Source organism: Paenibacillus nanchangensis (assembly GCF_046543445.1).
In the GTDB taxonomy this organism is placed as follows: Bacteria; Bacillota; Bacilli; order Paenibacillales; family Paenibacillaceae; genus Paenibacillus_AQ; species Paenibacillus_AQ nanchangensis.
The window spans coordinates 1-40,645 of sequence record NZ_JBHOFD010000049.1 but is presented as its reverse complement, the minus strand read 5'-3'; the positions used below and the strand labels follow the sequence as shown (position 1 = coordinate 40,645).

The 40,645-nt window shown below is 57.0% G+C and carries 35 protein-coding genes and 1 riboswitch; of the genes, 30 read left to right on the top strand and 5 right to left on the bottom strand.

Going from position 1 to position 40,645, the window contains the following annotated elements:
- Positions 1-124: 124 nt before the first annotated feature.
- The 3 genes from ACE6ED_RS27035 (at position 125) to ACE6ED_RS27025 (ending at position 4,010) form a co-directional block, all read left to right on the top strand.
- Complete coding sequence (locus ACE6ED_RS27035; protein WP_410830557.1) at positions 125-880, top strand: acyl-[acyl-carrier-protein] thioesterase; 756 nt, start codon at positions 125-127, stop codon at positions 878-880.
- Between the two features lie 220 nt (positions 881-1,100).
- Entirely contained in the window at positions 1,101-1,742 is a 642-nt protein-coding gene (locus tag ACE6ED_RS27030; RefSeq protein WP_410830556.1) for a hypothetical protein, read from the top strand.
- 66 nt (positions 1,743-1,808) lie between these two features.
- On the top strand, positions 1,809-4,010 hold the full coding sequence (locus tag ACE6ED_RS27025; protein WP_410830555.1) for a diguanylate cyclase: 2,202 nt from the start codon (positions 1,809-1,811) through the stop codon (positions 4,008-4,010).
- A 70-nt stretch (positions 4,011-4,080) separates the two neighbouring features.
- On the opposite strand, the gene ACE6ED_RS27020 is transcribed toward ACE6ED_RS27025, so the two are convergent.
- Both ACE6ED_RS27020 and tsaA read right to left on the bottom strand, forming a co-directional pair.
- Positions 4,081-5,013 (bottom strand): helix-turn-helix domain-containing protein, encoded by a 933-nt coding sequence (locus ACE6ED_RS27020; RefSeq protein WP_410830554.1) that lies wholly within the window; start codon positions 5,011-5,013, stop codon positions 4,081-4,083.
- Between the two features lie 43 nt (positions 5,014-5,056).
- Complete coding sequence (gene tsaA, locus ACE6ED_RS27015; RefSeq protein WP_410830553.1) at positions 5,057-5,512, bottom strand: tRNA (N6-threonylcarbamoyladenosine(37)-N6)-methyltransferase TrmO; 456 nt, start codon at positions 5,510-5,512, stop codon at positions 5,057-5,059.
- A 164-nt stretch (positions 5,513-5,676) separates the two neighbouring features.
- On the opposite strand from tsaA, the gene ACE6ED_RS27010 reads away from it, so the two are divergent.
- From ACE6ED_RS27010 to ilvA, 20 genes are all read left to right on the top strand, one after another.
- Positions 5,677-7,818: a DNA topoisomerase III gene (locus tag ACE6ED_RS27010; RefSeq protein WP_410830552.1), complete on the top strand. Its 2,142-nt coding sequence runs from the start codon at positions 5,677-5,679 to the stop codon at positions 7,816-7,818.
- Positions 7,819-7,861: 43 nt separating this feature from the next.
- Positions 7,862-9,091 (top strand): MFS transporter, encoded by a 1,230-nt coding sequence (locus ACE6ED_RS27005; protein WP_410830551.1) that lies wholly within the window; start codon positions 7,862-7,864, stop codon positions 9,089-9,091.
- Positions 9,092-9,226: 135 nt separating this feature from the next.
- Positions 9,227-10,051, top strand: coding sequence for an RNA polymerase sigma factor (locus ACE6ED_RS27000; protein WP_410830550.1), 825 nt, complete (start codon positions 9,227-9,229; stop codon positions 10,049-10,051).
- Between the two features lie 15 nt (positions 10,052-10,066).
- A complete protein-coding gene (gene clpP / locus ACE6ED_RS26995) occupies positions 10,067-10,648 on the top strand; it encodes an ATP-dependent Clp endopeptidase proteolytic subunit ClpP (protein WP_410830549.1) in 582 nt (193 codons plus the stop codon).
- 161 nt (positions 10,649-10,809) lie between these two features.
- A complete protein-coding gene (locus ACE6ED_RS26990; RefSeq protein WP_410830548.1) occupies positions 10,810-11,073 on the top strand; it encodes a DUF1294 domain-containing protein in 264 nt (87 codons plus the stop codon).
- A gap of 42 nt (positions 11,074-11,115) precedes the next feature.
- Positions 11,116-11,550 (top strand): universal stress protein, encoded by a 435-nt coding sequence (locus ACE6ED_RS26985; RefSeq protein WP_410830547.1) that lies wholly within the window; start codon positions 11,116-11,118, stop codon positions 11,548-11,550.
- A 156-nt stretch (positions 11,551-11,706) separates the two neighbouring features.
- Positions 11,707-11,807: riboswitch (purine riboswitch) on the top strand.
- A 220-nt stretch (positions 11,808-12,027) separates the two neighbouring features.
- A complete protein-coding gene (gene purE / locus ACE6ED_RS26980) occupies positions 12,028-12,513 on the top strand; it encodes a 5-(carboxyamino)imidazole ribonucleotide mutase (RefSeq protein WP_410830546.1) in 486 nt (161 codons plus the stop codon).
- On the top strand, positions 12,510-13,766 hold the full coding sequence (gene purK / locus ACE6ED_RS26975) for a 5-(carboxyamino)imidazole ribonucleotide synthase (protein ID WP_410830545.1): 1,257 nt from the start codon (positions 12,510-12,512) through the stop codon (positions 13,764-13,766). The genes purE and purK overlap by 4 nt, the downstream gene beginning before the upstream one ends.
- 6 nt (positions 13,767-13,772) lie before the next feature.
- Entirely contained in the window at positions 13,773-15,068 is a 1,296-nt protein-coding gene (gene purB / locus ACE6ED_RS26970) for an adenylosuccinate lyase (RefSeq protein ID WP_410830544.1), read from the top strand.
- A gap of 127 nt (positions 15,069-15,195) precedes the next feature.
- Complete coding sequence (locus ACE6ED_RS26965) at positions 15,196-16,086, top strand: phosphoribosylaminoimidazolesuccinocarboxamide synthase (protein WP_410830543.1); 891 nt, start codon at positions 15,196-15,198, stop codon at positions 16,084-16,086.
- 145 nt (positions 16,087-16,231) lie between these two features.
- Positions 16,232-16,477, top strand: a complete 246-nt coding sequence (gene purS, locus ACE6ED_RS26960) for a phosphoribosylformylglycinamidine synthase subunit PurS (RefSeq protein WP_410830542.1) — start codon at positions 16,232-16,234, stop codon at positions 16,475-16,477.
- A gap of 4 nt (positions 16,478-16,481) precedes the next feature.
- On the top strand, positions 16,482-17,171 hold the full coding sequence (gene purQ / locus ACE6ED_RS26955) for a phosphoribosylformylglycinamidine synthase subunit PurQ (protein WP_410830541.1): 690 nt from the start codon (positions 16,482-16,484) through the stop codon (positions 17,169-17,171).
- On the top strand, positions 17,149-19,395 hold the full coding sequence (gene purL, locus ACE6ED_RS26950; protein WP_410830540.1) for a phosphoribosylformylglycinamidine synthase subunit PurL: 2,247 nt from the start codon (positions 17,149-17,151) through the stop codon (positions 19,393-19,395). Before purQ ends, purL begins: the two co-directional genes overlap by 23 nt.
- Positions 19,380-20,876 (top strand): amidophosphoribosyltransferase, encoded by a 1,497-nt coding sequence (gene purF / locus ACE6ED_RS26945; RefSeq protein WP_410830539.1) that lies wholly within the window; start codon positions 19,380-19,382, stop codon positions 20,874-20,876. Before purL ends, purF begins: the two co-directional genes overlap by 16 nt.
- Before the next feature lie 609 nt (positions 20,877-21,485).
- Positions 21,486-22,526 (top strand): phosphoribosylformylglycinamidine cyclo-ligase, encoded by a 1,041-nt coding sequence (gene purM, locus ACE6ED_RS26940; protein WP_410830538.1) that lies wholly within the window; start codon positions 21,486-21,488, stop codon positions 22,524-22,526.
- Entirely contained in the window at positions 22,526-23,155 is a 630-nt protein-coding gene (purN, locus tag ACE6ED_RS26935) for a phosphoribosylglycinamide formyltransferase (protein ID WP_410830558.1), read from the top strand. The genes purM and purN overlap by 1 nt, the downstream gene beginning before the upstream one ends.
- Positions 23,156-24,235: 1,080 nt before the next feature.
- On the top strand, positions 24,236-25,783 hold the full coding sequence (purH, locus tag ACE6ED_RS26930) for a bifunctional phosphoribosylaminoimidazolecarboxamide formyltransferase/IMP cyclohydrolase (protein ID WP_410830537.1): 1,548 nt from the start codon (positions 24,236-24,238) through the stop codon (positions 25,781-25,783).
- An 18-nt stretch (positions 25,784-25,801) separates the two neighbouring features.
- Entirely contained in the window at positions 25,802-27,070 is a 1,269-nt protein-coding gene (gene purD, locus ACE6ED_RS26925; RefSeq protein WP_410830536.1) for a phosphoribosylamine--glycine ligase, read from the top strand.
- Between the two features lie 722 nt (positions 27,071-27,792).
- Positions 27,793-29,115, top strand: coding sequence for an SEC-C metal-binding domain-containing protein (locus tag ACE6ED_RS26920; RefSeq protein ID WP_410830535.1), 1,323 nt, complete (start codon positions 27,793-27,795; stop codon positions 29,113-29,115).
- A gap of 542 nt (positions 29,116-29,657) precedes the next feature.
- Positions 29,658-30,920, top strand: a complete 1,263-nt coding sequence (gene ilvA / locus ACE6ED_RS26915) for a threonine ammonia-lyase IlvA (protein ID WP_410830534.1) — start codon at positions 29,658-29,660, stop codon at positions 30,918-30,920.
- A gap of 121 nt (positions 30,921-31,041) precedes the next feature.
- On the opposite strand, the gene ACE6ED_RS26910 is transcribed toward ilvA, so the two are convergent.
- Both ACE6ED_RS26910 and ACE6ED_RS26905 read right to left on the bottom strand, forming a co-directional pair.
- A complete protein-coding gene (locus tag ACE6ED_RS26910) occupies positions 31,042-31,944 on the bottom strand; it encodes a hypothetical protein (protein WP_410830533.1) in 903 nt (300 codons plus the stop codon).
- A 45-nt stretch (positions 31,945-31,989) separates the two neighbouring features.
- Positions 31,990-32,652, bottom strand: coding sequence for a DUF1129 family protein (locus ACE6ED_RS26905; protein ID WP_410830532.1), 663 nt, complete (start codon positions 32,650-32,652; stop codon positions 31,990-31,992).
- A gap of 260 nt (positions 32,653-32,912) precedes the next feature.
- Between ACE6ED_RS26905 and ACE6ED_RS26900 the strand changes: the two genes are divergently transcribed.
- The 4 genes from ACE6ED_RS26900 (at position 32,913) to ACE6ED_RS26885 (ending at position 36,376) form a co-directional block, all read left to right on the top strand.
- Positions 32,913-33,161, top strand: a complete 249-nt coding sequence (locus tag ACE6ED_RS26900; RefSeq protein WP_410830531.1) for a hypothetical protein — start codon at positions 32,913-32,915, stop codon at positions 33,159-33,161.
- Between the two features lie 240 nt (positions 33,162-33,401).
- Positions 33,402-34,232 carry an alpha/beta hydrolase gene (locus ACE6ED_RS26895; RefSeq protein WP_410830530.1) on the top strand — a complete coding sequence of 277 codons (831 nt, stop codon included), beginning with the start codon at positions 33,402-33,404 and terminating at the stop codon, positions 34,230-34,232.
- Between the two features lie 86 nt (positions 34,233-34,318).
- Positions 34,319-35,095, top strand: a complete 777-nt coding sequence (locus ACE6ED_RS26890) for a DODA-type extradiol aromatic ring-opening family dioxygenase (RefSeq protein ID WP_410830529.1) — start codon at positions 34,319-34,321, stop codon at positions 35,093-35,095.
- Between the two features lie 171 nt (positions 35,096-35,266).
- The gene (locus tag ACE6ED_RS26885; protein ID WP_410830528.1) at positions 35,267-36,376 is read left to right on the top strand and encodes a DUF3048 domain-containing protein; all 1,110 of its coding nucleotides are present in this window, start codon (positions 35,267-35,269) and stop codon (positions 36,374-36,376) included.
- Positions 36,377-36,495: 119 nt separating this feature from the next.
- Here the strand turns inward: ACE6ED_RS26885 and ACE6ED_RS26880 are convergent, their stop codons facing one another.
- A complete protein-coding gene (locus ACE6ED_RS26880) occupies positions 36,496-37,668 on the bottom strand; it encodes a mechanosensitive ion channel family protein (protein WP_410830527.1) in 1,173 nt (390 codons plus the stop codon).
- Positions 37,669-38,175: 507 nt separating this feature from the next.
- Between ACE6ED_RS26880 and ACE6ED_RS26875 the strand changes: the two genes are divergently transcribed.
- From ACE6ED_RS26875 to ACE6ED_RS26865, 3 genes are all read left to right on the top strand, one after another.
- Positions 38,176-38,790, top strand: coding sequence for a DUF47 domain-containing protein (locus ACE6ED_RS26875; protein ID WP_410830526.1), 615 nt, complete (start codon positions 38,176-38,178; stop codon positions 38,788-38,790).
- Positions 38,791-38,804: 14 nt separating this feature from the next.
- Entirely contained in the window at positions 38,805-39,794 is a 990-nt protein-coding gene (locus tag ACE6ED_RS26870; RefSeq protein WP_410830525.1) for an inorganic phosphate transporter, read from the top strand.
- 323 nt (positions 39,795-40,117) lie between these two features.
- Entirely contained in the window at positions 40,118-40,348 is a 231-nt protein-coding gene (locus ACE6ED_RS26865) for a hypothetical protein (protein ID WP_410830524.1), read from the top strand.
- Positions 40,349-40,645 lie beyond the last annotated feature (297 nt).

Sequence of the window (40,645 nt, the reverse complement as noted above, 5' to 3'; positions counted from 1 at the left end):
GTTTTATGCATTTTTATGCATTGCTCCTTGTCGCTGCTCTGCCGCCGCTCTGATTTGCGCCCCTCGTGTTGCAGGCCTATACTAAAAAGGTGGATATTTCAATCTGGGCGAAAGAAGGTAGAGCATGGAAGAAAATCATAACGGAGTGTGGCTGGAACAGCATATCGTACACACAAGTAATACCGACCTGAACGGACAAGCCAAGCTCTCCTTTCTTTTAGATATGCTGCAATGGGCGGCGGATTCGGCTGTTGGCGCATTAGGCGTGAGCTTGGAGAAGATGCTGGATGCCCAAATGGGCTGGATGATGATTACTCTCGATTTGGAGCTGAAGCAAACGCCCCGGCAAGGCGAGTCGCTGACCATTAAAACATGGAGCAAAGGAACCAAAGGGGCGCTGTGGCAGAGGGACTACCGGATTTTTGATGCAGCGGAGAAAGAAATTGCTTGTGCGCGGTCCATTTGGGCTCTGGTGGACACAGATAAACGTAAAATACTTAGACCTTCAGCGTTGCCCGTGGAGGTTCAACACTATACCGGCGACTCGGTTGGAGAACCGCCTTCCAAGGTCTCGCTGCCGCAGGAGCTGCCGCTGACTGAAGTTTACACATCCTCTGTCCGGTACAGCGGCCTCGATCAATATGGACATTTGAACAATGCCCGGTACGGGGATTTATGCTGTGATGCGATCCCGGTGGAGCAGTGGTCGCAGCAGGAGATCCGCCGCTTTATCATAACTTATCAGCAGGAAGCGAAGCATGGAGACGAAATTTGGATCCATACAGCGGTAGATGAGGCAAACGGTGTAACCTGGATACGCGGTGCGGATAAGGCTGACAAAGTCTATTTTGAAGCAATGATGGAGTGGAGCCGTTTGTGAATTAACGCAACTTAATAAATCAAAAGCGCAGATGGACAAGTAATTTCTCTTGAGCCGCTGCGTTTTTTTGTGTACAGGATTTTGTGTCCAGGATGTAGTTATAAAGTCGGGTGATTGTAAAAAATTGCTCACTTTGGAAAACGGACAGGATTTCTGCAGTGTACAGCGAACTATCTTAGCAGGGAGTTATAAGAAATTTGAACGATCAGGGGGCCAGCTTATGTTAAAGAAACCTTACGAGGAACTGCAATCCGGGCTTCGCACCGGCGATTTGATTCTTTTTAGCGGCCAGTATGAAATCAGTAAAAAAGTCGAGAAGCTGGAAGGGAGCCTCTGGTCCCATGTCGGAATGGTCGTCCGCATCCCTGAAGTTGAAATTCCGCTGCTGTGGGAATCTACGGCATTGACCGATCTGCCTGATGTCCTAAAAGACGATCACATAACAGGGCCCAAGCTGGTGGACTTAAAGGCAAGGATGGAAAGCTACGGCAAAGATTTGATACCTTATGTAGCCCCCCGCTATGCAGTCAGGCCGCTTGAAGTGGAACGGACCGGCGAGATGATCTCGAACCTGCATGCTCTGTTCACAGAACTTCACGGGATCCCGAACCCCGGCGAATGGAGAATGATATGGGATGTAGTCCTAGGCCGGTATTTCCATCTGCGCTCCAAACTGGACTGCTACACGTGCAGCGAGCTGGTTGCGGAATCTTTTGTACATATGGGATTGCTGAACAAAAACACCGTCATTAACGCTTATATGCCAAGCGATTTTTCCAGCGACGGACATCTTAAACTGTTAAAGGGAAGATTCGGCGATGAGATCGAGATCGACCTTACCGGCAGCGCCGTGCCGCAATAATTTAAACGGATGACCATGCTTCAACTGCTAATGAGACACTTTTTCCGGCAAAAAGCAGTGCTGCGGATGGCTGTATCCGCATTGGCTGGGCTGCTGGTGATTTTGGTATTGTTGTTGGTTTCCGGCGATGTCTCGGCCGCTCCAGATCATCTTGATTCGAGCAGCGGGCTGCGGTTCGGTGCCGACTTGCAGCAGGAGATGATGATTCTGGAAGATCCGGAAGGCGGGATGCTGATTGAAGAAGCAGCGGATCCTGCCATGGCAGCCCGGTATGTCCCTTACCTGACAAGCGGTTTTGCAGGGACGCAGACCGATTCCGTATACTGGGTCAGGCTTGATTTGTTTAATGATGCGGCAGAGATAAAAGAAGTTTTGCTTGTGCTTGCCAAACCGCATCTCAGTAATGTGACGATGTACCAATATAATGAGGCCGGCGCTCTGATTCGAAGCGTCAAGACGGGCCGTTCGCTTCCATTTGAAGCCCGGGAGTACCGGCACCGGAATTTTGTTTTTCATCTGAAGCTCGGGCAGAATGCGGGGCAGCGTCTTTACTTTCAGGTTCGGACAGACAGCTATTTGCAGCTTCCGATGACTCTTCAGACTCCTACTACTTTCTACGAAAATGAGCAGCGTGCGAACCTGCTGTTTGGCATGTATTACGGCGTCATGATCGTAATGGCACTCTATAATCTCTTCCTGTACTTATCCATCAAAGATCGCTCCTACCTCTATTACGTGCTGTTTATTATCTCCTTTGCGGTAACGCAGGCGGTTTGGGACGGACTGGCATACCAGTATTTATGGCCGGGGAGTCCAGCCTGGGAACGTATGTCCAATCCGGTCTGTACGCTGCTTACCATTTTGTTCGCTTGTGCCTTCTCGCAAAAGTTTTTGTCCGTGCCGAAATACGCGCCGCGGCTGGGAAAAGTGAACTACGCCTTTATTGCCCTTTTGCTGCTGTCATTGGCCGCGATGCCGTGGATTTCTTCAAGAGAAGCAACCAAATTGGCCGTATATTTGGCCTCGGCAGGGATTGTATTTTGCATGATAAGCATTGCGGCCGTGCGGTTTCGTGACCGGTCCGTCTATTTTTACACCGGAGCTTGGATCGTGCTGTTTGCCGGAACCTTTTTGAATTTGCTGGCGGCGTATAAGCTGTTTCCTTTGAATTTTTGGTCCCTTTATTCCGTACGTATCGGGTCTGTGGCGGAGACCATTTTGCTGTCGCTGGCTTTGGCAGACCGGTTCAACAGTATCAGGCAGGAGAAGCAGGTGGAACAAAAACAAGCCGCACTGCTCAAACGGCTTCATGAAACGACACGCAAACTGACAGCAACGCATGAACTGGAGCCTCTTTTGCGGGATACGCTGAACAGCTTGTCCGAAGTTACCGGATGCGGGCAAGGACTTATTTGGCTGGAAGGGGGACAGGGGGAACAGCCGGTTGTCCAAATCGGGGATTTGGATCATAAGAGATGGCAGGCGCTTATTGCGGATACAAGTTCTTTTGTGCAGAGGGCGCTGGAGACACAAACACTGCAGTGGGCGATGGCCGACGAAGAGCTTCATGTAACAAGGGGGCTCAAGGCTAAGACGGGAATAGCGATCCCGATCGGCTACCATGAGCGGCCGCTTGGCGTAATCGTGCTGTTTAGCTTTCAATTGAAGCGGTTTAGTGAGCAGGAAGGCGAGATTTTTGTGGATTTTGCCCATCAAGTGGGGATTTCCATTGAAAATGCGCGATTGTTCGCCGAAACCAAACGCCTTGCTTCGACCGACGGGCTGTCGGGAGTGTTCAACCGGACCCAAGTGTTAAAAGAAGCGATGCGGCAGCTGTCGCAGTGCCGGAATATGGGACAGTCGCTGTCGCTGATTATGGTGGATATTGACCATTTTAAAAGCATTAACGACCGGTTTGGCCATCTGGCCGGAGACCGGGTGATCCAGGAGACGGCCCGGCGGCTTACGGAAGCCCTGGCGCCAAATGGACTGATCGGAAGGTATGGAGGAGAAGAATTTGTTGTGGTTCTTCCCGGCGTTCCGGAAGAAGAGGCCGCCCGTCTGGCGGAGCAGCTGCGGCGGCAGGTTGCGGCCGTTCCTTTTACGCTGAATAACCAGCGGCTGGACTGCACGATCAGCCTGGGTGTCTCCTCAATGACGGATGAGGTTAACAGTGTGACAGGCTTAATCGATCAGGCCGATCAGGCGCTGTACCGGGCAAAAGAGAGCGGGAGAAACTGTGTGAGACGATATCAGGCCGCTCAATAGATGAAGGGAACAGACCGTGGAGTGAATTCGTGCGGTCTGTTCTTTTTGGGGTACGGGAGAGTGAAACCGGTTAGAGCAAACTTAACGGGATGTAAATTTCACTCACTGAATCTTTGTGATGCGGCCCCAGGTACGCCGGTCCATAAAATTCAAATTCAAAAGGCAAGCTGAGGCGGTATTCCGTTTTAGGGAGCCATAAGCCATAGATATATTTGTAGGTGGAGGCGACTTCTTGGGAAGGACCTCTGTGCAGAAATTTGGCATAACGTGCTGGCGGTATACGGAAAATGGGGAAGGATCCGCTGTTCGCGTCCTGTTCAGATGCGCTGCAAAGGAGGGCCCCCTCCAGCCTTGGATAAAGCTCCGCATTTATACTATTGGAATCCAGTTCGCAGGCGCATAAAAAGGCAGTCCCAACCCCGCTGTCAGCTGTGTTAGACCAGCAGCCGACCTGATAATACCGCTCCGGGACAAGCCGGCCGCTAATGGATGACACCTTGCTGAACAGTCTCGACCACGCCGCCGAGATGACGGAAATGTCGGACTGCAGGGAAACGGCAGCCCCCTGGAGTATGATTTCTCCGCGTTCAATCAGCTCCGGCGGTTCACCGTTAATGGAAGCAAGATGCGGTAAATCCTCTTCCCGCAGCGGGTGAAGCAGAGGGAGCATCGACACGTGACCGAGTTTGCGCATTTCGGCCGGGGAGAGGCCGAGACAGCGGCGAAAAGCCCGGGTAAACGTCTCGTAATGATTAAACCCGTAATCCAAGGCGACATCCAGCAGAGAACGGTCCGGTTGTTGGAGCAGGGTCAACGCGCTGCTGGTGATTTTGCGGCGAAGGATGTACTCGCCCGGGGGGATACCCGTAAACGTCTGAAACAGACGAGTGAAATGAAAGAGGGAATACCCGGCATGGGCGGCAAGCTCTTGCACAAGCAGCGGATCGTGCAGACGGGCTTCGATCACCCGGAGCGTATCTAGTATGAGCCTGCGGTTATCCATAATCCCACCTGCAATTCAATTTGATCAGCTTCCGCTTAGGCTTTTACTCTCTTGGAGCAAACGATACCCACTCTCCCCAGCCGCGGGCGTATTCAGGAACGCGGACCTCCTGTACGCGGTCGGTGCTGGGATAATAAGCTTTGATGTCGAGGACGGGCGTACCCGGATAGGCATCCAACCCCTCAACAAGGACCACACCGGCGGTTTCATCGACAGACAGGATGGACACTACGCTGAGTCCAATCGGATTGGGGCGCACAGGGGAACGGGTGGCAAATACCCCGCATTCCGGCGCTTCGTAGGGCGGTGTGGTACGGGTTGTGCGGCGGTACATCTCATCGGAGAACTCGTGCAGCCACCACAGCACCTGGCAGTGACTAAATTCGGACAATCCCTTGAGTGCAGGAGTGTATTTGGGAAGGAACGTAAGGCAAATTCCTGCTTCGGTCTCCGCAACATATCCTAATGCATTTACAGTATAGCAATCCACAGGTTGCATTGGCTGTGACTCCTTTCAAGTTTGAATAACGAATACACTACTGATTGTAACGTTCCCGGACTGCTTTCAGCTTGATGTTATTTGCTGTCTTGTGGTGTGAACCCGCTTCCTATCTTCTGCGGCAGGCATGGTATAATAAAGGGCGGTATGGAAAGGAGCGAGTTATGAAAGCACTGGTATTGGCGGAAAAACCGTCCGTAGCCCGCGAAATCGCGCGGGTGCTGGGATGTAAAGACAAGCAAAAAAGTTACATGGAAGGACCCAAATATGTCGTCACCTGGGCGCTTGGGCATTTGGTCGGCCTGGCGGAGCCGGAGGACTATGATCATAAATTTGCAAACTGGGCGCTGGAGGATCTTCCGATTCTTCCCGGCCGGATGAAGCTGAAGGTGCTTCGTGAGACGAACCATCAATATAAAGCGGTGCAGCATCTGATGAAGCGTCAGGATATCGGCGAACTGATTATCGCGACGGACGCGGCGCGCGAAGGAGAACTGCTGGCACGCTGGATTATGATGATGGCCGGGTGGAAAAAGCCGTTTAAACGGCTCTGGATCTCCTCCCAAACGGATAAAGCGATTAAGGAGGGTTTTGCCGCGTTGAAGCCGGGCCAGCAGTACGACCGGCTGTATGAGTCGGCCCGGTGCCGGGCGGAAGCGGACTGGATGGTCGGTTTGAATGTTACGCGGGCGCTGACCACCAAATTTGGCGCGCCGCTGTCGGCCGGACGGGTACAGACCCCGACTCTGGGGATGATTATGGACCGGGAAAAAGAAATCACCTCCTTCCGCTCGCAGGAATACGAGACGCTTGCGGCGGATTTTGGCGCATTCCAGGCGGGCTGGCGCAGTGCTGCCGGCGACGGCCGTCTGTTCGACAAGGCAGCGGCTTCAGCGCTCGCCAAGAAACTGGAGGGCCGGCGCGGCCGGATTGCAAAGGTCCAGAAAAGCGAAAAAACCGAACCGCATCCCTTAGCGTACGACCTGACGGAGCTGCAGCGGGACGCTAACCGCAAGTTTGGTTTTTCGGCTAAACAGACTTCAAGCGTACTGCAGCGTCTGTACGAGCAGCACAAGCTGGTGACGTATCCGCGGACAGACAGCCGGTATTTGAGCTCGGACATGACGTCCACGCTGAAAGAGCGTCTGGAAAGCGTGGCGGTGGGGCCATACGCCGCTGTGGCGCGTCCTCTTTTGCGCAAGCCGCTGAATATTACGAAACGGATTGTGGATGACAGCAAGGTCAGCGACCACCATGCCATAATTCCGACGGAGCAGACGGTGCTGCTGAATCAGCTGAGTCCGGAGGAGCGCCGTCTGTATGATCTGATCGTCCGCCGGTTTATCAGCCTCTTTTATCCGCCGGCCCGTTATGATGCGGTATCGGTGACGGTAACGGTGGACGGCGAAACGTTTGGTGTCAAAGGGACAACGGTCAAAGACGCCGGCTGGCGCGAGGTTTACGGCGGAGATCTGAGCACGGATGAAGAGGACGATCAGGCGGCGGAGGAAGAAGCCGCGGCGCGTTCGGTTAAACTGCCGGAGCTGCGCCAAGGCGAGGAAGTTACGGTCCGCCGCTGTATGCTGAAAGCAGGGCGGACACAGCCGCCCAAACGGTACACCGAGGCGGCGCTGCTCACCCAGATGGAGAAACACGGCCTTGGCACACCGGCGACGCGGGCGGACATCATCGAAAAGCTGGTCAGCTCGGATACGATTGAACGGCAGGGAAATTCCCTGCATCCTACGGGAAAAGGCAAGCAGTTGATCGAGCTGGTGTCTCCCGAGCTGCGCACCCCCGGTTTGACCGCCCGCTGGGAAGCGGAACTGGAGCGTATCGCCAAGGGGCAGGGCAAACCCGAGCCGTTTCTGCAGGGCATCCGGGGTATGGCGAAGGAACTGGTCGCTGGTGTCAAAAACAGCGCGGCCGAATACAAGCCGCATAACGTATCCTCCAGCAGCTGCCCGCAGTGCGGCACCCGGCTGCTGGAGAAAAAAACAAAACGCGGCAAGCTGCTGGTTTGTCCGGCGGACGACTGCGGCTACACCCGATCCGGAGAAAAACGGCTGTCCAACCGCAGATGCCCGCAGTGCCATAAGAAGATGGAGCTGAAAGAGGGCAAAGCCGGATTGTACGTCCAGTGCCTGGGCTGCGGAATCACCGAGACGGTTGACAAGGACGGCGGCGGCCGCGTCAACAAACGCGAGCAGCAAAAGCTTGTACAGCAGTATTCGAAGCAGGAGAGCCTTGGCACAAGCCTGGGCGATCTTTTGAAAGCGGCGCTTGAGCAAAAAGACGGCAAGTGATGCCCGGACTAAACCATTTACAACATTAGAGAGGGGGCGTCCCATGTCATCCGGTTTGGAGAGCGCTCAGCCCGCCGTTGAGAGCAGAACGGCTGCAGGCGCGCGGACGCGGAAGCTTTTTCTCGCAATCGTCTTCCTGTACTGGTTCTCTTCCTATATCTACGTTCCCGTACTGTCTCCTTATGTGGAGCATTTAGGCTCCAGCTATACCATGATCGGAATGGTGCTGGGCGTCTATGGCTTGATGCAGATTGTGCTGCGGATGCCGCTCGGAATCGGCTCGGATGTGCTGAACCGGCGGCGGCCATTTATTCTGCTCGGCCTTGTGGCGAGTGGTGTCAGCTGCCTGATGTTCGCTTTCGGGGCATCGCCGGGCTGGGCCCTCGCGGCCCGCGCGGTGTCGGGGATTGCAGCGTCGGCCTGGGTCGTCTATACCGTCATGTATGCGGGGTATTTCCCTAAAGAAGAGGCAGGCAAAGCGATGGGGATGATGCAGTTCGTCACCGTGTTGGCCCAGTTGACCAGTATGCTGATCAGCGGTTCGCTGGTCGACGCCTGGGGCTGGCCGGCTCCGTTTCTGCTTGGCGCGGTCATTGCGGGGATTGCTTGTGTGCTGACGATTCGTCTGCCGGAGCAGCGGCAGGAGGAGCGCGGCGGAGCACTGTCCTTCCGCGATCTTGCGCCTGTGATGCGGGAGCCAATGCTGCTGAAAGTATCGATGCTGTCGGTGCTGGCCCACTGTGTGCTGTTCGTGACCATGTTTGGCTATACGCCTAATCAGGCGCTGAAAATAGGGGCGGACACCGAAAGCCTCGGCTGGCTGACGCTGTCGTTTATGGCGCCCCACGCTTTGGCAACGCTGTATGCCTCCCGCTTTTTCAGCAGGCGGCTTGGGGAACGGGGAGCGCTGGTGCTCGGGTTTGCGGGCAGCGCGGTGTTCACGCTGCTCATTCCCTACGCGGACGGGCTGGGAGCGCTTTGCGCAACACAGATCGGCAACGGGTTTATGCAGGGGATTATTTTTCCGCTGCTGCTGGCTAAATCGGTAGCGGAGGTGGAACCGGGCAAACGGGCGACGGCCATGGGTTTTTATCAGGCGGCTTACGCGGTCGGCATGTCGCTCGGTCCCGTCATTGCCGGCCGGATCAGCTCGGACTACGGTTTATCCGGCGCTTTCCGGCTTGCCGCCGGTGCAGCAGCAGCCGCAGCAGTTCTGGCCTGGTTCTGGCTGCAGCGCCAGAGAGACCGCAGACTGGAGACAAACGGCCGGTAGGGTTTAACCGGCTGATGGGCGGATCAATAAACGGAAACCGCATAAAATAAATTTACAAGGTGCGTATCGATTCCGGCGGTTTTTACGTTTATGGGGGTAGACAGAACAAACCAGCCCAAAAAGGAGGGAGCGGGCATGTTGATGATCTACCGGCAGAGCCATAAAGGGGCGGACGCTGCCAGGGATACCGAAGAGAACCGGCAGACACATACGGCTCGCGGCCAGGACAAAATAGGCGAACTGGCGCGGCTGCACCAGGCAGAGCTGCTGCGTTACTGCAGGCATTTGACCGGCTCAGCCTGGGAGGCCGAGGATTTGGCCCAGGACACCTGGATCAAGCTGGCCGGGGCGCTGGCCCGTAAATGGGAGCAGCCGGAAATCTCGCGCAGCTATCTGTTCAAGGCGGCCTATCACGTCTGGATTGACCGCTCGCGCCGCAAACAGCTGACGGTAACGCCGCTGCCCGACGAGGGGCTGCCCGGTCCGGCCGCCGATCCGCTTGAGCTGCGGGCCGCGATGGAATCGCTGATCGAGCGGCTCCCGCCCGGCCAGCGGACGGCCGTGCTCCTGATCGACGCGCTGATGTATACGCCCGCCGAAGCCGCCGAGCTGCTCGGCACCACGCCGGGCGCGGTCAAAGCGCTGCTGCACCGGGCGCGGCGCAAGCTCGCCGAAACAGCGGAGGCGGAAAAGCGCGGAGATTCAGCCAGGGAATCGGGACGATCCGGCAGAAAGCCGGAGTCTAACGATAACCGGGTCCGGTCAGAGCGGCGTGTGGATGAAAAGGTCGTCAGCGCGTATATCAAGGCTTTTGCCGAACGGGATGCAAAAGCTCTCTCCCTCCTGATGAACGATGCCAGCCCGCTGGATCTTGTTCCTGTCGTGACCGGATGTCTGCCGGCTTCTCAAGGCCGGACGGATAAACGGAACCCCAGCCGTATGCTAATGACTGCGGCATGACGAGGAGGACTTGGAATGAGCACCTTTATTCCCTATGTAATCGAACAGACGGAACGCGGCGAACGGTCGTACGATATTTATTCCCGCCTGCTGAAGGACCGGATTGTGTTTCTCGGAACGGCGATTGACGATAATGTAGCGAACAGCATAACTGCTCAGCTGCTGCTGCTTGCGGCGGAAGATCCGGAAAAAGACATCCACTTCTATATCAACAGTCCCGGCGGCGAGACATCGGCGGGGTTCGCTATCTATGATGCCATGCAGCATGTGAAGCCGGATGTGCAGACAATCTGCACCGGCATGGCAGCCTCTTTTGCAGCGATCCTGCTGCTGGCCGGAGCCAAAGGCAAACGCTGCGCGCTCCCGAACAGCGAAATCATGATCCACCAGCCTCACGGGGGAGCACGGGGGCAGGCCGCCGACATTGAGATCAGCGCGCGGCGGATTCTCCGCATCCGGGAACGCCTGAATGCCATCACGGCCGAACGGACAGGTCAGCCGCTGGATAAGGTGGCCGCCGATATGGACCGGGATTATTTTATGTCGCCGGAGGAAGCTCAGGCGTACGGGATTATCGACCGGATTATCGTTCCGTAGTTCTGTAAATGATAAGCCCCTTAGACGTTCATTCCAGGAATGGCGGCTGAGGGGCTTGTTTTTTTGCGCAGCGGTACGCGTTGTGCTTGCCCGCCAAAGAGGAATATAATAAAGAAGAAGGCAATGCCGCCGCGTTAAAAAGGAGGTGCCCCGCTTAAGCAATGCAATCTGTGCTTCTGGTCTGGTTTGTGTTTATTAATATAGTAGGATACCTCGTTATGTCCGGAGACAAGGACAAAGCCCGCAAGCGGCGGGAGCGGGTGCCGGAGAAGACGCTGTTTCTGCTGGCGGCAATCGGCGGCGCTCTCGGCGTACTGGCGGCCATGTATGTCAGGCGGCACAAAACCCGCCACATCTCGTTTGTCGTCGGCATCCCCGCCCTGCTGGTGCTGAACGCGGTGCTGTACGGGTATCTGCTGCGGTAAAAGTTTTGCAGTCTCTATTCCTTATCGAAAGAGGTGGCGTATATGTTGTTCTCCAAAATTCTGCTCGCGTATGACGGTTCCAAAGCGTCCAACAAAGCGCTGGACAAAGCGGTTGAACTGGCGAAAGCGGCGCCCGGCTCCGTCCTGCACGTCGTACACGCATTCGAATTCCCCCGGTTTTTTATCGGTGAAGCCCTTGCGCCCCTGCCGGCTTCAGTCAACAAAGATTACTACGACCTGGCGGTGCAAACAACGGAGGAAGTCAAACAGCGGCTGGAAGGCGAAGGCCTCCATGTTCAGGTAGAGCTGCTGCAGGGTTCTCCGGCTGAAGTGATTTTGAACTACGCCAAGGAGCACGGAATGGATGCGATCGTCATCGGCAGCCGCGGCCTGGGCGGCATCCGCGAATTCGTATTGGGCAGCGTCAGCCACAATGTGGTGCAGAACGCGCGGATTCCGGTGCTGGTCGTCAAATAGAATATGAACGGATAAAGGGACGATTTTTCGCGTTCCCTTTTTTTCTGTTAAGGCATTTTGCTGGAAAACCCTATTTTCCGTTCAAAAAGCGAACAATGAAAACTTGGAAATTGTCAATGTTCGGGTTTGAGTTGACACCGGGTGTAGGGGGTTGATACACTGTGGGTATGAACTCCTCGTATAAATCCGGGAATATGGCCCGGAAGTTTCTACCCGGAACCGTAAATTACCGGACTACGAGAAATAGGGCGATGAAGCGATAGGGCTGGCACGGTTGACCGGGCGTTCCCGCGCGCCTTTTTCCGCGTCTTCTCTGAAATGGGGAGAGACAGGAAAGAGGAGATTTCCCGCCCGTTTCCGTACCGTCCGATTTTCCGCCCGGGGCTAAAGCCCGGATGGGAGTCGGGCTTTTTTATGGGATGAAGCATGGGATAGACGATAATAACCCACTATACAGACTGAAAGGCAGGTTGAACCATGTCGCTGCAGGTAGCCGTTATTATGGGCAGTACTTCGGATTGGGAGACGATGGAGCACGCGTGCAAGGTGCTGGACGAGCTGGAGATCGGATATGAAAAAAAAGTGGTGTCCGCCCACCGCACGCCGGATCTGATGTTCCGCTATGCGGAGGAAGCCGCGGGCCGGGGCATCCGCGTCATTATCGCCGGCGCGGGCGGGGCCGCGCATCTGCCGGGCATGGTGGCCGCCAAGACGGCGCTGCCGGTGATCGGCGTGCCGGTGCAGTCGAAGGCGCTGAACGGCCTCGACTCGCTGCTCTCGATCGTCCAGATGCCGGGCGGGATTCCGGTGGCGACGGTGGCCATCGGCAAAGCCGGCGCCACCAACGCCGGACTGCTCGCCGCGCAGATGATCGGCGCGTTTGATCCGGACGTGCAGGCGCGCGTGCAGCGCCGCCGTGACCGGATCCGCGACGAAGTCCTCGAAAGCAGCGACAGCCTATGAGCGGCGGCATGAAGGCGGAACGCCAGGCGCGCCGGCTGCCGCCGGGCTCCACGGTAGGCGTGCTGGGCGGCGGCCAGCTCGGCCGGATGATGGCGCTGGCCGGCACGGCGATGGGCTACCGGTTCGTAACACTCGATCCGGCCCCGGACTCGCCGTGCGGGCAGGTGACGCCGCAGATCACCGCGGCGTACAATGACCGGGACGCGGCGCGGGAGCTGGCGGCGCGCGCGGACGTGATCACGTACGAGTTCGAGAACGTGGACGCGGGCGTAGCCGCGCTCCTCGAAGAGGAATCGTACGTGCCCCAGGGCAGCCGGCTGCTGTATACGACCCAGCACCGGCTGCGGGAGAAGGCCGCCGTCGAAGCCGCCGGCGTGCCTGTGGCGCCTTACCGCAAGGTGGGCAGCCTTGCGGAGCTGCGGGAGGCGGCGGAAGCGCTGGGCCTGCCCTGCGTGCTGAAGACAAATACCGGCGGATACGACGGGAAGGGGCAGGCGGTCATCCGGACAGCGGACGAGCTGGAGCCGGCTTACCGCCGCCTCGTCCCGGAGGAACCGGCCGCTTCCGGAGCGGTGAGCGGACAGCAGGTCGGAGCGCATAACGTACCTGGAAGCCTCGCGGACAGGCCGGAACCGGAGCTGGTGCTGGAGAAGTTCATCCGCTTCCAATGCGAGCTGTCAGTAATGGCGGCGCGCAGCGCTTCCGGCGAAGTACGGAGCTTCCCGCCGGCCGAAAACATCCACGTGAACAACATCCTGCACCTGTCCATTGTGCCGGCGCGGGTGCCGGAAGAGGTGAGCAGCCGGGCCTGCGAGCTGGCCGAACGGCTGATTTCCGGCCTGGACGCGGTTGGACTGCTGGCTGTCGAGATGTTCGTGACCGAAGACGGCGAACTGTTCGTCAACGAGCTGGCGCCCCGGCCGCATAATTCGGGGCATTACACGATGGACGCCTGCGCAACCTCGCAGTTTGAGCAGCATGTGCGGGCGGTATGCGATCTGCCGCTGGGCGATCCGGCGCTGCTGACGCCAGTGGTGATGGTTAATGTGCTCGGCCAGCATCTGGACGGAGCGGTTGAGCGTTTTTGCGGACAAGACGAAACAGCAGCCCGCTTGGGGGTTATCCCCAAGCTTCACTTATACGGCAAGACGGACAGCAAGACCGGCCGCAAAATGGGCCATATCAATCTGCTCTGCAAGAACACGGACGATGCGCTTGCCTGGGTGGAAGAAACTAACCTTTGGAGGAACTGACAAACCATGATCGAACGATACAGCAGACCGGAAATGCGGGCCATCTGGACCGAAGAAAATAAATTCAAAGCCTGGCTGGAAGTAGAGCTGTGCGCCTGCGAAGCCTGGGCGGAGCTGGGCGTGATTCCGCGCGAGGACGCCGAAAAGCTGCGCCGGAACGCCTCTTTTGACATCGACCGCATCAATGAGATTGAGCTGGAGACCCGGCATGACGTGATCGCCTTTACGCGTGCGGTATCGGAAAGCCTGGGGGCGGAGCGCAAATGGGTGCATTACGGGCTGACCTCCACCGACGTTGTGGATACGGCGCTTGGGTACCTGCTTCGCCAGGCAAACGAAATCCTGGAGCGGGACCTGCTGAACTTCATTCAGATCCTGAGAGACAAGGCGGTTGCCTACAAAGATACCCCGATGATGGGGCGGACGCATGGCGTGCACGCCGAACCGACGACGTTTGGCCTCAAAATGGCGTTGTGGCATGAGGAAATGAAGCGGAACCTGGAGCGCTTCCGCCGCGCAGCCGATGGCGTTCAATTCGGTAAAATCTCCGGCGCAGTCGGCACCTACGCCAACATCGATCCGTTTGTTGAAGAATTTGTCTGCCGCAAGCTGGGCACCAGCCCGGCTCCAATTTCGACGCAGACGCTGCAGCGGGACCGCCATGCGGAGTATATGGCTGCGCTGGCGCTGATCGCCACCTCGCTCGACAAGTTCGCGACGGAAATCCGCGCGCTGCAGAAAAGCGAGTTCCGCGAAGTGGAAGAGGCTTTTGCCAAAGGACAAAAGGGCTCGTCGGCGATGCCGCACAAACGCAACCCGATCGGCTGCGAAAACATCTCCGGCCTCTCCCGCGTCATCCGGGGCCATATGATGTCCGCTTACGAAAATGTGCCGCTGTGGCATGAACGGGATATCTCGCATTCCTCGGTGGAGCGCATTATTTTGCCGGATGCGACCATGCTGCTGAACTACATGCTGAACCGGTTCGGCAACATCGTGAAGAACCTGACCGTGTTCCCGGAGAACATGAAACGCAACATGAACCGCACGTTTGGCGTTCCGTTTTCGGGCCGCATTTTGACGAAGCTGATCGACAAAGGCTGGAGCCGGGAGCAGGCGTACGACACGGTGCAGCCGCGCGCGATGCAGGCCTGGGAGACCCAAACGCAGTTCCGCGAGATTGTGGAAGCGACGCCGGAAATTACGGCAGTGCTGAGTCCCGAAGAGATTGAAGATGCGTTTAATCCGGCGTGGCATCTGAAGCATGTCGATACGATTTTCCGCCGGTTGGGGCTGATCTAGTCCGGCAGGCAACAGGCTGTAGTAGTTGGACGGCGTTAAGGCTGCGAGGTGCAGGCAAGAGGGCTTCAAGGCAGCCGCGTCCGTTTTTTATTGTATATCCGCGTTACAACCGATAGGAGGACAAGTCATGGCACACCCTGCCGTATCCACAGCCGTGGATCTGGTTGACGCTCCGCTGCTCTACAAAGGCAAAGTCCGGGAGCTGTACGATTTAGGAGAGCATATGCTCATTGTCGTCACTGACCGCATTTCCGCATTCGATTACGTGCTGGACCCGGCGGTGCCGGACAAAGGCAATGTGCTGAACAGGCTGAGCGCATTCTGGTTCGGATTGACGGAGCACCTGATGGAGAATCATGTCGTGCATATTGATGTGGAACGCCTCGGCTCCATCGCCAAAAATCCCGAGCTGCTGCGCAACCGCATTATGGTGGTCCGCAAAGCGCAGCGGATTGATATCGAATGCGTCGTGCGGGGTTACGTGACGGGCGGCGGCTGGAGGCAGTACCAGCAAACGGGAACAGTCAACGGTATCCGGCTGCCGGAGGGCATGCGCAAAAACGCCAAGCTGCCCGAACCTATTTTCACCCCAGCAGCCAAAAACGATGTCGGGCACGACGAAGACATTCCGTTCGAGAAAATGCAGGAGTTGATTGGGCCGGAGCTGGCGCAGGAGCTGAAGGAAAAAAGCCTGCATCTGTATGCGTTCGCCAGCGCGTATTGCGCCGAACGCGGCATTTTGCTGGCCGATTGCAAATTCGAATTCGGTATTCTGGACGGCAGGGTGATAGTGATCGACGAGATGTTTACGCCGGACGCCTCCCGTTTTTGGGCGGAGGATAAATATGCGCTGGATGTCGAAATCGACAGCATGGACAAAGAGCCGGTCCGCTCGTATCTTGCGGCTTCGGACTGGGACAAAAACAGCCCGCCCGGACCGCTCCCGGCGCAGGTCGTGGAAGAAACAACCCGGCGGTACCTGGATATTTATCACCGGTTGACGGGCAAAAGCCTGTAGCAGTGCTGCTGTTTTTTTGCCTCAAGGTGTTCTGCAATTATAAATCTAGCAAAATGGAATCAAGCCCGCTATCGGCAACTGGCAACTATCGTGAGTAATCATTAAGCCCGCTTCAGGCGCGGATATTAGGAGGAACTACAAGCATATGTTAAAAGCTTCGGTATATGTCACTATCAAAAAAAGCGTGCTGGATCCCCAGGGTGTGGCTGTGCAGGGCGCGCTGCATTCCATGGGATTTCAGGAAGTGGAAAGTCTGCGGATCGGCAAGTATATGGAATTGACGCTGGATACCGACGACCGGGCCGAAGCGGAAGCGCGGCTGAAGGTCATGTGCGAGAAACTGCTGGCCAACACGGTGATCGAGGATTACCGCTACGAATTGGAGGACTAACCCGATGAGATTTGCTGTGCTTGTCTTTCCAGGTTCCAACTGCGACATCGACTGTTACAAAGCGGTAGAGGAAACGCTTGGCGAACCGGTGGATTACGTGTGGCACACCGCGACCGACTTGTCCGCGTATGACTGCATCCTCGTGCCCGGCGGTTTCTCTTACGGCGACTACCTGCGCTGCGGCGCCATCTCGCGGTTTGCGCCTGTAATGAATGAAGTGGCTGCGGCTGCTGAACAGGGCAAATACGTGCTTGGCATCTGCAACGGGTTCCAGATTTTGACCGAAGCCGGATTGCTGCCGGGAGCACTGCTCCGCAACAACTCCATGAAATTCCGCTGCCACGATTCGGTGCTTAAGGTTGTTAATAACGAAACACCGTTTACCCAAGAATACGCCAAAGGCGAAGAAATCGTTATTCCGATTGCTCACGGCGAAGGCAACTATTACTGCGACGAAGCTACACTTGAAGAATTGAAGGCGAACAACCAGATCGTCTTTACCTACAGCGACAATCCGAACGGCTCGGTCGCCGATATCGCCGGCGTCTGCAACCGGCGCGGGAATGTGCTCGGCATGATGCCGCACCCGGAACGCGCGGTCAGCAGCCTGCTTGGTTCGGAGGACGGCAAACGCATGTTCACATCGATACTGAAACAATGGAGGGATTCGCATGGCGCAGCAAGTATCCGTTAAGGAACCGACCGCGGAGCAGATCCGTGACCAAAAAATCTACAGCCAGTTCGGCGTGTCGGACAGCGAATACGAGCTGATCTGCTCTTTTATGGAGCGCCTCCCGAATTATACGGAGATCGGTGTATTTAGCGTCATGTGGTCCGAGCACTGCGCGTATAAGAACTCCAAGCCGCTGCTGCGGCGTTTCCCGGTGAGCGGACCCCGCGTCCTGATGGGACCGGGCGAAGGTGCGGGCATTGTGGATATCGGCGACAATCAGGCCGTAGTGTTCAAAATCGAAAGCCATAACCACCCGTCGGCAGTCGAGCCTTACCAGGGCGCGGCTACCGGGGTGGGCGGCATTATCCGCGATATTTTTTCCATGGGTGCAAGACCTGTGGCGCTGTTGAACAGCCTGCGTTTTGGCAAGCTGGAGAGCGACCGGGTTAAATATCTGTTTGAGCATGTCGTCTCCGGCATCGCCGGGTACGGCAACTGCATCGGCATTCCGACGGTTGGCGGCGAAGTGATGTTTGACAACAGCTATGACGGCAACCCGCTTGTGAACGCAATGTGCGTTGGTCTGATCGATCACGACAAAATCCAGCGCGGCGTCGCCAAAGGCGTCGGCAACCCGGTGTTTTATGTTGGACCGCCTACGGGCCGGGACGGCATCCACGGTGCCACCTTTGCGTCGGTTGAGCTGAGCGAGGAGTCGGAAGCGAAGCGGACGGCGGTGCAGGTCGGCGATCCGTTTATGGAGAAGCTGGTGATGGAAGCTTGTCTGGAACTGATCGACAGCGGGATCGTGCTTGGCATTCAGGATATGGGCGCGGCAGGTCTGACCTGCTCCAGCGCCGAGATGGCGAGCAAGGCCGGCAACGGCCTGGAGCTGTATCTCGACCAGGTGCCGCAGCGCGAAGAAGGCATGACGCCTTACGAGATGATGTTGTCCGAATCCCAGGAACGGATGCTGTTTGTTGTTGAGCCGAAGGATGAGGCGCAGGCGATGGAGATTTTTGAACGCTGGGGCGTGATTTGCGCCAAAGTAGGCAAGGTGACCGATGACGGACGCCTGAAGCTGTACCACCACGGCGAGGTTGTCGGCGACATGCCGGTCAACGCGCTTGTGGACGAATGTCCGGTGTACAACAAGCCGTCGGAAGTGCCGGCTTATTATGAAGAAGGTGCGAAGATCGACACGCTGCGTTACGACGAAGTGACCGATCTGGGCGGCGCGCTGCGCAAAGTGCTGGGATCGCCAACCGTGGCCAGCAAGGCATGGGTGTACAACCAGTACGATTACATGGTGCGCACCAGTACGGCGGTACGTCCTGGTTCGGACGCGGCGGTGGTTACGATCCCGGGCACCCGCAAAGGTCTTGCCATGACGACGGACTGCAACGGCAGATATGTGTACCTTGACCCTGAAGTGGGCGGACGGATTGCGGTCAGCGAAGCGGCGCGCAACATTGTCTGCTCGGGCGCCGAGCCGCTGGCGATTACGGATAACCTGAACTTTGGCAGTCCGGAGAAGCCGGATATTTTCTGGCAGATGGAAAAAGCGGTCGACGGGATGGCCGAAGCCTGCCGCGTGCTGGATACGCCGGTTATCGGCGGGAACGTCAGCCTTTACAACGAAAATGCCGACGGCGCGATTTACCCGACGCCGGTTGTGGGCATGGTCGGCCTGGTGCAGGATGTGGATCACATCACCACCCAGGCGTTTAAGCAGGAAGGCGACGCGATCTTGCTACTCGGCGACACGCGGGGCGAGCTTGGCGGCAGCGAATTCCAGTACGCCGTTCACGGCGTAACGGAAGGTCGCCCGCCGGCGCTGGACCTTGCGGCGGAGCGGAAGCTGCTGGACGCGGTGCTTGGCGCCATCCGCGGCGGTCTTGTCCGCTCGGCGCATGACGTGTCGGACGGCGGCCTGGCCGCGGCGCTGGCCGAAAGTGCGATCAGCGGCGGCATTGGCGCGAACGTAACGCTGGCCTCCGGCGGCTTGCGGCCGGATGTGGCGCTGTTCAGCGAAAGCCAGTCGCGTATCGTACTGACGGCTGCGCCGGATCAGGCGGAAGCCCTCCGCGCAGCAATTGAGGCAGCGGGCGTGCCGGTGCAGGTGATCGGCACCGTCGGCGGTGAGCGGCTGCGTGTGGAGATTGACGGGAAGCCGGCCCTTGACGAGCCGGTAGGCGAGCTGAAATCCGTGTGGGAGGATGCCATTCCATGTCTTATGCAATGAAGACCGGGAACAAGCAGACGGAGCCCCGCCTGTGGACCGGCGACTATTATAACGAAGGTACGGTCTCGGGCGATATTTTTGATACCTTGAAGGAAGAATGCGGCGTTTTCGGGGTCTTCGGACACCCGGATGCCGCTTCCATGTCTTATTACGGGCTGCACGCCCTGCAGCACCGCGGAGAAGAAAGCGCGGGGATCTGTGTGGCGGACGGCTCGAATTTTAATTATCACCGCGGTATGGGCCTCGTAAAAGAAGTGTTCGACAAAGACCGCATCGCTTCGCTTGTCGGAAATATGTCGATCGGGCATGTGCGCTATTCGACAAGCGGGGACAGCCGGCTGACGAACGCCCAGCCGCTGGTGTTCAAGTACCGGGACGGCGATCTGGCGATTGCCACCAACGGCAATATCGTCAACGAGCCGGGGATCCGGCGGCAGCTGGAGCAAAGCGGTTCGATTTTTCAGACCACCAGCGACACGGAGGTGCTGGCGCATTTGATTGCCCGGTCGCCGAAGGATTTTGTCGAAGCGGCCAAGGAGGCGCTGCGGCAGCTGGTCGGCGGCTTTGCATTCCTTTTGATGACGAACGACAAAATGCTGGTCGCTTCCGATCCCAACGGCCTGCGGCCGCTGGTGATGGGACGCATTGGCGGCGCGTACGTGTTCGCGTCGGAGTCCTGCGCGCTGGAGACGATTGGCGCGGAGCTTGTGCGCGATATTGAGCCGGGCGAGCTGCTGGTGCTGGATGCGGACGGGCTGTACGAAGACCGCTTTACTGAGCCGCAGCGGAAGGCGCTGTGCGCGATGGAATACATTTATTTTGCCCGGCCGGACAGCGATTTGAACGGCTCCAATCTGCACTCCGCCCGCAAGCGGATGGGCAGCCGCCTCGCGATTGAGGCGTTTGTGGATGCTGACATCGTGACCGGGGTGCCGGATTCGAGTATCTCCGCCGCCATCGGCTATGCGGAGCAGACCGGCATTCCGTACGAGCTGGGGCTGATCAAAAACAAATATACAGGCCGGACGTTTATCCAGCCGAGCCAGGAGCTGCGCGAGCAGGGCGTAAAAATGAAGCTGAGCGCCGTCCGCCGCGTGGTGGAAGGCCAGCGTGTCGTCATGATCGACGATTCGATTGTCCGCGGCACCACGTCGCGCCGGATCGTTAACCTGCTGCGCGAAGCGGGCGCGGTCGAAGTGCATGTGCGGATTACGTCGCCGCCCTTCAAAAATCCCTGCTTTTACGGCATCGACACGCCGGACCGGCGCGAGCTGATCGCTTCCCGCCAGTCAATCGAGGAGATGTGCCGCGAGATTAACGCGGACTCGCTCTCCTTCCTGTCGCCGGAGGGGCTGATCGCCTCCATCGGCGGCAATAACATTGGCGACTACAAAGGCGGGTTGTGCCTGTCGTGCTTCGATAACGATTACCCGACGCAGGTGGATTTTGGCGGGGAGGAGAAGGAAGGGTGCGGATGCTAGGGGGATCAACCCCCTAACTCCCCCTTTATAAGGGGGACCCCGGAGGGCCAGCCCTCCGGCCACCCGGAAGGTTGTCGCGAACGGCAGTGTTCAACTTTGGGGTGGAACAACCCCCTAACTCCCCCTTTATAAGGGGGACCCCGAAGGGCCAGCCCTCCGGCCACCCGAAAGGTTGTCGCGAACGGCAGTGTTCAACTTGCTAATCGGCTTTGGGTGCGGATGCTCGCTTGCCGTCCCTGTCGGGACCCGCTTTACGGCGCAAATGGCCCGGCGGCGCAATGCTTGCCGGGCTAGCAGCGGCTGTTAGCTTGACGCAAAGGCGCCGGGGGCTGTTGCTCTGCAATGCGCCCCCAAAAGCGGTCGGCTGTTTGCTTAACGCAAAGGCGCCGGGGGCTATTGCTCTGCAATGCGCCCCCAAAAAGCGAGCGGCTATTGCTCCGCAATACGCCCCTAAAAGCGTGGGCTATTGCCATCGCAATACGCCAAAAACACGCGGCCGCACGCCGGAAAGCTATACCTGTTTGCTGAGCTGTACGATCGTTTTTTGCTTAACAGACGAAGCAGATCCTAAAGGGGTCATCCCTTATTACTTGAAACGAGGTGTCACGAGTGTCGGAAGCGTACAAAAAGGCCGGAGTGGACATTGCGGCCGGCAATGAAGCGGTAGAACGGATGAAAAAACACGTGAAGCGCACGTACCGTCCCGAGGTCATGACGGATCTGGGCGGCTTCGGCGCGCTGTTCGGTCTGGACAAAAGCAAGTACGAAGAACCGGTGCTGGTGTCCGGCACGGACGGCGTCGGCACGAAGCTGAAGCTCGCTTTTGCAGCGGACCGCCACGACACGATCGGCATCGACGCGGTGGCCATGTGCGTAAACGATATCGTTGTGCAGGGAGCGGAGCCGCTTTTTTTCCTCGATTATCTGGCCTGCGATAAGGTAGTGCCGGAAAAAATCGAAGCGATCGTATCGGGCATCGCCGAAGGCTGCCACCAGGCGGGCTGCGCGCTGATCGGCGGCGAGACGGCCGAAATGCCGGGCATGTACGCGGAAGGCGAATATGACATCGCGGGTTTTACGGTCGGTGTAGCCGACAAGGCAAAGCTGATCACCGGAGCGGACATCGCTCCTGGCGACGTCGTTATTGGCCTCGCGTCGAGCGGAGTGCACAGCAACGGATTTTCGCTGGTGCGTAAGCTGCTGCTGGAAGAAGGCGGATACGCGCTGGATGCGGTGCTGCCGGAGCTTGGCAAACCGCTGGCGGACGTGCTGTTGGCGCCAACGAAGATTTATGTGAAGCCGCTGCTCGGGCTGCTGGAGCAGGTGAAGGTAAAAGGGATGGCCCACATCACGGGCGGCGGATTTATCGAAAATATTCCGCGCGTGCTGCCGGACGGGGTCGATGTCGAAATTGAGCACGGAACTTGGCCGGTCCTGCCGGTGTTTGAGCTGCTGCAGCGCCAAGGCAGCGTGTCGAACCGCGATATGTTCACTACCTTTAATATGGGCATCGGCCTGGTGCTTGTTGTCGAAGCCGCCGAGGCGGAACGCGCGCTTGCGCTGCTGAAGGAAGCAGGCGAGGACGCTTACCTGATCGGCCGGGTGACGGAAGGAGAACGTAAGGTAGTCTTCAAGGGAATCGAGGTGTGATGCCGATGAACCGGATCGCTGTGTTTGCCTCGGGTACAGGCGGCAACTTCCAGGCGCTCGTTGATGCGCAGCGGGAAGGGCGGCTTGGCGGCGGTACAATCGAACTGCTCGTCACGGACAAGCCGGAAGCGCGGGTAACGGAGCGGGCGAAGACAGCGGGGGTTCCTTGTCTGGCCCTTCGTCCAAAAGATTTCGCCGACCGCGCGGCTTACGAACGCGAGATTGTGGCGGAGCTTAAGCGCCGGGAAATCGGCCTGGTGGTGCTTGCCGGGTACATGCGTCTGATCACCCCGGTGCTGCTGGAACCGTATGCCGGTAAGATCGTGAACATTCACCCGTCGCTGCTCCCTGCGTTTCCGGGCAAGGATGCCGTTGGACAGGCGTTGGAATATGGCGTGAAGCTGACTGGCGTTACGGTTCATTTTGTCGATGGAGGCATGGATACCGGACCTGTGATTGCCCAGCAAAGTGTACCCGTCAAGGAAGACGATACGCATGAGTTGTTGTCGGCCCGCATTCATGAGGTCGAGCACGTGCTGTATCCTGAAGTGGTTGCGGCGCTTGCCGCTGGACGGGTGCGGCTGGATGGGCGAAAAACTTTTTTGGCTGAAAATAGGGAATCGGTATAGCCTAAGGGCTGGCGGGCCGCAACCGCTTCTGTGGCGTCTGTTCACTGGAGGCTCGTTCGTAACAGGGACTTGCGGCTGCTTGTAAAAAGGGAGCCGAGGAAGATGCGGCAGACACTCGCAATTCGCAGAATTTGTGAGCAACGGACATCCGCAGCAGTTGTGTCGAATCCGCTCCTGGCGCGGCCGCCACGGAATGACGCCATCTTTTATTTCTCGGGAAATAGCGTGAGATGAGGCGGAAGCTGCCGGATGGCGCAAAACGTGGCGGACAGAAGGGAACAAATTAAGCGTGGTAACGTTTTGTGCATTGTAAACTGCCGAATTTAGGCAGTGGAATGATTCGTTCTCGAAAAGTCCGCGGTCCTCAGGATGCCCGGATATCTGGGCGAAAGGGATGGCGAATAAGTTACGGTAGCGGAGCGCGGTACGGCAGCTAAGTTGATTGCAGGACGGATCGTCAGCGATAGTTTCGGTATTTGCCCCGCTATTTAGCGGACGTTTTGAAATACAGCCCAGCGGAGGCGGCATGGAGGCAATTTGATTATAGGCTGGAGCGTCAGCGATATTTTTGGAATGCTCCTCTATTTTCGGACGTTTTGAAATACAGCCCAGCGGAGGCGGCACGGAGGCAATTTGATTATAGGCTGGAGCATCAGCGATATTTTCGGTATATGCTCCTCTATTTTCGGAAGGTTTGAAATACAGCCCAGCGGAGGCGGCACGGAGGCAATTTGGAACTGCAGGAGCGGAGCGTTCGCCTTTATTTTCGGATTTCCCCCGCTGAGTAGAATATAAGAAATCCGAAAATAACAGCGACCGAAAGTCCAAATTCGCCGCAGTGACGCCGCAGCTCCTCTGTATTCTAATACCCAACGTAAATAGACCGACCCGAAAATAACAGCGACTGAAAGTCCAAATTCGCCGCAGTAACGCCGCAGCTCCTCTGTATTTCTTATGGGCCACCTTTTGTTATAGCGGAGGCCCCACTCGAAATGGCGGCTCGGATTCACCCGTCAGACATCTGCACTTCCTAGTGCAGCCTACTGAACAATATCACAAATACGGAGGAGGATTTTCAAAGTGAGTATCAGAAGAGCGCTGGTCAGCGTATCGGATAAGCAGGGCATCGTGGAGTTTTGCCGGGAATTATCCCAGTTGGGCGTAGAAATTATTTCGACAGGCGGAACCAGCACCCTGCTGGCAAAAGAAGGCGTGCCGGTAATCGGGATCTCCGATGTAACGGGTTTCCCCGAGATCATGGACGGCCGCGTCAAAACGCTGCATCCCGCCGTACACAGCGGCCTGCTTGCGGTACGCGATAACGAGGAGCACATCCGGCAGATGGAAGAGCTGGGGCTGGGCTACATCGATCTGGTGGTCGTGAATCTGTATCCGTTCGCGCAAACTATTGCTAAGCCGGATGTGTCCTACGAAGAAGCTATCGAGAACATCGACATTGGCGGTCCGACGATGCTGCGCTCTGCGGCCAAAAACCATGCGTTTGTCAGCGTAGTGGTCGACGCAGGCGATTACGGCACGGTACTTGAGGAAATCCGCAGCGGCGGCGATACGACGCTGGAGACACGCAAGCGGCTGGCGGCCAAGGTGTTCCGTCATACGGCTGCTTACGATGCGCTCATCTCCGATTATTTGTCCCAGGTGACGGGCGATCCGCTGCCGGAGCGTCTGACGGTAACTTACGAGAAAATCCAGGACCTGCGCTACGGCGAAAATCCGCATCAAAAAGCGGCGTTCTACCGCAAACCGCTGGCTGCTACCGATACGCTGACTGGGGCCGAGCAGCTGCACGGCAAGGAGCTGTCCTACAACAACATTAACGACGCCAACGCGGCGCTGCAGATCGTCAAAGAATTTGACGAACCGGCCGTTGTGGCGGTCAAGCATATGAATCCATGCGGCGTGGGCGTGGGCGAAAGTGTTTACGCAGCCTACAAAAAAGCGTACGACGCCGACCCGACCTCCATTTTTGGCGGCATTGTCGCAGCGAACCGGATCATCGACGCGGATACGGCCAATCTGCTGAAGGAGATTTTCCTGGAGATCATTTTGGCGCCGGGCTTCACGGAGGAAGCGCTGGAGATTTTGACGAAGAAAAAGAACATCCGTCTGCTCCGGATCGGCCACATTGGTGCGGCGGCTGAGCGCAAGAGCAGTTATGTCGTCACCTCCATTGACGGCGGCATGATCGTGCAGGAAAGCGACGTGCATTCCCTGAATCCCGACGAGCTGCAGGTGGTAACGGACCGGCAGCCGACGCCGGAAGAACTGAAGCAGCTGCTGTTCGGCTGGAAGGTCGTTAAACATGTGAAATCGAATGCCATCGTGCTGGCTGCGGACGACATGACGGTCGGAGTAGGCGCAGGGCAGATGAACCGGGTTGGCGCAGCACGGATCGCGATTGAACAGGCGGGAGAAAAGGCGAAGGGCGCGGTGCTGGCATCCGATGCGTTTTTCCCGATGGGCGATACGCTTGAGCTGGCAGCAAAAGCCGGCATCACGGCTGTCATCCAGCCGGGCGGTTCGATCAAGGACGAGGAGTCGATCAAGGTCGCGAACGAACACGGCATCGCCATGGTCTTTACCGGCGTTCGGCACTTCAAACACTAGGAAGCGGAGGCAAGGAGCATGGATATTTTGGTCATCGGCGGAGGCGGCCGGGAGCATGCGATTATCTGGAGTTTGTCAAAAAGCCCGAAAGCGGGCCGGATTTATTGCGCGCCTGGCAATGCCGGGATCGCGCAGCTGGCCGAATGCGTTCCGATCGGCGTGTTTGAATTCGACAAGCTGACGGCGTTTGCCAAGGAACGGAACGTCGGTCTTGTTGTGGTCGGCCCCGATGATCCGCTGGCGGCGGGAATCGTGGACGCTTTTGAAGCGGTGGGGCTGCCGGTGTTTGGTCCCCGGAAAAATGCGGCGGAAATCGAAGGCAGCAAGACCTTTATGAAGGATCTGCTGCACAAATACGGAATACCCACGGCAGCATACCGCAAGTTTGACGACTACGAGGAGGCGCTGGCTTATCTTCGCTCGCAGCAGGCTCCGATCGTGATCAAAGCCGACGGGCTGGCGGCGGGCAAAGGCGTAACGGTTGCCCGCACGATGCCGGAAGCCGAAGCCGCGCTTGCCGACATTATGGTGTCGAAGGTGTTCGGCGAAGCGGGCAGCCAGGTGGTCATCGAGGAGTTTTTGGAAGGCCAGGAGATGTCGATTCTGGCGTTTGTCGACGGGGAGACGGTCCGCCCGATGCCGGCGGCCCAGGATCACAAGCCGGTTTATGACGGCGACCTGGGTCCCAATACAGGCGGAATGGGTACTTACTCGCCGCTCCCGCACATTGACGGCGCGATTATTCAGGAAGCGGTGGAGACGATTATCCGGCCGACGGCCCGTGCGCTTGTGGCGGAGGGACGGCCGTTCACGGGAGTGCTGTTTGCAGGGCTTATGATATCGCCGGACGGCAAGCCAAAGACAATTGAGTTCAATGCCCGGTTCGGCGATCCGGAGACCCAGGTTGTGCTGCCGCGGCTGCGCACCGATCTGCTGGAGATTTTTCTTGCCGCAGTGGAAGGCCGGCTTGCGGATGTCGAAATCGATTGGAGCGATGAAGCGGCTGTATGCGTAATCCTCGCTTCAGAGGGATATCCGGGCAGCTACCCGAAAGGCCTGCCGATTACAGGGCTGGAACCGTCGGAGGCGCTGGTGTTTCATGCCGGTACGGCCCGGGACGCGGAGGGCAGGCTCGTTACCGCAGGCGGGCGGGTGCTGGGCGTTGTTGGACTGGGGCCGGACATTGCGGAAGCGCGCGCTGCGGCTTACCGTGAGGTGGAGATGATTCATTTTGCAGGGAAGCAGAGCCGGACCGATATAGCAGCCAAGGCGTTGATCGCCAAGTAACCGGGGGAAATTGGGTAAACGGGGAATCCGGAGAAACCGGAAAAACCGGAAAAGCCCGAGAATCCGGAAAAGCCCGAGAATCCGGAAAAGCCCGGGAATCCGGAAAAGCCCGGGAATCCGAAGAAGCAGGAGAAACCAGAGAACGCCAGGAAACTCGGATAACCCGGAAAACCTGGAAATTCGGGTTTGAAACGCCCCAAATCTATTTTCGTGTATTCGCCCAATAATTGAAAAAAATGTTGTAATAAGTCCCAAAAAAAGACTGACAAGCGCCCCGCTCAATGCTATAATACAATTCGTACGGGGGAACAAGTACGGAAACAGATAGATAGAATGAAGGGCCTTTCCTGCAGAGGGAAGGCCTTTTTTCACCGTGTATGAAGGCATAAATGCTTGCAGCTCCGCGGTTTACCGGTTTTCTCAAGCCCCAGGTCACCAGCCCGGAAACGTAAAGCAGCCTGCTGGGGCCTTCCCATCGGAAACATGCGCATCCTGCTCAACTGAGCGGGGAAATGCTGTCTATGCGAGCGGGAGCTGAGAGTTGAACCGGGAAGACGCTTATCAAAACGGCTAGAGTGATGTAAAATAGCAACAGACTGCTAGTACGCTTGTTACGAGTTATTTTTGGGGAAAATACGGCATGACCGAATAACGGATCTGCCTGATCTCCTGAATGGAGCAGTGTACTGCATGGGTTGTCATAGTGTAAGGAGGACGAATGAATGAACAAGCCCGGACGGAACGATCCTTGTCCCTGCGGGAGCGGTAATAAATACAAGCGGTGCTGCCTGGAGAAGGATACCGCCGCTCAACGCACCTATATGCAACTGGTTGGAAGCGGTGCCCCGGCGGCGCCGCAGCCGATGAGCCGGGTGGTCGGCTATGTGGTGGATCCGCAGCAAGAGGCCGTGCAGGAAGAAGAGCCGAAGAAAGTGACGCTTGCCGGACTGAAGAAGATGGTGAACCGCGAGCTGGAATGGCCGCAGCCGGCCCATCAGGAGACCGCCCTTCAACTGATTGAGGGGATGAAAGACGAAACCGAACGCGAGCTGATCGGTTATGCGCTTACCCTTTGGCATGACTACTGCATCTCGGCGAACCCGGTTGTCCGCAAACCGGGCGCATTTTGTGCGGCGGTGGAGTACCTGGTGTCGGAGCAGCTCGGCTTTGGACTCACCCAAAGCGGATTGGCGGCAAAATACGGCGTTTCGGCAGGAACGGTATCCGCCAGATTCCAGGATTTGATTAACTACGACGACGATGACTTGGGCGCCATGCTTGCAGACGGTGATGCCGAAGCGCATTATGCGTCGGGCAGTGCTTCCCGGGCGGAAGCTGCCGCGCTGCTGTTCCGGGCTTTTCAGGAAACGTCCCCCGAACAACGGGCCGAACTCGCGAGAGAAGCGATCCGGCTGCACCCGGATTGTCCGGAAGCCTATCTGGTGCTGGCGGAGAACCAAACGGATCAGGCTGAAGTGCGCAGTCTGCTGAAGCAGGGTGTAGAAGCCGGGGAACGGGAGCTTGGCCGGGAGTTTTTTGAACAGTATACCGGGCATTTCTGGGGAGCCCCGGAGACGCGTCCTTACATGCAGATCAAAATGCATTACGCGCAGACGTGCTGGATGGGCGGCGAAGCCGAAGAGGCGGAACGCCAGCTTGAGCAGATGCTGGAGTTGAACCCGCATGACAATCACGGAGCACGTTATCTCCTGGCTGCCGTTTATCTGTACCGCCGGCGTTTGGACCGGGCCGAGGAGCTGCTTCAGCGTTACAACGAAGAAGGTTCGGCCGCATGGGCTTTTGACAGGCTGGTGCTTGAATATCTTAAGCGGGGAACCTCCTCCAGCCTTAAAATGATGTACCGGGTCGCTGTGGCCGCGAATTCCCATATCCCGGATTATCTGTGCGACCGCAAGCCTCTTCCGCTCGAACTGCCGGATGCGGTGGGCTTCGGCGATGAAGACGAAGCGGTTGAATATGTGCTGCACCGTCTGCCGCTGTGGTCGGGACTTCAGGACCTGATCGAGTGGATGAAAAAGCAATAGAGCAGCAGGCATTAGCAGTAATAGCAGCGATTAGACTCAAGAAATAGCTGGAAAGCGGCGGCAATAATAGCAGCAAAAGTTGTAGCAGCAAAAACAGCAGCAAACCCAAAGCAGCCGGTGTTCGTGCTCCGGTCTGCCGCCTCAGGAATGCACTCGTTCTTTTTATATACCAAGTCCAAGCGCTGGCATTCGGCGTTTGGGCTTTTTTTGTGTGTGCTTGGATCCCATTGCTTGGACCCCATTATGGTACATAGGTCATATGCGGGTTACAACAAGCCTTCGGAGCTATACCTTACATCTTTTTGAACGGAGGGTATGGATTTCCATTGATTAAGTTGTATTTAGTGCCGGATGCAGAATCCAGTGGTTGGCAGCTGATCCACGGGGCTTGCCAACCCGGCGGCGGGGGAGTATGGTACTATATAGATTGAACGTTTGAGACGGCGGCCGGGTCCGCCGTCCTTCCAATACCCAGAAACCGCTAGACCCCGGCCGGCTTGGCAGGCTTGGGATGCACCAGCGAATGAAGCGAGGAGACAGAAATGAGAGAAGGCGACAACCGGATTGTAGGAATGGAAGATATCGTCCGGGCCCACCACAGGCTGCGTGAAGTGATTGTCCGGACGCCGCTGCAGCGGGATGATGTGTTGTCCGCACGGTATGAATGCAATGTTTATTTGAAACGCGAGGATCTGCAGGTTGTCCGCTCCTTCAAAATCCGGGGCGCTTACAATATGATCCGCAGCTTGTCCCAGGAAGAGCGGGCCAAAGGAATTGTCTGCGCGAGCGCGGGCAATCATGCACAGGGCGTAGCATTTTCCTGCCATGCGCTTGGCATTGAAGGCAAGGTGTACATGCCTAGCACAACGCCTAACCAGAAGGTCAAGCAGGTCAAGCGTTTCGGCGGCAAACATGTCGAGGTAGTGCTGACCGGCGACACTTTTGACGATGCGTATGACGAAGCGATGAAGGCGTGCATCGAGCAAGGCATGACGCTGATTCATCCTTTTGACGAACCGATGATTATTGCGGGCAACGGCACAATCGGGATGGAGGTTATGGAGTCCCTGGACCAGCCGGCCGATTTGGTATTTGTCACGATTGGCGGCGGCGGTCTTGCGGCAGGCGTTGCCACTTACGTGAAGACGGTAAGCCCATCCACCCGCGTGATTGGCGTGGAGCCGCTCGGAGCGGCTTCGATGAGCGCGGCGATGGAGCAGGGCGGCGTCGTCACACTGGAGCAGATGGACAAGTTTGTGGACGGAGCGGCGGTCAAACGCGTCGGCGGCCTGACGTACGATATCTGCGCCCGTTATCTGGACGATATCGTCAAGGTGCCCGAGGGGAAAGCCTGCACGACGATTTTGTCCCTCTATAATGAAAATGCGATTGTTGTCGAGCCGGCAGGCTCCCTGCCCGTAGCAGCGCTCGACATGTACCGGGAGCAGATCAAGGGCAAAACCGTTGTCTGTATTGTCAGCGGCGGCAACAACGATATCGACCGGATGCAGGAGATCAAGGAACGGTCCCTGATCTACGAAGGGCTTAAGCATTACTTTATTGTGAATTTCCCGCAGCGCGCCGGCGCCTTGCGTGAATTCCTGGAGGATGTGCTGGGACCGGACGATGACATTACCCGGTTCGAATACACCAAAAAGAACGACAAGGAAAACGGCCCCGCTCTGGTAGGCATCGAGCTGCTCTCGAAAGAGAATTATGGACCGCTGATCGAGCGGATGAATCAGAAAGGCGTCGACTATCAGGAAATCAATAAAGACTCCAATCTGTTCAGCCTGCTGATCTGACGGGCGAGTTAAAAAGAAACAGCCTCCGCGCTTTTTGGCGGAGGCTGTTTTGGTGTGTGCGCACGGGCAATATTCCTCTGTGGAGAGCACCATTCCTCATTTAATCGTTATGAGGATGGAGCTAGCTTTTGGGAGTATGCTCCTTGCGGTAGCTTTCGACGGCATCGTCCAGCTTGTAGCCGTTGTCTGCCAATAGGCCCATGAACCCTTTCAGCACCCGGAGGTACTCGCTGTCCGCATTGCTGCCGGAGATCGCCTGCAGGTAAGCTTTTTCGGCTTCCAGGTCCATTTCCTGGTTGTCATAGTGAAAAAGCGGTGTATTGTTCAAGCCGTACAGCGTGTAATCCAGGTAGCGGCTGTAAATCGCTTTGACCTGGGCGGTTCGGTTGGACTTTGGATGGGTCCGGATAAATTTCTCCTGCGTCCGCGCCCGCTCCGTTACTTCGGTCCAGGCGATGACGAGACCGTTGTCTTTTGCCGGCGGATGTGCAGCTTCCACGGCCATGACGGCCAAATAGTCTTTGATGTCAGCCGTCACATACGGTTTGAATTTCAAGTAGGCATCATAGTCGATTACCGGAAAAATACTGCCTTCCGCCGTCTCCGGCTTGTACCCGCTGACATGGGCGGAAAGAAGCAGGGTGCGCTGGCTTGTATTCTGCAGGCCTTCGGCAAGGTCGGCGAAGCTGTCTCCCGGCTTGTAACGTCCGGAGATTTGCCGCTGAAGCGACGGGTCTGCAAGCCGTTTCTCCCAGCCCGGGAGGCCGGCCTTGTGCAGGTTCTCCAGCCGCAGCACCATCATGGTTGCCTGGTATGGCGTAACGGCGTAGATTTTGCGCGACAGATAGACGATTGCATCCGGCAGCTTGCCGGAAGAGGACAGCAGCGGCAAAAAAGCCTGGTAGACCGCTTCGGAATGGCTGGCGGTAACCGCCGGTTTGGCCGGAGCCGCAGAGACGCCGCCGGTTTGCAGGGCAAGGATCAGGGATAGAGCCGCCATAGGCAGCCCGCGCTTCATTGTCATCGTCAGTGCCTCCATCCATCCTTCATTCGACTGCGGAAAAAGACGTTATTTACGCCGGAAAAACACCATATATCCAATGGATCCTGCAACAAAAATGCCGATGGCCACCCAAGGTGACAAGGGAATGACCGGAAGCAGCCTGTCCAAAAACAGGCCTGCTACAATAACGGCGACCGCTGCGCCGATATAGAGGCCCAGCGCTTTGATATTAAACTTGCCCGGAAGCGGACGGTCCTGCTCCGGTGCGCCCGCCATCCATTTCATCAGCAGCTCGATCAGCACAATGGAGCCGCCGCCTATGACGATCAGGGTGAACACGCTGATCCGTCCAAAGACGCCGGGATCGCCCGTGGCCCAAACAGCGGCTAAGCCCGCTGCGCCCAATGCTCCGAATAGCAGGGTTAAGGCAATCCAGGAAATCATGATATATTGGGAGGTTTTGCTGCGGGCCAGGCGCGGGGGAACGCTGTTGATTACGTCCCGGAAGTGGGCCAGTGGATCATCGCCAAATAGCTGGCGGGCATCCATTCCGCGTTCCTGCGCTTCCAGCAGATCATGGGCCGCCTGCAGCAGCAGTTCCTCCGTCTTTACGGGATCGACCGGGCTTTCTCTGAGCTGGATAATCATATCTTCCAGATAAGATCGGTTGTCAGGGGTAAGACGCTCGCGGAGGCGGTTGTTTTCTTGGATCATTTCTTTGACTTTCATTAGAACGGGCTGTGCCTCCTGTTCCTCAAATGGGATTCAAATTAACTATAGCCCGGACGCCGGGGAAAGCGCAAGCGGCCAGCACCGGCCTTTAGCCCGGGAAGATTGGTGAGCTTTGGCGCTGTCTCCCTGAAGAATGGGCACTTGAAACTGTCTCCCCGAAAGAATCGTGCCTAAACGCTGCCGATTGTGTATAAATGCACGAAGTCCGCCCACACTAGAGAGCGGGTACGATTTGAGAAAAAGGGAGTGTGCAGCCAATGGATCAGCACAGTGGACAGCGGGCCGACGGAGGCCTGCAGATCCGGGACGTTAATATGGCCGTCGGTATGGAGACGCCTGAGAACACGGACGCGTTTTCGAATTCGAATACGAACTCGAATTCGAATGAGGATTGCCCGGCGGGAAGCAGCCTTTGGGAATGCGCTCCAGGCGCGCCGGAGGAATGGCTGAACGGCTGGGAAGGACGGATGGAAACGCACAGCATGTTCCGCCACAGCTACGAATAGGCTAGCCGAATTTCCCCGGCGGCGGCAGCCGGCTCCCTGCTGGAACGGCGCCGCTGCCGGAATCCCTTCTTGATCATCCCCCGGCCGCAGCGGCATCCGCCCTGCGGTTCTTCATTGCCCGAATCCGGCGGGGAATATTGACACCCGGCAAGGGGGACGTTAAGATAGAATTGTATATCATAGTAATTTAATCGGAATAATAAATTTAATGATTTTCATATAGCCAAGGGGGAAAAAACCATGGAACGGAACATCACCATCCGGTATCGTGATTACGATTTGACGGCCAGTCTGCATTACCCGGCGAAGGAGCCGGGAGGAAGCGGGCGCTGCCGCAACCGGGTGCCGCTGGCTGTCATTTGTCACGGCTTCGTCGGCAGCCGGATTGGTGTGGACCGTCTGTTCGTCAAAGCGGCCCGCGAGCTCGCTGCGGAGGGGACGCTGGTTATCCGGTTCGATTATGCGGGCTGCGGGGAGAGCGGAGGCGACTACGGCGCCGAAGGCCTGGAGTCGATGATTGAGCAGACCCGGGCCGTTCTTGGATACGGCCTCGGGTGCGCAGACATCGACCCGCAGCGGGTGACGCTGATCGGGCACAGCCTTGGCGGCGCGGTAGCGCTGCTGACTGCCGTGCGCGACCGCCGCGTCAAGAACCTGGTGCTGTGGGCGGCGGTTGGTTATCCTTTTAACGATATCGTCAAGATTGTCGGCATGAACACGTACGAAGCGTCGGTAAAGGACGGAAGCGCGGATCATGTGGGCTATTCGTTTACCCCGGCTTATTTCCATTCTCTGGCGGAGTTTCAGCCCTTCCAGGAAGCATCGAAATTCGGCGGCGATGTGCTGGTCATTCACGGCACAGCCGATGAAATCATACCGGTCGATTACGCATCGCTTTATCAGCAGCACTTCTGGAACCGGCAGGAGGGCCGGTGCGATAAGGAGATTATTTTTCAGGGAAACCACACGTTTTCGTCCGGTCCGGTGCAGGAGCAGCTGTTCCGGCGTACCCGGGAATGGCTGAACGAACGCGAGCAGGTGCAGCAGGAGTGGCAAAACTGGATGATTTAGCCCTTGGCCTGGCGATTCGCATTGCAGGGGAATAAGGGGTAAAATAGAAGGGCACGCCACTAACTCGGTTTGGAGGTTGGCATCCGATGAAATTACCCGCATTTTTTATCGCACACGGTTCGCCGCTGCTTGCCGTCGAGGACAACGAGTATACCCGTTTCCTGGAACGGCTGGGCCAAGACCTTCCGACGCCTCGCGGCATTGTTGTATTCTCGGCCCACTGGGACAGCCCCGAGCAGCTGCTGACCGTGGATAACGAGCATGGAACGATGCATGATTTCTATGGATTTCCCGAAGAACTGTACGAGATGTCTTATCCGGCGCCGGGCAGCCCGGAGCTCAGCCGGAGAATTGAAAGGCTGTTCAAGGACAATAACCTGCCGCATCAGCCGGTGCTCGGGCGGGGGCTCGATCACGGAGTATGGGTGATTTTGAGCAAGCTGTATCCGAAGGCGGACATTCCCGTCGTTGCGCTCTCCGTCGATTCGCTCCGTTCGCCGGAAGAACAATATGAGATCGGACGGATGCTGTCGCCGCTCCGGGAGGAAGGCATCCTCATCATCGGCAGCGGCGGGCTGGTTCATAATTTGCGGCTGCTTGGTGAAAGCGACCGCCCTGAAGAGTGGGCGCTTGAATTCGACGGCTGGATTGCGGAGCAGCTGGAATCGTGGAAGCTGGACCGGCTGTTCCGGTATGAGCTGGAAGCGCCGCAAGCCCGGCAGGCGGTGCCGTCGTATGGCAGAGAGCATTTTGTTCCGCTGTTCTACGCGATGGGCACTGCGGATACAGGCAGACAAGCGCAGCGGATGATTCAGGCTTATCAATACGGGACGCTGAGTCTTAACTGCTGGATGTTTGATTAAAATTGCATCATGCGTTAATTGCTATAAGTAAGCCGTGTTGGCCGTCCCATGAACCCTGCGGGGTTCAAGGGGAGGGCCTTTTTGCTTGCCGCGGCTCAGGATTGATTCAAGACAAACCGGGGCGGTCTGTGATTAAATGGTAGAAGAACCGTTAAGGAGGATTTGCCTTTTATGAACGTTAGACCGCCCGTCACCCGTCTCGTCAGCCTGGCGCTTGCAGCCCCGCTGCTGCTGACCGCCTGCGGCGCCGGAGAAGAAAGCGCCCCCGCTCCCGCTCCGCTGCCGTCCCCGTCGCCTGCTGTAACCGCTACCGCCACGAGTGCGCCTTCTCCCTCGCCGGTTCCGTCTCAAGGTCCGGTTTCGGGCTTGACCGGACTGCCGCTGACGGAGCTGCCCGCACCGCGTCCGCTGGCGGTCATGATCAACAACGCGCCGGCCGCACGGCCGCAGTCGGGGATCAGCGAAGCTGATCTGCTGTACGAGGTGCTGGCCGAGGGCGGCATTACCCGGCTGATCGGGATTTTTCAGAGCCGGAGCGGCGGTCCGCAGATCGGGCCTGTGCGCAGCATCCGGCCTTATCTGATTGATATCGGAGAGAGCTACGGCGGTGTGCTCGTACATGCGGGCGGCAGTCCCGCCGCATACGCGCTGATCCAGTCCGGCGGCAAACCCGATATGGATGAGATCGGCCGGGCCGGGGCGTACTTTTGGCGGGAAAAGGACCGCAAAGCGCCGCATAATCTATACACCAACGCGGCAAAATTGCGGGAAGGAGCGGACAAGCTCGGGTATGCGGCCCAGGTTAAGGTTCCGGCTTATACCTTCGCCGCTCCGGAAGAAGCGCCTCCGGCGGGCGGAACACTGGCTGCGGGATTCAGCGTAAGGTTTCTGCTGGAGAGCTATAACGTGGGTTACAGCTACAACGCCGACAGCCGGACCTATGTCCGTTCGATGAACGGCAAGCCGCATCTCGACCGGAGCAGCAGCGCCCCTGTCGAGGCCGCAAATGTCATCGTGCTTGGCGCCGATCACAAGGTGCTGGACGACGTCGGCCGCCTGTCGGTCGGCCTGGAGCTTGGCGGCAAAGCGCTGCTGTTCCAGCGCGGACAAGTTGTCGAAGGCAAATGGTCCCGGCGTCCGGGCGATGCCATCCGGTTTATCCGGGACGGCAAAGAGGCCGCCCTTTATCCGGGGACGACCCACTTTTTGATCGTGCCAAACGATCCGGCGTTCGACAGCCATGTAACGATAGGCGGCGCAAAAAGCGGGGAGGGCGCTTAGCCGCCCTCCTGTGAGAATGCCGGAAAGCTAGTATCGGGGCTGGAATCGGCGATGGGGGCCGCGGAAACGACGCTAGACCTATTGCGTGGAAGTACGATGCCCAAGCGTCGCTTCCGTACTCACCCCTCCGGCTCCGTCCGGCTCTCCGCCCTGATCCAGCCCGCAGCCCCAGTCCCAGCAGAGCCGCCGTTTCCCCCAGGCATGCCTTCCGCACCAGCGAACATTCCGCTTTCCGCATCCAGCACAACCCGCCGGGCCGGCATCGCAAGCCCTACGCCTTCCTCGCGCAGCACCCGCAGGATCATCAAATTAATCTCCTGCAGCGTCTCCAAATACTCCGCCCAAACCGTCGTTGTCGTGAAGCAGTTAAACAGCAGCTTCAGGCTGCCGCTGCCGAAGGCGTTGAACTTGACCTGGACGCTTTTTGCATCAATGCCTGCATTGTCCTCTACTTCACGCTGCATTCGCTCCACTGCCCTGCGCAGATGGTCCGGATCGGCATCTATCGCCACCTCCAGATTAAAATTGATCCGCCGGTGCCCCATCTCGCTCCAGTTTGTAATCGACTGGTCAGACAATTTGGCGTTCGGAATGATCACTAGCGAATCGTCAAACGTGCGGATTTTGGTGCTCCGAAACGTAATGTCTTCCACAATCCCTTCGGTTTCGGGCGTCTTGATCCAGTCTCCCCGGACAAAAGGCTTTTCCACAATCAGCACCACGCCGCCAAAAATATTGCCCAGCGTATCCTGGGCCGCAAGCGCAATCGCAAGACTCCCAAGCCCCATGCCGGCAACAACCCCGTTTACGTTAAATCCCCATTCGGAAGCGATGGCCGCCAGCGTCAGCAGCACAAGCATAATCCGCAGGAATCGCGACAGGAACGGGATCAGCATACTGGTGCTGTCCAGCCCGAACCGCCGGCCCACACCCTCAATCAGAACCGAAGAAGACGACGACAGATTATAGAGCGCCCAGCCGATAACCAGAATCGTGAGACTCCGGAAAATCGGGATCGTCCACAGCCAGCTTCCCCACAAGCCTCCGGCAAAATACCGCAAGGACACATACGCCCCAATGATCAGCAGCAGAAAACGCAGCGGCTTGTTCAGCGCCTCCAGCACCGTCACAATCCCGTGAAAGCGGGTGAATTTGCGCAGCGCAAATGCGTACATGTACCGGATGAACAGCGTCCGCAGCAAAAGAAACAACAAAAAGATGCCCAGCGCGACGGCGGCATCCAGCCAGCGAAAATTCCCGATCCAATGCGTAAAACGTTCGGTAATCGACATGAAGCAGGTTCCTCCTTTGGCAAAAAAACGTCGGGATGGAATCGGGGGTCTCAAAAAAAACAAGTCATTGTTACATACCCGAATGCGGCGCTGCCGAAAAACAGTTCCGGATGCCAACGCCCGTTTGGCCCAAAAAAGGCAGCAATCGGGCTAAGGGAGTTGGGCTTCTTCACGGCTGAACAATGGGGCGGGTGATGCAGAGCTTTTTTGACAGAATAAGACGAAATCAGGTGTAGGTTCGCCCGACATGGGTATCCTTACAGTAGAGGAATGGAAGGATACAGAATCCCCCATTTGTTCCGGGGACTGCAAATTATGCGGAAAAAGCAAATTTTTTGTAAACAGAATGTTAAGGGAATGTCAAAAAAAGCAGACCTGACGCTTCATTCCCTCTTGTGGATGTGTTAAGATAACAAGGGTTGTCATTCATTTTCATTACATTCTCTTTACATTTTGGATGACGCCGCACGGTTCCACGGGCAATTATACGTAAAGGGGTCTTGGATAATGAAGTTGAAGAGAAAAGACATTTTCTTTGAAACGCTGGAGAATATGGCCGACACCATCGTGCAGGCGGCTGATTATTTTGCCAAGCATATTGCGGATCTGGGCGATTTGGAAACGTTCGCCGGAGAGATGAAGAAATACGAGTCCCAATGCGATACGTACACGCATACGGTCATCACTGAGCTGAACAAGACGTTTATCACGCCGCTGGAACGCGACGATATTATGGACCTGATTACAAGCATGGATGATGTGATCGACGGTCTGGAGGCGTCTGCTTCCCGTTTTTACATGTACAACCTGCGGGAGCCTGACGAGTACATTGTGCAGTTCGCCGAGATTCTGCGCCAATCGTCTTATGAGATTCAAAAAGCCGTCCATCTGCTGTCCCAGAAGAAGCTGCTGGCCATCCGCGAATATACGATCCGTCTGAACGACCTGGAGAACCAGGGCGATGAAATTTTGCGGATCTGCACGAAGGACCTGTTCGAAAAAGTCAAAGACCCCATTGAGCTGATTAAGCGCAAGGAGCTGTACGAACGGCTGGAGACGACAACGGACAAGTGCGAGGACGTCGCCAACATGCTGGAATCGATCATTATGCGCAACTCGTAAGGGGCTAGAAGAACATGGAGACATCACTATTTGTACTTGGCATTGTCATTTTCCTAGCCCTGGCGTTCGATTTTATAAACGGTTTCCACGATACGGCCAACGCGATTGCGACCTCCGTGTCCACGCGGGCGCTGCCTCCCCGGACGGCCATCATTATGGCTGCATTTATGAACTTCCTGGGAGCCATGCTGTTTACCGGTGTCGCTAAAAAAATCGGCGGCAGCATCGCGGACCCGACCACGCTCGATAACGGGATTGAGATTATCATCGCTACGCTTATTGCGGCGATTGCCTGGAACCTGATCACCTGGTGGTTCGGCATTCCTTCATCGTCGTCTCACGCGCTGATCGGCGCGCTAGCCGGAGCGGTCTACGTGGGCGCCGGTACGGATCACGTGAAATGGAGCGGTTTTATCGAGATCGTGGAAGGCCTGATTTTCTCGCCGTTGATTGCGTTTGCCATCGGTTATGTCGTGATGATGATCCTCAAATGGATTTTCGCCCGGCGGAGTCCGCATACGGTCAACAAGGGCTTCCGTACAATGCAGATTGTTACTGCGGCCTTCCAGTCCTTCACGCACGGCACCAACGATGCGCAAAAAGCGATGGGTATCATCACGTTTGCGCTCGTCACTTCGGGCCGGCTGGACACGATGGAGGTTCCGCTGTGGGTTAAGATCTCTGCAGCAACTGCTATGGCGCTCGGTACCTCAATCGGCGGCTGGAAGATTATCAAGACGATGGGCACCAAGATTTTTAAAATCGAGCCGATCAACGGATTTGCGGCGGATGTTTCCGCGGCATCGGTTATTTTTACGGCCACCCTGCTGCATCTGCCGGTCAGTACAACGCACGCCATTACGTCCGCTATTTTGGGCGTAGGCTCCGCTAAGCGGTTTTCCGCTGTCAAATGGGGCGTTGCGGGCCGGATCGTCGTCACCTGGTTTATCACCATTCCGATTAGCGCCGTGCTTGCCGGTCTAATTTTCAAAGTGCTGTTCTAATTGGACTTACTTCATATAGCGAACCCCAAATGTCTTTGGCCTATTGGCCGGAGGCATTTTTTTATTTTCTTCGCATGACGCCTGCCGGGTGCAGCTGGTGCTGACTGGTGGGGAAAGGAGCAGAGGGGGGCCGAACTTGGACTTGGAAGGTAAAGTCCTGTATAGGATGAACTGAAGAAATACGGGTGGGGTGGAGCTGTATGGGTGGCGAATCTGTACGTATGGCGGAACTGTCCCTGTGGTGAAGCCTGTCCATATGTGGAATTGCCACTGAGGCGGAGCTGTCCCTATGGTGGAGCTGCCCATATGGTGGAGCTGCCCATATGGTGGAGCTGCCGCTGTGGTGGATTTGGCCGTGTGGAGGAATTGGCATTGCGCCGATTTGGACTGCGGTCTGCTATTTGTTATTACTCAACTTTCGCAGCTGGAAAAATGGCATAGACCCTTGGGTGAGTAAGCAAAATCCAATAGATTTACTTGTATTTACAAAAAACACCTCACTTGTTAGGGATTGTGGTAATGCGACCAACCATGTCAACAAGAAAGGTACGTAACTCTACGTTACAGCAACATTCCCTGCCTGAACCCAGTCTCGCCTTTTCCAAACTTTGGGGGCGTTTTGAAGCAGCTTTGCATTGTCCTCCCCTATGACTTTCTTGCCGGACTCAGGGTACCCTATTTGCTGCCTTATTCAGCGTTTTGGCAAAGAGACGGACTCAGTGCAGCTAGAATAAAAAGTGGACACCCGTTAACGGACAGAAGGATAATAAGACTAACGGAGGTGTGTCCACATGGGGGAACAACGGCAACGCTACAATGAAGAATTTAAAAAGCAAACGGTGAAGTTTATT

Bases quoted from the DNA above. Each gene is read 5' to 3' on its own strand.
- ACE6ED_RS27035 (WP_410830557.1), top strand. From the start codon at position 125: ATGGAAGAAAATCATAACGGAGTGTGGCTGGAACAGCATATCGTACAC.
- ACE6ED_RS27030 (WP_410830556.1), top strand. From the start codon at position 1,101: ATGTTAAAGAAACCTTACGAGGAACTGCAATCCGGGCTTCGCACCGGC.
- ACE6ED_RS27025 (WP_410830555.1), top strand. From the start codon at position 1,809: ATGGCTGTATCCGCATTGGCTGGGCTGCTGGTGATTTTGGTATTGTTG.
- ACE6ED_RS27020 (WP_410830554.1), bottom strand. From the start codon at position 5,013: ATGGATAACCGCAGGCTCATACTAGATACGCTCCGGGTGATCGAAGCC.
- tsaA (WP_410830553.1), bottom strand. From the start codon at position 5,512: ATGCAACCTGTGGATTGCTATACTGTAAATGCATTAGGATATGTTGCG.
- ACE6ED_RS27010 (WP_410830552.1), top strand. From the start codon at position 5,677: ATGAAAGCACTGGTATTGGCGGAAAAACCGTCCGTAGCCCGCGAAATC.
- ACE6ED_RS27005 (WP_410830551.1), top strand. From the start codon at position 7,862: ATGTCATCCGGTTTGGAGAGCGCTCAGCCCGCCGTTGAGAGCAGAACG.
- ACE6ED_RS27000 (WP_410830550.1), top strand. From the start codon at position 9,227: ATGTTGATGATCTACCGGCAGAGCCATAAAGGGGCGGACGCTGCCAGG.
- clpP (WP_410830549.1), top strand. From the start codon at position 10,067: ATGAGCACCTTTATTCCCTATGTAATCGAACAGACGGAACGCGGCGAA.
- ACE6ED_RS26990 (WP_410830548.1), top strand. From the start codon at position 10,810: ATGCAATCTGTGCTTCTGGTCTGGTTTGTGTTTATTAATATAGTAGGA.
- ACE6ED_RS26985 (WP_410830547.1), top strand. From the start codon at position 11,116: ATGTTGTTCTCCAAAATTCTGCTCGCGTATGACGGTTCCAAAGCGTCC.
- purE (WP_410830546.1), top strand. From the start codon at position 12,028: ATGTCGCTGCAGGTAGCCGTTATTATGGGCAGTACTTCGGATTGGGAG.
- purK (WP_410830545.1), top strand. From the start codon at position 12,510: ATGAGCGGCGGCATGAAGGCGGAACGCCAGGCGCGCCGGCTGCCGCCG.
- purB (WP_410830544.1), top strand. From the start codon at position 13,773: ATGATCGAACGATACAGCAGACCGGAAATGCGGGCCATCTGGACCGAA.
- ACE6ED_RS26965 (WP_410830543.1), top strand. From the start codon at position 15,196: ATGGCACACCCTGCCGTATCCACAGCCGTGGATCTGGTTGACGCTCCG.
- purS (WP_410830542.1), top strand. From the start codon at position 16,232: ATGTTAAAAGCTTCGGTATATGTCACTATCAAAAAAAGCGTGCTGGAT.
- purQ (WP_410830541.1), top strand. From the start codon at position 16,482: ATGAGATTTGCTGTGCTTGTCTTTCCAGGTTCCAACTGCGACATCGAC.
- purL (WP_410830540.1), top strand. From the start codon at position 17,149: ATGGCGCAGCAAGTATCCGTTAAGGAACCGACCGCGGAGCAGATCCGT.
- purF (WP_410830539.1), top strand. From the start codon at position 19,380: ATGTCTTATGCAATGAAGACCGGGAACAAGCAGACGGAGCCCCGCCTG.
- purN (WP_410830558.1), top strand. From the start codon at position 22,526: ATGCCGATGAACCGGATCGCTGTGTTTGCCTCGGGTACAGGCGGCAAC.
- purD (WP_410830536.1), top strand. From the start codon at position 25,802: ATGGATATTTTGGTCATCGGCGGAGGCGGCCGGGAGCATGCGATTATC.
- ACE6ED_RS26920 (WP_410830535.1), top strand. From the start codon at position 27,793: ATGAACAAGCCCGGACGGAACGATCCTTGTCCCTGCGGGAGCGGTAAT.
- ilvA (WP_410830534.1), top strand. From the start codon at position 29,658: ATGAGAGAAGGCGACAACCGGATTGTAGGAATGGAAGATATCGTCCGG.
- ACE6ED_RS26910 (WP_410830533.1), bottom strand. From the start codon at position 31,944: ATGACAATGAAGCGCGGGCTGCCTATGGCGGCTCTATCCCTGATCCTT.
- ACE6ED_RS26905 (WP_410830532.1), bottom strand. From the start codon at position 32,652: ATGAAAGTCAAAGAAATGATCCAAGAAAACAACCGCCTCCGCGAGCGT.
- ACE6ED_RS26900 (WP_410830531.1), top strand. From the start codon at position 32,913: ATGGATCAGCACAGTGGACAGCGGGCCGACGGAGGCCTGCAGATCCGG.
- ACE6ED_RS26895 (WP_410830530.1), top strand. From the start codon at position 33,402: ATGGAACGGAACATCACCATCCGGTATCGTGATTACGATTTGACGGCC.
- ACE6ED_RS26890 (WP_410830529.1), top strand. From the start codon at position 34,319: ATGAAATTACCCGCATTTTTTATCGCACACGGTTCGCCGCTGCTTGCC.
- ACE6ED_RS26885 (WP_410830528.1), top strand. From the start codon at position 35,267: ATGAACGTTAGACCGCCCGTCACCCGTCTCGTCAGCCTGGCGCTTGCA.
- ACE6ED_RS26880 (WP_410830527.1), bottom strand. From the start codon at position 37,668: ATGTCGATTACCGAACGTTTTACGCATTGGATCGGGAATTTTCGCTGG.
- ACE6ED_RS26875 (WP_410830526.1), top strand. From the start codon at position 38,176: ATGAAGTTGAAGAGAAAAGACATTTTCTTTGAAACGCTGGAGAATATG.
- ACE6ED_RS26870 (WP_410830525.1), top strand. From the start codon at position 38,805: ATGGAGACATCACTATTTGTACTTGGCATTGTCATTTTCCTAGCCCTG.
- ACE6ED_RS26865 (WP_410830524.1), top strand. From the start codon at position 40,118: ATGGTGGAGCTGCCGCTGTGGTGGATTTGGCCGTGTGGAGGAATTGGC.